44 protein-coding genes (2 of these 44 cut by a window edge) are annotated in these 57,671 nt (G+C 57.9%); 21 read left to right on the forward strand and 23 right to left on the reverse strand.

What is annotated here, in order from left to right:
* The 3 genes from lon to RVM24_RS03790 all read left to right on the forward strand — a co-directional run.
* Positions 1–1,957 carry the 3' portion of an endopeptidase La gene (gene lon / locus RVM24_RS03780; RefSeq protein WP_061330965.1) on the forward strand. Its footprint begins 461 nt before the window's first position, so the window shows 1,957 of its 2,418 coding nt (coding positions 462–2,418); its start codon lies beyond the left edge, outside the window; its stop codon occupies positions 1,955–1,957.
* A 237-nt stretch (positions 1,958–2,194) separates the two neighbouring features.
* Entirely contained in the window at positions 2,195–2,467 is a 273-nt protein-coding gene (locus RVM24_RS03785; protein WP_008174603.1) for an HU family DNA-binding protein, read from the forward strand.
* Between the two features lie 145 nt (positions 2,468–2,612).
* Positions 2,613–4,466 (forward strand): SurA N-terminal domain-containing protein, encoded by a 1,854-nt coding sequence (locus RVM24_RS03790; RefSeq protein WP_431474982.1) that lies wholly within the window; start codon positions 2,613–2,615, stop codon positions 4,464–4,466.
* A 71-nt stretch (positions 4,467–4,537) separates the two neighbouring features.
* On the opposite strand, the gene RVM24_RS03795 is transcribed toward RVM24_RS03790, so the two are convergent.
* From RVM24_RS03795 to RVM24_RS03810, 4 genes are all read right to left on the reverse strand, one after another.
* Complete coding sequence (locus RVM24_RS03795) at positions 4,538–4,966, reverse strand: hypothetical protein (protein WP_061331164.1); 429 nt, start codon at positions 4,964–4,966, stop codon at positions 4,538–4,540.
* Between the two features lie 61 nt (positions 4,967–5,027).
* Positions 5,028–8,186, reverse strand: a complete 3,159-nt coding sequence (pulA, locus tag RVM24_RS03800) for a pullulanase-type alpha-1,6-glucosidase (RefSeq protein ID WP_082780490.1) — start codon at positions 8,184–8,186, stop codon at positions 5,028–5,030.
* Between the two features lie 224 nt (positions 8,187–8,410).
* A complete protein-coding gene (gene lamB, locus RVM24_RS03805) occupies positions 8,411–9,736 on the reverse strand; it encodes a maltoporin LamB (protein WP_058089492.1) in 1,326 nt (441 codons plus the stop codon).
* 268 nt (positions 9,737–10,004) lie between these two features.
* Positions 10,005–10,877 (reverse strand): MurR/RpiR family transcriptional regulator, encoded by an 873-nt coding sequence (locus tag RVM24_RS03810; protein ID WP_058089493.1) that lies wholly within the window; start codon positions 10,875–10,877, stop codon positions 10,005–10,007.
* A gap of 204 nt (positions 10,878–11,081) precedes the next feature.
* Between RVM24_RS03810 and zwf the strand changes: the two genes are divergently transcribed.
* The 3 genes from zwf to RVM24_RS03825 are packed head-to-tail and all read left to right on the forward strand — an operon-like array spanning position 11,082 to position 13,966.
* Entirely contained in the window at positions 11,082–12,557 is a 1,476-nt protein-coding gene (gene zwf / locus RVM24_RS03815; RefSeq protein ID WP_058089494.1) for a glucose-6-phosphate dehydrogenase, read from the forward strand.
* On the forward strand, positions 12,550–13,263 hold the full coding sequence (gene pgl / locus RVM24_RS03820) for a 6-phosphogluconolactonase (RefSeq protein WP_082888526.1): 714 nt from the start codon (positions 12,550–12,552) through the stop codon (positions 13,261–13,263). Before zwf ends, pgl begins: the two co-directional genes overlap by 8 nt.
* Before the next feature lie 52 nt (positions 13,264–13,315).
* Positions 13,316–13,966, forward strand: a complete 651-nt coding sequence (locus tag RVM24_RS03825) for a bifunctional 4-hydroxy-2-oxoglutarate aldolase/2-dehydro-3-deoxy-phosphogluconate aldolase (RefSeq protein WP_058089496.1) — start codon at positions 13,316–13,318, stop codon at positions 13,964–13,966.
* Positions 13,967–14,047: 81 nt separating this feature from the next.
* Here RVM24_RS03825 and pyk read toward each other — a convergent pair whose 3' ends face one another.
* Entirely contained in the window at positions 14,048–15,496 is a 1,449-nt protein-coding gene (pyk, locus tag RVM24_RS03830) for a pyruvate kinase (RefSeq protein ID WP_058089497.1), read from the reverse strand.
* A gap of 22 nt (positions 15,497–15,518) precedes the next feature.
* Positions 15,519–16,523 (reverse strand): type I glyceraldehyde-3-phosphate dehydrogenase, encoded by a 1,005-nt coding sequence (gap, locus tag RVM24_RS03835; RefSeq protein ID WP_058089498.1) that lies wholly within the window; start codon positions 16,521–16,523, stop codon positions 15,519–15,521.
* Positions 16,524–16,686: 163 nt separating this feature from the next.
* Here gap and edd point away from each other — a divergent pair, with 163 nt between their 5' ends.
* Genes edd through RVM24_RS03850 form a run of 3 tightly spaced genes read left to right on the forward strand, consistent with a single transcriptional unit; the run spans position 16,687 to position 20,114 of the window.
* The gene (edd, locus tag RVM24_RS03840; protein ID WP_431474983.1) at positions 16,687–18,507 is read left to right on the forward strand and encodes a phosphogluconate dehydratase; all 1,821 of its coding nucleotides are present in this window, start codon (positions 16,687–16,689) and stop codon (positions 18,505–18,507) included.
* Positions 18,504–19,469 (forward strand): glucokinase, encoded by a 966-nt coding sequence (locus RVM24_RS03845; RefSeq protein WP_431474984.1) that lies wholly within the window; start codon positions 18,504–18,506, stop codon positions 19,467–19,469. Before edd ends, RVM24_RS03845 begins: the two co-directional genes overlap by 4 nt.
* Positions 19,470–19,511: 42 nt before the next feature.
* Positions 19,512–20,114, forward strand: coding sequence for a uracil-DNA glycosylase family protein (locus tag RVM24_RS03850; RefSeq protein ID WP_431474985.1), 603 nt, complete (start codon positions 19,512–19,514; stop codon positions 20,112–20,114).
* A 1-nt stretch (position 20,115) separates the two neighbouring features.
* On the opposite strand, the gene RVM24_RS03855 is transcribed toward RVM24_RS03850, so the two are convergent.
* Both RVM24_RS03855 and RVM24_RS03860 read right to left on the reverse strand, forming a co-directional pair.
* Entirely contained in the window at positions 20,116–21,000 is an 885-nt protein-coding gene (locus RVM24_RS03855; protein ID WP_431474986.1) for an aldo/keto reductase, read from the reverse strand.
* Positions 21,000–22,829 (reverse strand): alpha-amylase, encoded by a 1,830-nt coding sequence (locus RVM24_RS03860; RefSeq protein ID WP_431474987.1) that lies wholly within the window; start codon positions 22,827–22,829, stop codon positions 21,000–21,002. The genes RVM24_RS03855 and RVM24_RS03860 overlap by 1 nt, the downstream gene beginning before the upstream one ends.
* A 263-nt stretch (positions 22,830–23,092) precedes the next feature.
* Between RVM24_RS03860 and malE the strand changes: the two genes are divergently transcribed.
* From malE to RVM24_RS03880, 4 genes are all read left to right on the forward strand, one after another.
* A complete protein-coding gene (malE, locus tag RVM24_RS03865; protein WP_230712529.1) occupies positions 23,093–24,292 on the forward strand; it encodes a maltose/maltodextrin ABC transporter substrate-binding protein MalE in 1,200 nt (399 codons plus the stop codon).
* Between the two features lie 109 nt (positions 24,293–24,401).
* Positions 24,402–25,943, forward strand: a complete 1,542-nt coding sequence (malF, locus tag RVM24_RS03870; RefSeq protein ID WP_431474988.1) for a maltose ABC transporter permease MalF — start codon at positions 24,402–24,404, stop codon at positions 25,941–25,943.
* Between the two features lie 10 nt (positions 25,944–25,953).
* Positions 25,954–26,844: a maltose ABC transporter permease MalG gene (gene malG, locus RVM24_RS03875; RefSeq protein WP_058089505.1), complete on the forward strand. Its 891-nt coding sequence runs from the start codon at positions 25,954–25,956 to the stop codon at positions 26,842–26,844.
* A 251-nt stretch (positions 26,845–27,095) separates the two neighbouring features.
* Positions 27,096–28,301 (forward strand): ISL3 family transposase, encoded by a 1,206-nt coding sequence (locus tag RVM24_RS03880; RefSeq protein ID WP_011785425.1) that lies wholly within the window; start codon positions 27,096–27,098, stop codon positions 28,299–28,301.
* A 289-nt stretch (positions 28,302–28,590) separates the two neighbouring features.
* Here RVM24_RS03880 and malK read toward each other — a convergent pair whose 3' ends face one another.
* The 5 genes from malK to RVM24_RS03905 all read right to left on the reverse strand — a co-directional run bounded on the left by malK (position 28,591) and on the right by RVM24_RS03905 (position 37,325).
* Entirely contained in the window at positions 28,591–29,706 is a 1,116-nt protein-coding gene (malK, locus tag RVM24_RS03885; RefSeq protein ID WP_431474989.1) for a maltose/maltodextrin ABC transporter ATP-binding protein MalK, read from the reverse strand.
* A gap of 31 nt (positions 29,707–29,737) precedes the next feature.
* Positions 29,738–31,351 carry an alpha-glucosidase family protein gene (locus RVM24_RS03890; RefSeq protein WP_431474990.1) on the reverse strand — a complete coding sequence of 538 codons (1,614 nt, stop codon included), beginning with the start codon at positions 31,349–31,351 and terminating at the stop codon, positions 29,738–29,740.
* A gap of 211 nt (positions 31,352–31,562) precedes the next feature.
* The gene (malT, locus tag RVM24_RS03895) at positions 31,563–34,337 is read right to left on the reverse strand and encodes an HTH-type transcriptional regulator MalT (RefSeq protein ID WP_431474991.1); all 2,775 of its coding nucleotides are present in this window, start codon (positions 34,335–34,337) and stop codon (positions 31,563–31,565) included.
* Between the two features lie 55 nt (positions 34,338–34,392).
* The gene (gene glpD / locus RVM24_RS03900; RefSeq protein ID WP_431474992.1) at positions 34,393–35,925 is read right to left on the reverse strand and encodes a glycerol-3-phosphate dehydrogenase; all 1,533 of its coding nucleotides are present in this window, start codon (positions 35,923–35,925) and stop codon (positions 34,393–34,395) included.
* A 149-nt stretch (positions 35,926–36,074) separates the two neighbouring features.
* A complete protein-coding gene (locus RVM24_RS03905) occupies positions 36,075–37,325 on the reverse strand; it encodes an ABC transporter substrate-binding protein (protein WP_106695524.1) in 1,251 nt (416 codons plus the stop codon).
* A gap of 362 nt (positions 37,326–37,687) precedes the next feature.
* Here RVM24_RS03905 and RVM24_RS03910 point away from each other — a divergent pair, with 362 nt between their 5' ends.
* Entirely contained in the window at positions 37,688–39,835 is a 2,148-nt protein-coding gene (locus tag RVM24_RS03910) for a methyl-accepting chemotaxis protein (RefSeq protein WP_286921241.1), read from the forward strand.
* 23 nt (positions 39,836–39,858) lie between these two features.
* Here the strand turns inward: RVM24_RS03910 and RVM24_RS03915 are convergent, their stop codons facing one another.
* The 3 genes from RVM24_RS03915 to RVM24_RS03925 form a co-directional block, all read right to left on the reverse strand.
* The gene (locus tag RVM24_RS03915; RefSeq protein WP_431474993.1) at positions 39,859–41,583 is read right to left on the reverse strand and encodes a diguanylate cyclase domain-containing protein; all 1,725 of its coding nucleotides are present in this window, start codon (positions 41,581–41,583) and stop codon (positions 39,859–39,861) included.
* Between the two features lie 41 nt (positions 41,584–41,624).
* Entirely contained in the window at positions 41,625–43,427 is a 1,803-nt protein-coding gene (locus RVM24_RS03920; RefSeq protein WP_431474994.1) for a PHA/PHB synthase family protein, read from the reverse strand.
* Between the two features lie 72 nt (positions 43,428–43,499).
* Complete coding sequence (locus RVM24_RS03925) at positions 43,500–43,856, reverse strand: phasin family protein (protein WP_106695544.1); 357 nt, start codon at positions 43,854–43,856, stop codon at positions 43,500–43,502.
* Between the two features lie 140 nt (positions 43,857–43,996).
* Here RVM24_RS03925 and RVM24_RS03930 point away from each other — a divergent pair, with 140 nt between their 5' ends.
* The 6 genes from RVM24_RS03930 (at position 43,997) to RVM24_RS03955 (ending at position 50,634) form a co-directional block, all read left to right on the forward strand.
* Positions 43,997–44,317 (forward strand): TraR/DksA family transcriptional regulator, encoded by a 321-nt coding sequence (locus tag RVM24_RS03930; RefSeq protein ID WP_138436432.1) that lies wholly within the window; start codon positions 43,997–43,999, stop codon positions 44,315–44,317.
* A gap of 37 nt (positions 44,318–44,354) precedes the next feature.
* On the forward strand, positions 44,355–45,818 hold the full coding sequence (locus RVM24_RS03935; RefSeq protein ID WP_420195558.1) for an SLC13 family permease: 1,464 nt from the start codon (positions 44,355–44,357) through the stop codon (positions 45,816–45,818).
* A gap of 242 nt (positions 45,819–46,060) precedes the next feature.
* A complete protein-coding gene (locus RVM24_RS03940) occupies positions 46,061–46,861 on the forward strand; it encodes a C39 family peptidase (RefSeq protein ID WP_058089514.1) in 801 nt (266 codons plus the stop codon).
* Positions 46,862–46,917: 56 nt separating this feature from the next.
* Positions 46,918–47,928 carry a transporter gene (locus RVM24_RS03945; protein WP_286255130.1) on the forward strand — a complete coding sequence of 337 codons (1,011 nt, stop codon included), beginning with the start codon at positions 46,918–46,920 and terminating at the stop codon, positions 47,926–47,928.
* A 38-nt stretch (positions 47,929–47,966) separates the two neighbouring features.
* Entirely contained in the window at positions 47,967–49,592 is a 1,626-nt protein-coding gene (locus tag RVM24_RS03950) for an OmpP1/FadL family transporter (protein WP_431474995.1), read from the forward strand.
* 22 nt (positions 49,593–49,614) lie between these two features.
* Entirely contained in the window at positions 49,615–50,634 is a 1,020-nt protein-coding gene (locus RVM24_RS03955; RefSeq protein ID WP_431474996.1) for a MalM family protein, read from the forward strand.
* Positions 50,635–50,638: 4 nt separating this feature from the next.
* Here the strand turns inward: RVM24_RS03955 and RVM24_RS03960 are convergent, their stop codons facing one another.
* Genes RVM24_RS03960 through RVM24_RS03970 form a run of 3 tightly spaced genes read right to left on the reverse strand, consistent with a single transcriptional unit; the run spans position 50,639 to position 53,039 of the window.
* Positions 50,639–51,667 (reverse strand): polysaccharide deacetylase family protein, encoded by a 1,029-nt coding sequence (locus RVM24_RS03960; protein ID WP_286921235.1) that lies wholly within the window; start codon positions 51,665–51,667, stop codon positions 50,639–50,641.
* A 34-nt stretch (positions 51,668–51,701) separates the two neighbouring features.
* Complete coding sequence (locus RVM24_RS03965) at positions 51,702–52,367, reverse strand: DNA-J related domain-containing protein (protein WP_431474997.1); 666 nt, start codon at positions 52,365–52,367, stop codon at positions 51,702–51,704.
* An 18-nt stretch (positions 52,368–52,385) separates the two neighbouring features.
* A complete protein-coding gene (locus tag RVM24_RS03970; RefSeq protein ID WP_286921233.1) occupies positions 52,386–53,039 on the reverse strand; it encodes a TetR/AcrR family transcriptional regulator in 654 nt (217 codons plus the stop codon).
* 73 nt (positions 53,040–53,112) lie between these two features.
* Between RVM24_RS03970 and ttcA the strand changes: the two genes are divergently transcribed.
* On the forward strand, positions 53,113–54,021 hold the full coding sequence (gene ttcA, locus RVM24_RS03975) for a tRNA 2-thiocytidine(32) synthetase TtcA (protein ID WP_138436426.1): 909 nt from the start codon (positions 53,113–53,115) through the stop codon (positions 54,019–54,021).
* A gap of 8 nt (positions 54,022–54,029) precedes the next feature.
* Here the strand turns inward: ttcA and RVM24_RS03980 are convergent, their stop codons facing one another.
* The 4 genes in view from RVM24_RS03980 to RVM24_RS03995 are tightly spaced (at most 36 nt apart) and all read right to left on the reverse strand, a layout consistent with a single transcriptional unit that may run on beyond the window.
* A complete protein-coding gene (locus RVM24_RS03980) occupies positions 54,030–54,716 on the reverse strand; it encodes a sulfite exporter TauE/SafE family protein (protein ID WP_286255146.1) in 687 nt (228 codons plus the stop codon).
* Entirely contained in the window at positions 54,717–54,956 is a 240-nt protein-coding gene (gene ccoS / locus RVM24_RS03985; RefSeq protein ID WP_152437945.1) for a cbb3-type cytochrome oxidase assembly protein CcoS, read from the reverse strand.
* A 36-nt stretch (positions 54,957–54,992) separates the two neighbouring features.
* Entirely contained in the window at positions 54,993–57,440 is a 2,448-nt protein-coding gene (locus tag RVM24_RS03990) for a heavy metal translocating P-type ATPase (protein WP_286921232.1), read from the reverse strand.
* Positions 57,437–57,671 carry the end of a FixH family protein gene (locus RVM24_RS03995; protein ID WP_286921231.1) on the reverse strand. It continues 281 nt past the right edge of the window, so the window shows 235 of its 516 coding nt (coding positions 282–516); its start codon lies off the right edge, out of view — the gene reads right to left on this strand; it ends in the stop codon at positions 57,437–57,439. The genes RVM24_RS03990 and RVM24_RS03995 overlap by 4 nt, the downstream gene beginning before the upstream one ends.

The raw sequence follows: 57,671 nt of genomic DNA on the forward strand, positions 1-57,671 counted from the left end.
TGCCTTGACGGGTATTCAGGAGCTTGAGCGCCTGGTGGATACCATGGCGGCCCATCTTGAAATGCGGATTCCCGAGAAGCAGGAATTGCTGGAGGCACTGGACGTTCGCAAGCGTGTTGACCTGCTGCTGGGCAAACTGGACGGCGAGATCGACCTGATTGAGGTGGAAAAGCGCATCCGCGGACGCGTCAAGAAACAGATGGAGCGGAGCCAGCGCGAGTATTACCTGAACGAGCAGATGAAGGCCATCCAGAAAGAGATGGGCAATCTGGGCGAGGGCAATAACGACTTCGAAGAACTCGAGCAGAAGCTTGAGGAAGCCGGCCTGCCGGAAGAGGCGCGCAAGAAAACCGAAACAGAACTCAACAAATTGAAGATGATGTCACCCATGTCAGCGGAAGCCACCGTTGTGCGGGGTTACATCGACTGGATGCTGGCGGTGCCCTGGAAAAAACGCAGCCGCGTGCGGCACGATCTGGAGAAGGCCCGTGAGATCCTGGATAAGGACCACTACGGCCTGGATGAGGTGAAGAAGCGCATCCTTGAGTACCTGGCAGTGCAAAGCCGTGTGAAGAAGGTCAAGGGGCCTGTGCTTTGCCTGGTTGGGCCTCCCGGCGTCGGCAAGACGTCTCTTGGGCAGTCCATCGCTAAGGCGACTAACCGCAAGTATACCCGGATGGCTCTGGGCGGCGTTCGGGATGAGGCAGAGATTCGCGGGCATCGGAAAACCTATATTGGCGCTCTGCCGGGTAAGCTGCTGCAGAAGCTGTCCAAGGTTGGAGTAAAGAACCCGCTGTTCCTGTTCGATGAAATCGACAAGATGGGTATGGACCACCGGGGTGATCCGGCGTCAGCCTTGCTTGAGGTGCTGGACCCTGAGCAGAATCACACCTTTAACGATCATTACCTGGAGGTGGATTACGACCTCTCGGACGTGATGTTCGTGTGTACCTCCAACTCCATGGATATTCCGCCGGCCCTGCTGGACCGGATGGAGATCATCCGGATTCCGGGCTACACCGAGGAAGAAAAGGTCAATATTGCTCTGCGCTACCTGTTGCCCAAGCAGATCAAGGCAAACGGCTTGCGCAAGGACGAACTGAAGATTCCCGAAGCGACACTGCGTGACCTGATCCGCTACTACACCCGTGAGGCGGGTGTACGGGGCCTGGAGCGGGAAATCGCCAAGATCTGCCGGAAAGTGGTCAGGGAGCACGTAGAGGCCAACGACAAGGCCTCTGTCACGCTCTCGCCCGAGATGCTGGAGGACTACTCCGGCGTTAAGAAGTTCAAGTATGGTCTGGCGGAAGAGAAGAACGAGATTGGTCAGGTGACCGGACTTGCCTGGACCCAGGTGGGCGGTGAACTGTTGACCATCGAGTGTGCGCTGACACCAGGGAAAGGTCGCGTGGTCAAGACCGGTTCACTGGGGGATGTCATGCAGGAGTCGATCCAGACGGCCCTGACGGTGGTTCGCAGCCGGGCTTCTGGCCTTGGCATTGCCGATGACTTCCATGAAAAGCACGACCTCCACGTGCACGTACCTGAGGGTGCAACGCCAAAAGATGGTCCCAGTGCAGGTATTGGCATGTGCACAGCGCTGGTGTCTGCGCTGACCAAAATTCCGGTCCGGGCCGAGGTGGCCATGACCGGTGAGATTACCCTTCGGGGTAAAGTTCTGGCGATTGGCGGGCTCAAGGAGAAGCTGCTGGCAGCCCATCGGGGTGGCATCAAGACCGTCATTATTCCGGATGAAAATGTCAGGGATCTCAAGGAGATACCGGATAATATAAAAGACTCTCTTGAGATTCGTCCGGTGAAGTGGATTGATGAGGTTCTGGACATTGCACTGGCTTACCAGCCAGAGCCACGCACCGCCGATTCGGCAAAAGAGGGAGCCTCGTCGAAAGCCGGAGACGATGCCGGCGATGCTGCCGAGCGCATAAATACACATTAAACACCCGATGAGTTGTTGACATGCCTGAGAGCCCGTTGGTATAACTGTTTCGCCGTGAAGCAGCCAATACCAAGGGCTCCCGCGCAGTAAGTGCCTATTCCGAACACCGGTGTACTACCGAAAGGAATAAGAAAACTGAAGAATGGAATTCTCCGACCGCATATGCGATAGTCGGGAACGTCCTCGAAAAACAAACCGACCTATAACATCTTCAACCTGAAATCGAAGGGGTTTAGTGTGAACAAGTCCGAACTTATCGATGCAATTGCAGAGTCCGCAGATATCTCCAAAGCTGCAGCTGGCCGTGCGCTGGATGCCATGACCAACTCCATCACTGGAGCACTGAAGAAAGGCGATCAGGTTACCCTGATCGGCTTCGGTACCTTTTCTGTGAAAGAGCGCGCCGCCCGTACCGGCCGCAACCCGCAGACTGGCGCTGAAATCAAGATTCCGGCCTCTAAAGTGCCTGGATTCAAAGCAGGCAAGGCCCTGAAAGACGCCGTTAAGTAAAGGCTCTTTCTTTGGCAGCTTTCGCTTGCGAAAGCTGCCGCAAGAATTCAAGGCGCATTCCGGACAGGGTGCGCCTTTTTACGTTAAAGTGCAGCCGCCTCACCAATAACACCAGCACGACCTTGAACAGGGATTCAGGAACAACATGCTTCAAGATATTCGGGATAACGCCCAGGGTACTATTGCAAAGGTTATTATCGGCCTTCTGATCATTTCTCTGTCAATCTGGGGGATGGACGCCATTGTTGGCGGTTTTTCCGGTGAGCCGGAAGTGGCCACTGTTAACGGAGACTCCATCACCGAGCGTGAGTTTTTGCGCACCGTGCAGCTGGAAACACAGCAGCGGCTCATGCAGATGGACAGCCCGGATCCCTCCATGCTGGATGAAGATCAGATCCGCCGGGATGTGCTGGAATCCCTGATCCAGGAGCGGGTACTGACCCTCGACGCCCAGGCCCAGGGACTGGAGCTGTCGGATGCCGACATCGATGCGCTGATTACCCAGATGCCCCAGTTTCAGGTAGACGGCCAGTTTAACCGTGATCGGTTTGTGGCAACGGTACGCAATGTTGGCATGGGCGTGGGTGAATTCCGCGAGAACATGCGGAAGAACTACGTGGTCAACCAGATTCGTGCGTCCATCGCGCAGACCGGTATTGTGGCCAGTGAAAACGCCGCACAACTGTTGCGTATCCAGAACCAGACCCGCGATTTCCGTGTGCTGACCGTTAGCGCAGACTCTCTGTCTGAGCAGATTACGGTAACCGAGGAAGAGATTCAGTCGTTTTACGACGACAACGCCGATCAGTTCCGCGAGCCCGAGCAGGTGAACGCGGCTTACATTACGCTGTCGTTGGGCGCCCTGGCGGATGTGATCGAAATCTCCGAGGAAGACCTGCGGGCCTTCTACGGTGAGCGGGCCGAAGAATACGCCCGTGAGGAGCGGCGCGCTGCCCATATCCTGATTGAAGACGGTAGCGATGCTGAGGCTACCATCGCGTCGATTCAGGAGCGTTTGGAGGCAGGTGAATCGTTCTCGGACCTGGCCGAGGAATTCTCCGCTGATACGGTTTCCGCCCGTGACGGTGGTGACCTGGGTTATGCCGGTCGTGGTGTCTACGATGAGGCCTTCGAGAACGCGCTCTTTGCCCTGGAAGAAGGTGAAGTGTCGGGCCCGGTTGAAACCAGCTTTGGTATCCACCTGATTCGACTGGATGGCGTGCGTCGTTCCGATGTGCCGTCGTTTGAGTCGTTGCGGGACGAGCTGCGTGATGAACTGGCTCGTAGCCGTGCCAGCGAGCGTTTTGCTGAAGTGCGTGCCCAGTTGGCGGACGCAGCCTACGCGGCGGACGATCTGGCGGGCCCGGCAGCAGAGCTTGGCCTGGAAGTGCGGGAAGTGGACGGAGTTACCCGGGAGGGTGGAGCCGCGCCTTTCGATCACGCCGGGCTGGTGCGTCAGCTGTTCTCTGATGACGTACTGCAGGGCGGTTTCAACACCGAGTTGATCGATGTTGGTGACAACGCGTCTGTGGTGGCTCGCGTCCGCGAATACTTGGAGCCTCGTCAGCGTGAGCTGGCCGACGTTCGTGACGACATTGCCGCCATGTTGGAAGCGCGCAAGACCCGGCAGGTGCTTGAGGCGAGAGTGGATGAGCTGATGGCTGCCCTGGAAGCGGGAGAAGATCCCGAATCGCTGAATGCCGGTGACTGGCAGCGCTTCGAGAACCAGGGGCGAGACGGCGCTAACCTGAGCCGATTTGTGGTGCAGCGTGCCTTTGCCATGCCGCGCCCGGACGAAGGTAATCCTTCCATGGCCAAAGCCGTTGGCCAGCGTGAGGCGGCGATTATTCTGGTTGATGCCGTAAACGAAGGTGCGGTGGATACAGATGGCGCTGAATACCAGCAGTTGCGTCAATTCCTGACCCAGCTCGAGGGCCAGCGTGAGTACATGGCTTATCAGCAATACCTGAGAAACACCGCGGAGGTCGACAGGGATTGATTCCCGGGTGTGATGAAAAGCGATTAAAAAAGGGTGCCGATCAGGCACCCTTTTTTGTGCATGTCAGGGCATCAGTTGGCTTTTTTGATATACACCGTGGGAGTCTCGCCGGTTACGTCGAAATAGAAGCCGTACACCGCCGATTCCGGCGGCGTGAAACGGAAGTTCTCAAACACGGCAGAGCAGTTCGCTCGAACCGGCGTGTTGAGCGTTACCTCCTTGTCGTCTTTCTCGGACAGGTAACCGCAGTTGGTCCCATTGCTCCAGTTGGCATCGCCAAACTTGAATTCATAGGGTTGGCCGTCCGCCTTTAATTCGATTTCCGTTCGGTAGACGCCGGTGTCGACCTTTTTGACCTTGTATTCGGGCAGGGCATCCCACCAGGCAAACTGCCCGCGCAGATAAAGTGACTGGCTGTAGTCACGCTCACCACCGGTGGTGGCACAGCCGGTCATGGCAAGCACAGAGACCAGAGCCAGATTGCCAAGTACTTTTTTCATGTTGTTCTCCTTGTTATCAATGGTCACAGCCGGCATGGCCGGCTGTGTTGAGGCCCGCCGGTCAGCGGGCAAATACCGAAACCGAGAGCCCGGGCACCAGGAACTCGCCAGCATCGGCCGCCGCAGACTGAGCCGGGGAGGTATCGGCCCTGACAGAGAAATCCCCTTCCAGGGTGTGGTTCAGGGTCTGGGTGGTGTTGCTGGCGTTGATCACCACCACAATCTCGTTATTGGCAGGATCCAGCTCCGGCAAACCGGCGGTACCGTCATCCAGCAGGCTGAACGCGATCAGCCCCGGAATCTGCTGCGAGCCGGTGTTGAGGAAGCTGAGGCGGTTCTTGATGTCCTCGGCGGTCTGAAGCCGGAACAGTGGGCTTTCCTTGCGCACCCTGAGCAGCTCCAGCACCTGATCCCTGGTGTAGCTGATCGTCGCCGGAGTGGGGTTGGCGTGACTGCCAGCGGAGGTGATGACCTCGGTGATCAGGTCCCAGTTAGAGCCATCCTTATCCTGGCGGGGCAGGCCTCGATTCCAGGCGGAAGCCTGGAAGCTGAAATCCACCTCGTTGTACCAGTCCCCGGAATCGTAGCTGTCCCGTTCCATGGATTTGGAACGCAGCAGTTCAGAGCCCATATGCAGGAACGGGATGCCCTGGCTGAGAATCGGAACGGCCAGGCCAACAACCTGCATTTGCGCCCGCTCCTGGGTGCTGGCGGCGTAGTCGGCTTTGTACTGGTTGTTGTCCCAGAGAGTCTGGTTGTCGTGCTTGGAAACGTAATTGATGATTTCCTGGGGATCTGCCGTGTAACCGGCGGCCTGTCCGTTGTAGTCGATTTCGGCAGCGGTTTTCAGCTCGTCTGTGGCGGTCTCAAACGGGTAGTCTGCCAGGCTGCCGGCGATGCCCACACGAATCCAGTCACTCACCTGCAGTAACCGGTTTCTTTCATCTTCGCTGCCCGTGTTTCGATCGTTGGGGTAGGTGAACAGGCCATTGGCAAATCCCTGGTTGGCCCGAATGGCATCACCTCCATCGAAGGGCCCGCCGCCACGTACGGCATCCCGCAGGCGATCGTTGAACGAGCCAATACCGGTTCCGGCCATGTTGGTCTGGATGGCGTTTACGCCTCTGGCGTTGTTGGCCACCTCGCCGAAGTTCCAGGCTTCACCATAGAAATAGGTGTCCGGATCGACAGCCTGCACCGCGGCCAGGGCCTTCTCCATATTGCTCAGCATGTGGTGGCCCATCAGATCAAACCGGAACCCGGATACTTTGTAATGCCGGGCCCAGGTGACCAGGGAGTCGACCATCAGCTTTTCCATCATGGCGTGCTCAGACGCGGTATTCTCACAGCAGGTGGACTGCTCGACGGCGCCGGTTTCCGGGTTCAGGCGGTGGTAATAGCCGGGTACCAGCTTGTCCAGAACCGAGTTGTCGGCAAGACCGGACGAATTGGTGTGGTTGTAGACCACGTCCAGAACCACGTTCAGGCCCAATTCGGAAGCCGCCGTCACCAGTTCCCGGAACTCGGTAATGCGCTGAGGGCCCTGGGCGTCTGTGGCATAGCTGCCTTCCGGCACAGTGAAGTGAACCGGGTCATAGCCCCAGTTGAAGCTGTCCAGGTCGCGGAACGTGTTATACAGCGCCTGGGCGTCACCGGTGAGCGGGTCAAACCCTTCCAGAACCTGGCGAATCGTTTGCCCGCTTGTGCAGTATTCAGAGAACTCGCTGGCGGCTGCTTCAGAAAGCTCACACAGCCGGTTGAAATCGTCCTGAATATCGACCACCTGGCTCGGGTTCTCGTTCACGGTGGCGATATCAAAGGCAGGCAACAGGTGCAGGTGAGTTACGCCAGCCTCGGCCAGATCCCTCAGATGTGCGACGCTATCGACACTGCCATCAGAAGGGGCTGTAAAGGCTTTGTACTTGCCACGATGGGACGGCTCAACGGTTTCGTCTGTGGCGCTGAAATCGCGAACGTGCACCTCATACACCACGACATCCTCCGGCGCTGGCCTCGCTGGAATCGTAAGGCTGTCCCATCCGGATGGCTTGTAGTCTGCGCCAAGGTCCACCACCTGGGCATACTGGCCATTCGCCGAGAGGCTGAGGGCGTAAGGGTCGGATACCAGGGTGGTTTCGATGGCACCGGTTCTGGGGTGGTAAACGGAGACTTCGTACTGATAGTACATCTCCAGCAGGTCGTTGCGGCTTCCGGAATGACTCCACACGCCTTCGGATTCGATCATCTCGGCCGGATATCCGGGCAGGAGATCGCCGGCTTCATCGAACACATGAAGCTTCAGGCTCTGGGCGGTTGGTGCCCAGACCGAAAAGGTAACGGAGCTTGCGTCGATGATGGCGCCGAGCTCTCCGCTAAAGGTAAAGAGGTCATCCAGTACCCCCGCGATCTGCACGCCGGTGGCGGCTACCAGCTCGTCGTTACTGTTATAGGCTGCGGCGACCAGTTGGCCCTTTAACGCGGATTGGATGGTTTCGCTGTCAGCGATGATCTCGTAGGCTGGCCAATCTGCCAGGTGGGGGAACTTGTCTGCACTGGCTTCAGGTAACGTGGTGGGTGTCAGTTCCAGTACGTTGCCACCACTCAGGGTGTCGGAGTCGCTGACGCCAATCCCGGCATTGTGGTCATAGCGAAGTTCAACCCGTGGCAGATTTCCGGTGTCCCGGAAGACCAGAGTGTTGCGATCAACCCAATGGGCACTGGCGCCGGCAATGGCAATACCGTCGGTCTCGATCGGTGTACTGGATAACAGCTGGCTGCCGCTGACGGTGAAAATGCGGTTGCCGAGCGCACCAAAGTGCCAGCGGTGGTCCTGGCCGCCAAGATCTTTCTCATCACCCTTATGGACAATGAAGTTGAGGCAGTCCCCGGCCTCGCGCATGGGTATCCGATAATAGGCGCCGTAGGTGTCGCTGATGCCGTCCGCCCGTCTTGGGGTGTCCCAGTCGGTGGGCACACCATCGGCCAGGCCATCACAGCCAGCGCCGGCGTCGTTCCACAGGTGCAGGCCCCAGCCGTCATAGCTGGCATCTGGTCGCTTGTAATAGAGCAGGGCCTCGTTGGCCCCGGGTTCGAGCAGGCCGTCAGCGCCAGTGTTTCCGCCGTTGGCCGGTGAGTCGCTGCTACTGCCGGAGTTGCAGCCGGTGAGAGCCAGCGCAAGGGTCAGCACTATGCCACCCGTGAGCCGTTTATGGTCAGGCATTGTCAACATCCTCTTTCCAATTGTTTTTGTTGGTGGAAGATCCGCTCCGGATCTTCCTCATGGTTGCGCGAAGCATGCACGAGAACATCCCTCCGGGACCGGATTTTCGGGGCGTAGCCGTAGGTGGCAGCGGGGCGTAGATGTCATTGGGTGAGGGGCAAAAAAAGGGCCGGCAAATGCCGGCCCTGAAGGAGGTCCAAGTAGAGCGTGTGGAGTTTAGAGCCTTACCACCAGGCTTCGATCTGGGCGCCGATCTGGATGTCGCCATCGATTCCTTCGCCACCGCGTGCGGCCTCGGCTTCATCTCCGAAGAAGGTAGCAGCGTAAGCGCGGATAACGGGACGCGCCCAGTAGCCAGGGCCGGCCTGCCATTGCTGGGCGATGGCCACTTTCCCGAGGTCCTGGGATTCGGTGAACCAGGGGCGGTCGGTATCGCTGTAGCCGATCTCAATCGCGGTACTCATAACGGTTGACCAGTTGTAGATCGGTCGGGCGATGATGCTCAGGCGCTCACCATCACGGGCGCCGGCATCATGGGGTTTGGCCTTCTCATAGACAACGGAATGGCCCAGATCCCAGTTACTGCCCAGTTTGATCACGCCGTGGTTGAGCACGCGCCAGCTGGACTCGAAGTAGCCTGCAACGTTGCCGTTATCCACTCGCCCGCCACTGCTGCCTTCGGCATTGGCGAAGCCCATGGAGTCGGCGCCATACTGCACGGCGAACTTGTTGAAGCCACCCATAACACCTGAAGACAGCTCGGCGGTGAGAAAATAGCCGTTCTCGTCTTCAATACCGGCGTCTTTCTGCTGGTCGGTCAGGTCCGCCATGGCGTAGATGCCGATCAGCTCAAGGGTGTGGCCGCCGGCTACCGGGAAGGCGTATCGAACGTCAAGTTTGTTGTTCTGAACCAGGCCATCACCGTCGCTGGTGTCGGCATTGGTATAGGCAACGGACAGGTGGCCGGCACCTGCCTTGATGTTCTCGATACCCGCGCCGTAGCCGGAGTTGTTGACGTAGAAGAGATCCATCTGGTGGATGTCTTTACGCTGATAGAAGCGTTTGCCGGCCCAGAGGGTGGCGCCGGGCAACGACTCGACGACGTTTTTGGCAGACACATAAAGCTGTCTCAGGGCAATCTCACCGCCGCCGAAGGGGTCTGCGTTGTTGCGGGTGACTTCTTCGTTGGCGAAGTCGATACCGCTGATGTTGTTGCCGCCATTCAGTGCCTGGTAATCGTTGCCCTGGGGCTCAGCGCTGTAGGCAAGCATGGAGTCAATGCGGAAGGTCTTGCCGTCCTGGCTGAACAGCTCGTCGCCCAGTGACAGCTCGGCATAGGTGTCGCATTCGTCAGCCAGGCGGCCTACATAGTGACCGCTGGCGCCATTGCCGAAACAGGTTTGTTCGCCGCCGCTGCCGATATTGGTGGAGGCTCCTGCCCGGGCATAGCCGTGGAAGTCCACCGCGATGGCCGGTGTTGCCATGACCGCTGCGGTGATGGCAGCTGCCAGTGGGAGCTTGCTAGCGAAGAGAGGCTTTTTATTGTGCATCGTTTGAGTCCTGTGTTTTTGTCATTCTTGCATGTCAGGGAAGCGGAATTTCCGGTTCCTAGGTCCCGGTCAGGCTTCCGGTTCCCTTGATTGCAGCTTCTGCCAATCAGACATTGGGAAACCGAATTTCATGGTTCCTCAAGGCGGGTCTTTGTACATCCTCCGAGTCAGGGAATTTGGGGGGTGAGTTTCAGGGGGGAGGAGGGGCGTAGATGGCTGCGCCCCTGCCGGAGGATGTCTGAGTGGTTCAGGCGAGTACTATGTGTGACTACTCCAGCGGATAGCGGGTTGCCTTGAGGCTTTCCTTTATCTTCTTGAGATGGCTCAGGAAATCCTTTCCGCGCTTGAGTGTCACACCGGTTGCCAGGATGTCGATCACGGTCAGGTGGATAATGCGTGACGACATGGGCATATAGACTTCGGTGTCCTCCGGAGCGGTTACGCCAAGCACCGCTGTGCAGCATTCGGCCAGCGGAGATTCCGGATTTGTGATGCCAATCACGGTGGCACCATTGGCGCGTGCCACCTTGGCAATCTCAACGGCCTCTTTGGTTCTGCCGGTGTAGGAGATTAATACGATGACATCACCTACTTGGGCGCCGGCGGCTACCATGCGTTGCATCAGGGCGTCGTCGTAAGAGGTGACCGGAATGTTGAAGCGAAAAAATTTGTGTTGTGCATCCAGGGCAACGGACGCCGAACCACCCATACCGAAGAAGTTGATCTGTTTGGCTTGAATCAGGTAGTCAATGACGGTGCCCAGTGCTTTGGGGTCCAGGGACTGGCGGGCTTTGTCCAGGCTGGCGATGGTGCTGAGCATGATCTTGTCTGCGAACTCCGCCACGGTGTCGTCTGGCTCGACATTCTGGCCCACGTAGGGGGTGCCGGTGGCGATGCTCTGAGCGAGGCGGATTTTGAAGTCGGGGAACCCGGTGGCCGAGAATCCCCGGCAAAAACGATTCACCGTGGGTTCACTGACATCGGCAGCGCGGGCGAGGGCAGCTATGCTGTAACGAGTAGCTGCGCTGGGGTCACGAAGGATGGCTTCCGCAACCTTGCGTTCAGATTTGTTCAGGCTGTCGAGCCGGGACTGAATGTCTTCCAGCAGATTGTCGTCACGGTGCGCATGGTTTGCGGCCATGTTTGGGTACTCCCTCGGGGTGTGCCATCGTTGTTGGAAATTGTAGTGATTATACCGTGTTTATGAACTTTTTGGTGTAGTAAAAATATCAATTAATGAAAAATACCCTTGGAAAATGCCGGTCAAGCTGTCATTATTTTTATAAAATTACTACATTATGCCTTTCAGGCGGCTGGTGTCGCTTTAAACTGAGAGAAGGAACCGATGGTCAACCGTACCGCTACCCGTTGTGACCTAATGCTATTCGGGGCGCTGGGGGATCTTGCCCAGCGCAAACTCTTCCCGGCCCTGTATCAACTTGAACGGGCGGGCCTGCTGGCGCCTGGCAGTCGCATACTTGCCGTTGCGCGAACCGAGGCCGGCACGGACAAGGTGAAAGAACAGCTGTTGGAGAAACTGAAAAAACACGTGAAGTCCGAAGAGTTTGACCCGGATATCGCGCAGTCTTTTCTCCAGCGAGTGGAATATCAGCGTCTCGACTTCAATGACCCGGAGGGCTACCAGGCGCTTCGGGACTGGCGGGACGAGCCGGATAACCAGTTGATTGTCTACATGGCAACTCCGCCATCAATGTACGGGGTGATTGCCCGCAACCTCGAGGCAACCCGTTGCTGCAATGAGCGGACGAGGGTTGTGGTTGAAAAACCCATTGGGCACGACCTGGAAACCTCCAGGGTGATCAATGATGAGTTGGGGCAGGTATACAACGAGAATCAGATCTTCCGGATTGATCACTATCTGGGCAAGGAAACCGTGCAGAACCTGATTGCCCTGCGCTTTGCCAACAACCTCTTTGCTTCCCAGTGGGATCAAAATCACATCTCCCACGTGGAAATTACGGTTGCGGAAAGCGTGGGTATCGAAGGGCGCTGGGGGTATTTTGACAAGGCCGGCCAGATACGGGACATGATCCAGAATCACCTGCTGCAGTTGCTTTGCCTGATTGCGATGGATCCGCCGGCGGATCTGTCCGCGGACAGCATTCGCGACGAGAAAGTGAAGGTGCTCAAGGCGCTCAAGCAGATTACCCCGGAATTGATGGGCAGCCATGTGGTTCGTGGCCAGTACACCGCAGGCACCAGTGGCGGCCAGCCGGTACCGGGGTACCTGGAAGAAGAGGGGGCGAACAAGGGCAGCGAGACGGAAACCTTTGTGGCCTTGAAGGCGGAGATCGACAACTGGCGCTGGTCTGGCGTGCCGTTCTATATCCGTACCGGCAAGCGGCTTCCGGAAAAGTTGTCCCAGATTATTATTCATTTCAAGCCGGCGCCCCATTACATCTTTGATCCAGACCAGAAGCACCTGGCCAACAACAAACTGATTATCCGCCTGCAGCCCGATGAGGGCATGTCCCTGAAGATTCTCACCAAGGACCAGGGACTGGATAAAGGTATGCGCCTTCGCCAGGGGCCGTTGGAGCTGACGTTCTCGGAGACGTTCGAAACCGACCGGATTCCTGATGCCTATGAACGTTTACTGTGGGAAGTGATGAAGGGGAATCAGTACCTGTTTGTGCGTCGTGATGAGGTTGAGTACGCCTGGCGCTGGGTGGATCAGGTTATTGCAAACTGGCATGACAGCGGCGAACCACCCAAACGCTATGCCGCAGGAACTTGGGGGCCGGTGGCATCCATCGCCATGATTACCCGGGATGGGAGAAGCTGGTATGAAGATGCCTGATATTCGCCTGCCGGATGGTGTGGTTTTGGAGGCGGGGGAAGATCCTCAACAGGTGGCTGAAGCCCTTGCCACTGATGTCGCCCGTTTTCTGGTGCAGCGTCTGGAGAGAGCTGACAGGGCGAGCCTGGTGGTTTCCGGTGGGTCCACGCCTTTGCCGTTTTTTAAGGCGCTTTCACAGGTGGATCTGGATTGGTCACGGGTGGATGTGCTCCTGGCCGATGAGCGTTGGGTGCCCGAGGGAGATCCGGCCAGCAATACCACCCTGGTGCGTGAGAATCTGCTGCAGAACAGGGCTGCTAATGCCAGCTTTCTTTCTCTGAAGCAGGTTGGTGCAACGCCTGAGGAGGGCCTGCCACGGGTTCGCTCTGCACTTGCCGGGCTGAAACTGCCGCTGGATGTGTTGATCCTGGGTATGGGGAATGATGGTCATACCGCGTCTCTGTTCCCGGACGCGCCGGAGTTGCCAGCGGCCATGGACCCGGAGTCCAGGGATCTGGTCCTGGCGATGAATCCGCCGTCCCAGGCCCAGCAGCGCATTACCTTGACGCGTCCGGTGTTGGCCGGTGCCAGGTATACCGCCCTGCACCTGAAGGGGAATGACAAGCTGGATACCCTGACCGCAGCCATGGCCAGGCCGGAGGCCGTTATGGCTATGCCGGTCAGGGCCTTTCTCAAGCCTGGACTGAAGGTGTTCTGGAGTCCGTGATGATGAGGCAGTACGAAACAAAGCGGTCAGTAACTGCATTCAGGAGAACTATATGACTCAACTTTCCGATTATCACAGAGACCGTGTTCAGGCAGTACTCAGTGCCTCGCCACTGGTGCCGGTTATTGCCATCAATGAACCGGAAGATGCCATTCCCTTGTGTCGTGCGTTGGTGGATGGCGGTATCAAGGTGCTGGAAATTACCCTGAGAACCGAACATGGGGTGCGGGCCATTGAACAGGTTCGAAAAGCCATTCCCGAGGCATGGGTTGGTGCGGGTACAGTAACCAGTATCGCCCAGTACCGGCAGGTGGAGGCTGCGGGTGCCCAGTTCGTGATTACGCCGGGTGTTACCGAGGCGATTCTGGAGTTTGCGCTAACCTCTGAGGCACCATTATTGCCAGGTGTGGCCACGGTCTCCGAGCTGATGTTGGGGTACTCGTTGGGTTACCGTGAATTCAAGTTCTTTCCGGCTGAAGTGTCAGGCGGTATGCCGGCGCTGAAGGCATTTCGGGGCCCTTTCCCGGACGTGACCTTCTGCCCGACTGGCGGGATTAACCAGGATACCGCGCGGGACTACCTGGCGCTGCCCAATGTGGCGGCCGTGGGTGGTTCCTGGTTGACGCCAGCGGAGGCGATCCAGCGCCGGGAGTGGGAGGTGATCACCGAGGTGGCGCGGGCCAGTCTTGATCGGCTCAGGTGACGTTGTTTGCCCACAGGCATGAAAAAGCCCACTTCCAGGAGTGGGCTTTTTGCTATCAGGCTGCGTTGCTCGGGCCCGGCGTCAGCGAATGTCGGCTCCAACACGGACAATCTTCATGGTGTTGGTGCCTCCCTGGGCGTTGACGTAATCACCCTTGGTAATCACCACCAGGTCGTCTTCCTTCACCACGCCCCTGCGTTTGAGTTCGGCAACGGCATTGGCGTTGGTTTGCTCATTGGCAATCTTGGCGGAATCAAAAGGCACGGTTTGCACCCCGCGGAAAAGGGCAACACGGTGTTGCGTGGAGTGGTGCCGTGAGAAAGCAAATATCGGCAGGCTGGACTTGATGCGGGACATCAGTCTGGGAGTGGCGCCGGTTTCGGTCATGCAGATGATGGCGCGAACGCCCTCCAGATGGTTGGCGGCATACATGGCCGAAAGGGCGATGGCCTCATCAACCCGCTCCATGCTCTCGTGGATACGGTGCTTGGACTGATGCATGGAAGGGTGGCGTTCTGCCCCAAGGCAGATGCGCACCATCGCTTCAACGGCCTCCGTGGGGTAGTCGCCCACGGCCGTTTCCGCCGACAGCATCACTGCGTCGGTGTAGTCCATCACGGCGTTTGCCACATCCGACACTTCTGCCCGGGTTGGCATGGGGTTGGTGATCATCGATTCCATCATCTGGGTGGCGGTGATCACCGCTCGGTTCAATACCCGCGCCCGGGAGATGATGTGTTTCTGAACACCAACCAGTTCGGCATCGCCGATTTCCACCGCCAGATCACCTCGGGCAACCATGACAGCGTCGGACGCCAGAATAACGGCATCCAGTGCCGCTTCGTCATGGGCCAGTTCGGCCCGCTCGATCTTGGCGACCAGCCCGGCATCCGAACCGGCGTCTTGTAGCAGTTTCCGGGCGATGTGCATATCATCGGCCGTTCGAACGAAAGACACCGCTACATAGTCCGCGCCCAGGCGGGCTGCAGTGACGATGTCCTGTTTGTCCTTGTCGGTGAGGGCTTCGGCAGACAGGCCGCCTCCCCGTTTGTTCAGGCCCTTGTTGTTGGAAAGCGGGCCGCCAATCAGAACCCGGGATGTGATGCTGTGGCCATCCACGCTCTGGACTTCCATTTCGATGCGACCATCATCGAGGACCAGAATGTCCCCCGGTTCTACATCCTCGATCAGTTGCTCGTAATCGATGCCAACCCGCTCATTGGTGCCGGCCTCTTTGTCCATGGCGGCGTCCAGAACGAAGGTCTGGCCGGCCACCAGAATAACTTTGTTCTCAGCAAATCTTGCTATTCGCAGTTTCGGGCCCTGCAAGTCGGCCAGCAAGGCAACGAAGCGCCCCTGGGCTGCAGCTGTTTCTCTTACCCGTCGGGCCCGGGCGATATGCTCATCAGCACTGCCATGAGAAAAGTTAAGCCGGGTGGCGTCTACCCCGGCTGCAATAATGGCGGCCAGGGCTTCCGGGGTATCGGTAGCGGGGCCGAGTGTGGCGACAATTTTGGTGCGCCTGAGCATGATGTGGATCCTTTATTGGGTGTTACTGAGCGGCTTTCATAAGCTCGATGGCGTTGTCGAGCATGCGGTTTGAAAAGCCCCATTCATTGTCATACCAGGCCATGACTTTTACATGACGGCCGATGACCCGGGTATGATTTGCGTCAAACACGCTGGACAGGGCGTTGTGATTGAAGTCGATACTGACCAGCTTTTCGGTATTGTAGCCGAGTATCGGGCTGTTCTGCGCGGCGGCGCGGACGGCTTCGTTGATCTCGGCTACGCTGGTGTTGCGGTTGGCAATAAATCCGAAATCCACCAGCGACACATTGATGGTAGGAACCCGAACGGCCAGGCCGTCGAGTTTTCCGTCCAGGTCCGGGATAACCTTGCCGATGGCAGCGGCAGCACCGGTCTTCGTGGGGATCATTGATTGGGTGGCAGACCGGGCCCGGTACAGGTCAGAGTGGTAAACATCACTCAGTTTCTGGTCGTTGGTGTAGGAGTGGATGGTGGTCATCAGGCCACTCTCGATACCCACGGTGTTGTGCAAGGCAGCCACCACCGGTGCCAGGCAGTTGGTGGTGCAGGAGGCGTTTGAAATGATCTGGTGCCTGGCAGTCAGTTCCTGGTGATTGACGCCATAGACAACGGTGGCATCTGCGTCTGCGGATGGGGCGGAGATAATCACCTTCCGGGCGCCGGCGTTGAGGTGTGCGGCGGCTTTGTCCCGGTTGGTAAACAGCCCGGTACACTCGAACACCACATCCACGTGGTAGTCTTTCCAGGGCAGCTCTTCCGGGTTGCGGATGGCGGTAATGGCGATACGGTCGCCGTTGACGGTCAGCGATTCTGCGTCGTGACTGACCACACCGGCAAATCGGCCATGTACACTGTCGTATTTGAATAGGTGAGCGTTGGTTTCGGCGTCGCCAAGATCGTTGATGGCGACTACCTGTAGTTGATTTCGGTAGTTATTTTCGTAAACGGCCCTCAGGATGTTGCGGCCAATACGCCCAAATCCGTTGATGGCGATGCGGATAGTCATGACCAGACTCCTTGTTGTCGGTTTTTTGTTCAGTCTTCAGGATTGATGTAGTAAATATAACAACAAAAATTTCATAAATGAATGTCGATTGGCTGTAATGATGAAAAAAAGTAAGTAAACTTACGTCATATAGCAAAACATAAGTGAAATCACGGAGTCTGCCATGCACCCCATCATTACCAAGGTCACGAACAGGATCATCGAACGCAGCCGGCCTACCCGGCAGGACTATCTGGCTCGAATGACCACGTTGAAGGAGCAATCTCCGCATCGCAGCACCTTGTCCTGCGGCAATCTGGCTCACGGCTTTGCGGCTTGTGGTCAGCAGGACAAAGACACCTTGAAGTTTATGAACAAGGCGAATGTGGCGATCGTTTCGGCCTATAACGATATGCTTTCTGCCCACCAGCCCTATCAGACATTCCCGGACGTTATCCGTGAGGCGGCTCGCGGTATGGGCTCGGTGGCCCAGTTCGCCGGCGGCACGCCCGCCATGTGCGACGGCGTTACCCAGGGCCAGCCGGGCATGGAGCTGAGCCTGTTTTCCCGCGACACCATTGCCATGAGCACGGCGGTGGCGCTGAGCCACAATATGTTCGATGCCACGCTGTTACTGGGGATCTGTGACAAGATCGTGCCGGGGCTGTTGATTGGCTCCCTGAGCTTCGGTCACCTGCCCACCATTCTGGTTCCCGCCGGCCCAATGCCGTCCGGGCTTCCGAATAAAGAGAAGCAGCGCATCCGCCAGCTGTATGCAGAGGGTAAAATTGGCCGGGATGAGCTTCTCGAAGCGGAAAGTAAGTCCTACCACAGCCCGGGTACCTGCACCTTCTATGGCACGGCCAACAGTAATCAGTTACTGGTGGAGGTGATGGGGCTGCATCTGCCGGGTTCGGCATTCGTCAACCCGGGCACGCCGCTGAGGGATTCGCTGACCCGGGCCGCCACCGAACAGGTGATCAAGCTGTCCAGGCCCCATGGCGGTAACCTGGGGCTGGCCGACATGGTGGATGAGAAAGCTATCGTCAACGCGCTGGTGGCCTTGCTGGTGACCGGTGGCTCCACCAATCACACCATTCACTGGATTGCGATTGCCCGCGCCGCCGGCATTATCATTGACTGGAACGACTACTCAGAGCTGTCGTCGGTGGTGCCGTCCATGACCCGCATCTATCCGAACGGGCAGGAAGATATCAACGCCTTCCATGAAGCCGGCGGCACGCCATTCCTGATTCGGGAACTGCTCGAGGGCGGCTATCTGCATAACGATGTGCAGACCGTCGTGGGGCAGGGCCTGGAGCGCTACACTCAGATGCCTGAGATGGGAGGTGAGCGCCTGGTGTGGAAACCTGCGGTTGAGAAAAGCCTGGCTCCGGATGTGCTGAGTAGCGCGGATGAGCCCTTCGCCCCTGACGGTGGCCTGAAAGTGTTGGACGGTAACCTTGGCCGGGGGGTGATCAAAGTATCTGCGGTTGCCCCGGAGCATCATGTGATTGAGGCACCCGCCGTCGTGTTTAATGAGCAGAACGAGCTGAAGGCTGCGTTTGACGCCGGTGATCTGGATAAAGACTGTGTGGTTGTGGTTCGCTTCCAGGGTCCGAAAGCCAATGGCATGCCGGAATTGCACAAGCTGACGCCTTACCTCGGAGTGCTCCAGGATCGCGGCTTCAAAGTGGCCTTGGTGACCGACGGGCGGATGTCAGGGGCTTCCGGTAAAGTGCCGGCGGCGATTCATGTGTACCCTGAGGCTCTGGACGACGGCCCGCTGGCGCGGGTGCACAACGGTGATCTCATCCGCCTGGATGCCGTCAAAGGCACCTTGAGTATTGAACTCACTGATCAGGAGCTTGCCGCCCGTGAGCCTGAAAAAGCCGACATTAGCAGCTATCATCACGGGTTTGGCCGGGAGCTGTTCGGCTGGCTGCGTCGGTCGGCCAGCAATCCGGAACAGGGGGCGAGCTTTTTCTGGAATCACGAGTCATGACAGACAAGCAGTATTCACTGGTCGGTGATATCGGCGGCACCAACGCGCGCTTTGCTCTGGTGGTGCAGGGCGACGTGCGGCCCCGGGAAATCGAGGTACTTGCCTGCCGTGACTACGAAAACCTGGACTGTGCCGTGGTGGATTACCTTCAGCGCGTCGGGGTCGAGGAAGTTGGTCAGGCGTGCCTGGCGGTTGCATCTCCGGTCCGTGGTACTCAGGTTCGAATGACCAACAACCACTGGCGCTTCGATACCGAAGAGATTCGCCGGCAGTTTTCCTGGTCGGCGTTCAAGGTCATTAACGATTTTACCGCCATGGCCCTGGGCGTGCCCCATGTTCCGGAAGCCAATCTGGTACACGTCTGCGGTGGCCCGGGGGATCCACGCCGGCCCCGGTTGGTGATGGGGCCGGGCACGGGTTTGGGCGTGTCGGGGCTGGTGCCCATCAACAATGGCTGGGTGCCCCTGATGACGGAAGGCGGACACGTGGACTACGCACCGACGGATGACCTGGAAATGGACGTGTTGCGGATTCTCCGGGCCCGGTTCGGCCGGGTGTCTGTGGAGCGTATTCTGTGCGGTCAGGGGTTGCTGAATCTCTATCAGGCCCATGCGGAAATCCGGGGTGTACCCGCAGCTCTGGATTCCCCGGAGAAAATCACCGCGGCGGCCGTGGCCAATGAAGATGCTCTGGCCAGGGAAAGCCTTCGTCATTTCTGTGAAATTCTTGGCCGGGTGGCTGGCAATGGTGTGCTGACGCTGGGTAGCCTGGGTGGTGTTTACCTGTGCGGGGGCATTCTCCCGCGTATCCTCGAGTTCTTTCTGGAAAGCCCGTTCCGGAACGGGTTCGAGGACAAGGGCAGAATGCGACCCCTTCTGGAATCCACGCCCGTTTACGTCGTGACGGAGCCTTATACCGGACTGCTTGGCGCCGCTGAAGCCCTGTCGAATCCGGAGGTTTAAAGGCCAGAAATGGCGTCGGGCAGGCAAACGGAGAGCTGGAGTATGTCAGACAATCTGGACCACCTTTCCTTTTCCGAACTGGTTGCCCGTGTGCGCGCCTGCACGCTGTGTGCCGAGGTACTGCCGGAGGGGCCGCGCCCTGTGGTGCAGTTAAGTGAAACGGCTCGGATCCTGGTGGTCGGCCAGGCGCCCGGGCGCAAGGTTCACCAAACAGGCCTGCCTTTCAATGATCCCAGCGGTGATCGGCTCCGGGGCTGGATGGGCATCGACCGGTGCACCTTCTATAACGAGAAGGAGCTGGCCATTCTTCCGATGGGGTTCTGCTACCCGGGCACCGGCAAATCCGGTGATCTGCCTCCGCGCCCGGAATGCGCGGAGACCTGGCGCGAGGCCCTTCTGGCCCGCCTTCCCAATATCGAATTGACCTTGTTGATCGGCCAGTGCGCCCAGGCCTGGCATCTGCCCGACGGCAGCAAAAAGGTGACCGCCAATGTGGAGCAGTGGCGTCATTACTGGCCTCAGCAGCTACCGATGCCGCACCCCAGTCCCCGAAACAATCTTTGGCTGCGGCGTAACCCCTGGTTTGAAAAGGAGGTGATTCCGGCGCTTCAGGGACGTGTCAGGGGATTGCTTTCGACTGCCTGACTCAGGGTACCGGGTTCCCCTGTACTGCTTCGAGCAAGGCATACCAGAGCCCCCGGGGCAGATCAGCCTGCGCGCCCCGCGATGCGGCTTTAAGCCGATCTGACCGAAGCGAGCCAATCACCGGAATCGGCGCGCCGGGCAGTTGCCGAATCCATGCGATGGCCAGCCCCGTCTCACAGAGCCCGGTTTCCCGTTGGGCGTCGGTAAGCAGTTGCTCTGGAATGCGTTCCGGCAACTTGCCACCGGCCAGCGGTGACCAGGCAAGCCAGCGTAGCCCGTCAGACAGCATGGCTTCCAGGCCACCATCGAAGAGTGGTTGCGGGTGGCCAAGAGACAGTTCGGACTGGTTGCAGACCAGTGGCAGATGGGTGTTTTGTTGTAACCATCGCCATTGCACCGGCAAAAAGTTGGACACACCGATATGCCCGACCTTGCCCGACTCGACGGCTTGCTCAAGCACCCTGGCCAGGGCTGGCGCGTCCAGCAACGGGTCGGGCCGGTGGATCAGGAAGGTGTGTAGCTGGTCTACCTGCAAGCGTTGAAGCGAGGCGTCAATGGCGGCGCTGATATAACCTGCCTCCGCCCGGTAGTGCTTGCTCCGCCAGGGGCTTGTGTCCTGATGTTTCAGCACGATACCGGCCTTGCTGATGAGTTTTACCTTGTGCTTCAGGTGGGGAGCTGCCCGCAGGGCCTGGCCAAACAGGCGTTCGCATTCACCGTCACCGTAGATATCGGCATGGTCAAACACCTCAAGACCATCGTCCAGGCACTGTGTAATCCAGTCGGCCAGGGCCCCCGGGGAGTGCAGCTCCCGATGCTCCAGAAGGCGCATCAATCCGACAACCAGTGGCGTTTTTTTGAGATATTCGGGCCCGGCTGTTTGCATCAATTCCTGCTCCCGAACGCGATGACCACCGTGTCATTCCCGTGCTGCCGTGAGAACACATACGGTTGCTGGCTGATCAGCCTATGCTCCCCGGCACCGATGGCGGGATGGCGTTGGCGGAACTGACCCAGGGTGCGCCAGTGGTTCAGGATGTCGGAAACCTCGCCTGCCTCTATGGCTTGCCAGTTCATGGCAGAACGGGTGCCCTGATGAGGGTCAGAGCCGGTGGGGCCAAAGGCACGGCCGGACTCGTCACCGTAGAACAGCTGCACTGCCCCTGGCGTGAACAACAGGGCAGCGGCCGCGCGTTTTTTCAGCGTATCGTCATCACCGGCGATCTGGGCGAACAGTTTTGTGTCGTGGGAGGAAATGTAACTCAGCACGTTGAACGGGTCATCGCCGTGCAGCTTATCGGCGTATTCGCGGTAGACTGGCTCCATAGCCTGCAGGCATCGGGCGCCTGCGTTGGCCTCTGCCTGCAGATCAAAGTTGATGACAGCATCAAAGCCGGCGTCAAAGTAGCCGGTCTTGCGAACCGAGTGCGGAAACACTTCGGCAACCATCCAGAATTCTTCGGAGGGCAGGGCAGTGTCCGGGTGTCTCTCGCGGTAATCGTCCAGGGCCTCCTGCGCCCGCGCTTTCAGTTCACGCCAGGCGTCGGGTTCTACATGCTTGGCCGTGTCTACCCGAAAACCGTCAACACCGAACTCCCTTACCCAATCCGTGAGCCAGGTAATCAGGTACTCGCGAACAGTGGCGTTGTCCAGGTGTTCCGCCCGGCTGCTCTCTTTATTTCGCAGGAAGACTGGCAGCTCCACGGGCTTGGTCGATTCGGTCTTGAAGTCCGGCAGAAAGGCGAGGGACCCACGTACCGGGTCGACGGATGCACTGGGTGGCGTGTCGTAATCGGCGATACCGGCCCGCACCCAGTCTTTGCCCCACCAGTTACGCCAGTCCGCGTGATCGTAATCGATGAAGGCGTGATAGGCATGATGGTTTTCCCAGGACTCCGGGCGCCAGTCACCCCAGTGCTCCGGCAGGTGTTTTTCGAAACCCGAGTGCAGGGCACCAAAGTCAAAGGTCTGCATATCCTGAAGGGAGCTGTAGCCGGGGTGGTTCATCACCACATCCATGACCACCCGGATACCCCGCTGATGGGCCTGTTGCACCAGGGCCCGGAATTCCTCCCGGGTGCCAAAGTTGGCATCTGGCACCGTGAAGTCCAGGGCGTAGTAGCCATGGTAGCCATAGTGCCGGAAATCTCCACGGTCACCGCCGCCAACCCATCCGTGCATCTGCTCGAAGGGTGGGGTAATCCACAGGGCGTCGACGCCCAGATCGGCCAGGTAATCCAGTTTCTGGGTCAGGCCGGCGAAATCGCCGCCATGGAAGGTGCCAATCTCATCTTTACCGTCTTTTTGCCGGCCGTAGTTGATGTCGTTATCGGTGCGGCCGTTGGCAAACCTGTCGGTCACCGCGAAGTAGACGGTGGCGCCGGCCCAGGTAAAGGCGTGTGCCGTCTCGTCTACCGGCTCCAGCAATAGCAGACCCTCGGCGTTATCGTCCGGAGTCATCGTGACCTGGCCATCGCGCACGCGGGCGGTGTTGCCGGTGTAGAAATCCCTCACCAGAGTGCCCTCGGCAAAGGCCCCGCTAACCGGAATTACCAACTCAGTCCGGGAAGCCTCGCAGAAAACGTTGCTATCATTGAGCGCCGGAGGGCCGGGAATCGCCTGAGCGGGCCCGTCGACAGTGGTGGTACAACCAGCAAGCCCAAGAAAGGCAGACAGCAGAAGCCGGCGTTTGAGCGGCAAAGTAATGTGAACCATGGCAATGACTCCAGGTCGGATTGTCGTTGTTGTTGGACACATAAAACCAGAGTCATGGGTTAACGGGTAGAAGGAATTTTCTACTCCCTACTACTCCCCCGTTCTACGCCTCGGGGAATGATATAAGGGGTGATGCTTATTCCCCGGATTTGCAACACAGTTTGAACACTCGCAAAAGAAGGTTTTGCGGCAAGCCCGGCCAGGCGACCTCTTGGCAGGCCGGACAAGAACAAAAAGGCAGGAACACACAGAGGAAAGACCTGATGAATCGTCGAACTTTTATTCGCAGCACGCTCGCCGCTTCGGTAATGGCCGCCACCCTGGGCGCCGGATCACCCGCATTCGCTGGTATTGAAGAAGGCAAACTGCTGGTCTGGATTAACGGTGACAAAGGCTACAACGGCCTGCAGGAGGTGGGCGACTGGTTCACCGAAGAGACCGGCATTCCAGTGGAGGTGGCTCACCCGGACAGCGCCACCGACAAGTTCCAGCAATCGGCCGCGACCGGAAACGGTCCGGACATTTTCATCTGGGCCCACGACCGTTTTGGCGAATGGGCGCAGAGCGGCATTATTTCTGAAATCCAGCCCTCCCAGAATGTCATTGATGCCAACTACGACTTTACCTGGGAAGCCGTCACCGTGGACGGCAAGATGTACGGCTACCCGATGGCCGTTGAGTCCATCGGCCTGATCTACAACCGGGATTTGCTGCCGGAGCCGCCCGCTTCGTTTGAAGACATCCCGGCGATTCACAAGAAACTGGCAGAGGATGGCAAGCGAGCCATCCTGTGGGATTACAACAACACCTACTTCACTTGGCCGATGCTGGCCGCCGCTGGCGGTTATATCTTCGGCGAGAATGGCGACGGTAGCGTTAATGTGAAGGATACCGGCGTTAACAACGACGGTGCCATGAAAGGTGCCAAGGCGCTGGCGATGCTGATCGAAGAGGGCGTCATGCCCCGTGGAGCGGATTACAGTGCTATGGAATCCTCGTTTAACAAAGGCGAGACGGCGATGATGATCAATGGCCCCTGGGCCTGGGCCAACCTTCGCAAGAGCGGTATCAATTTTGGGGTGGCTACCATTCCGGCGATTGACGGCAAACCTGGCAAGCCCATGGTTGGTGTAATGGCTGCCACTCTGAATTCTGCAAGCCCCAATAAGGACCTGGCCGTTGAGTTCCTTGAGAACTACGCGCTGTCTGTGAAAGGCCTGAAGATGGTGAACGACGATGTTCCCCTGGGTGCTGTGGCCAACAGGGAATTCATGGAGGAACTGTCCTCCGATGACAACATCAAGGCCACCTTCGAGAACGCCCAGCTGGGTGAGCCCATGCCTAACGTACCGGCCATGGGTGCGTTCTGGTCTTCCATGGGGCCGGCACTTCAGAACATTACCTCTGGACGCCAGTCCGTGGAAGACGCCCTCAACTCCGCGGCCCAGCGCATTACCCGCTGATCGCCTGTGATTGCGCCGTGGCAGGGTAACGCCTGCCCGGCCTGTCATGCCGGACCCTGAGTGATGAAGCCGTTGCCCCAAGGCGACGGCAACCTACAGGCTGACTACAATGATAACGGAAACCCTGTCTCCCTCCGCGACTGATAGCAGACACTCCATGACACGAGTATTCCTGAAGTGGGGCACGCTGGCGGCATTGCTGATAGCGGCGCTCTACCTGATCCTGGCGTTGTACGCCCAGCGCGAATTTGTGTTCGCCATGTTGTTTCTGGTACTGACTGCCTCTGCCGTGGCAGTGTTTGTCAGCCGGAAGCTCTATGCGCATCGTTACATATTTCCGGCGGTCGCCGGTATGGGCGTTTTTGTGATCTTCCCACTGATGTACACAGTGGGCATCGGGTTCACCAATTACAGCGCCAGTAATCTTCTGAGCTTTGACCAGGTGAAAGAAAACCTGCTTGGCCGGACCTACCAATCCGAGTCGGTTCGCTATGACTACCAGCTGTTTCAGACTGATCAAGGCTATGTCCTGCACCTGGACGGCGTCCATCAGGACCTGGTGTCGCCCCCCATTGAACTGGGAACGGAAGAGTCCCGTTTCCCGGTATTGCCATCCGCGGACCTCCCGGAGGGCGAGCCTCTGGCCATCCGTGACATCATCCAGCTGCGTAGCGACCTGTCGAAGCTGAAGCTGGTCACCGAAGATGGCCGGGAGCTGAGCCTGGCGAGCTTGCGCTCCTTCGCGGCGATACACAGCCGTTTTACGCTGCACGACAACGAAACCCTGACCAATAACGAAACCGGTGTAACCTACTTTCCAGACCACGAGACGGGGTTCTACCGTGACGCCGATGGCAATGCCATTTCTCCGGGCTGGACAGTTAATATTGGCTGGGACAATTATCTGAAAGTGGTGAGCGACCCCAGTATTCGCGGGCCCTTTTTGCAGATTTTTGTCTGGACGCTGTCGTTCGCCCTGGCAACGGTGGTGTTTACCCTGGCGCTTGGGCTGGTACTGGCCAATCTGCTGCAGTGGGACCAGATTCGAGGCAAGGGCTTTTACCGCACCATGCTGATATTGCCTTATGCGGTGCCCGCCTTCATCTCGATTCTGGTATTCAAAGGTCTGTTCAACCAGAACTTCGGGGAGATCAACCTGGTTCTGGAAGGTTTGTTCGGTGTTCGCCCGGACTGGTTCAGTGATCCGGCCCTGGCCCGTTCGATGATTCTTATCGTCAACACCTGGCTGGGTTATCCCTACATGATGCTGTTGTGCATGGGCCTGTTGCAGGCTATCCCCCGGGATCTCTATGAGGCTTCGGCAATGGATGGAGCCGGGCCCATCAGCAATCTGTTCAACATCACTCTGCCGCTGATTATCAAACCGCTAACGCCGTTGCTGATTGCCAGTTTTGCGTTCAACTTCAACAACTTTGTTCTGATTGCCCTGTTGACCGGTGGCGCACCGGATATTATCGGAGCCAGCACGCCCGCTGGCACAACCGATTTGCTGGTGAGTTACACCTATCGCATTGCATTCCAGGATTCCGGGCAGAATTTCGGGCTGGCGGCTGCCATCGCCACAGCGATCTTCCTGGTGGTTGGCGCGCTGTCGTTGATCAACCTGAAACTGTCCAAGGTCAAGGTATAAGGAGCTTCCCATGGCGATGGTTCAACCGCGCTCCACTAAATACCGTGTGCTGGCATCCCATCTGGGCATGCTGGCATTTATCGCGGTGATTCTGTTCCCGCTGCTGATGGTGATCTCCATCTCCTTCCGCAGCGGTAACTTTGCCTCCGGTAGCCTGTTGCCGGAGAATCCCTCGCTGGAACACTGGTATCTGGCGCTGGGTATTCCCTACACAGACGACGCCGGCATTACTACCCAACCGCCGTTTCCTGTGCTGCTCTGGCTCTGGAATTCAATCAAGGTGGCGGTGGTTTCGTCCATTCTGATTCTGGCATTGTCTACCACCAGTGCCTATGCCTTCGCCCGCATGCGGTTTGCGGGCAAAGGCGCAGTACTCAAATCCATGCTGATCTTTCAGATGTTCCCGCCGGTGCTGTCCCTGGTGGCGCTGTATGCGTTGTTCGACCAGATCGGCAATCATGTCAGCTGGCTGGGTTTGAATACCCATGGTGCCGTCATCGTGGCCTCTCTGGGCGGCATGGCGCTGCACATCTGGACAATTAAAGGCTACTTCGATTCCATCGACCGGTCACTGGAGGAAGCCGCCATCGTTGACGGTGCCACCACCTGGCAGGCATTCCGCTACATCCTGCTGCCGTTGTCGGTGCCCATTCTGGTGGTGGTGTTCATCCTGGCGTTCATCATGACCATCATGGAATACCCGATGGCCTCGGTGCTGCTGGTGGATACCAACAAGCTGACCCTGGCGGTGGGTGCTCAGCAGTACCTGTACGAGCAGAACTACCTGTGGGGCGACTTTGCCGCGGCGGCGGTGTTGTCTGGTCTGCCGATCACCGTGATTTTCCTGTATTGCCAGAAGTGGATTGTCGGCGGGCTGACCGCCGGTGGTGTTAAAGGCTAGCTTTGTTGTTGCTCTCAGGGCCCGCGAGGGCCCGCTCTCCCAGGCCGTAGCGGAAGATCCCGCACGGCTTCCTTACGCGACCTGCGTCTTCCCGCGTTATCTTTCGCGACCCGGTCAGAGTTATCCCCCCTGCTGACCGGGCTTTTTTTTGGTTCATCGCGGGTTAGCGTGAAAAAGTAGGAGACGGCGGTCAAACCGGTTAGTTTTGAGTTCGCCAAAACAACAAACCTGACCGACTCACCGCCGTCCCTATGAATGCTAATCCTCTTGCCCTGTTCTGGGAAGGATTCACGATAGAATCGTATGCCCAGATTGACGCTCAATCTCTGCTCATCCGACTGCAACCTGCCGACGATTACTTGCCATGCTGCAGTGGTTGTAATCAGCACACGCTTGCCATCCATGACATCAGCACCCGACGAGTCCGAGAACGCGACCTGTTCCAATACCGCGTCTGGCTGGACGTGCCAGTTCGCCGAGTTCGTTGTACGACCTGTGGCCCCAAGCTTGAACAGATTCGCTGGTTACCAGGGCGACAGCGTCTGACGGCAGGCATGGTCAGTTGGATTGAATCCCTGGTACGACTGATGCCGATCCAACATGTGGCAACGCTGCTAGGGTTGCATTGGCATACGGTCAAGGCCATCGACCATCGGCGCCTCAAACGAGAAGTGACTGAGCCAGATAAACGCCGGATTCGTCGACTGATCATGGATGAGTTCGCCTTGTTCAAGGGACACCGCTACGCCACCGTGGCGATTGATGCGGATACTCAACAAGTCCTCTGGGTTGGAGAAGGCCGCAGTCGAGCAGCGGTACGCCCCTTCTTTGAATGGCTGGGGCCGGAAACCTGTGGCCAGATCGAAGCCGTGGCGATGGATATGAATACCGCCATGGACCTGGAAGTTCAGCACCACTGCCCACAAGCACGGGTGGTCTATGACCTGTTCCACGTTGTAGCAAAGTTCGGACGGGAAGTGATTGACCGTGTCCGGGTCGATCAGGCCAATCAGCTTCGACACGACAAGCCGGCTCGCAAAGTAGTGAAACGAAGTCGCTGGCTGTTGCTCAGAAACCGAGGCAACCTCAAGGACGAGCAGGCTCTGAAGCTCGAAGAACTGCTGCAAGCCAACCAGCCCCTGATGACTGTCTACGTCCTGAAAGACCAGCTCAAAGAGCTCTGGTACGCTCCCTCAGAGGCCGATGCCAGACAACGCTGGCAAGACTGGCTAAATCTGGCTATGAGTAGTGGGCTGGCCCCCGTGCAGCAGTTTGCCAGGCGCCTCAAGGGCTACGTCGACGGCATTATCGCCAGCGCGGTCTACCGGTTGAACACCAGTGTGTTGGAGGGAATGAACAACAAGATCAAGGTGATCAAGCGGGTGGCCTACGGCTACCGGGATAACGACTACTTCTTTCTGAAGATAAAAGCAGCATTTCCCGGTAAAGCGCGATGAACCTTTTTTTTGTGGACTTAACAGGATGGTGCACAGCCCCTTGATTCCGGTTGCCTATCGCCTGATGTAGCGCGCCCATGTGGGAGGCCCTTTCCAAAACCGTGCGGAGCCAGGGATGGCGGAGCCGAGCGTACAGGGATGTATTCACAGCGTGTTTTGGAAAGGGCCTCCCACATGGGCGTGCGGCCGGCTGTCACCAGTGAGGTCAAGGTAGGGGGCACAAAAAAGCCGGTAACGAATACCGGCCAAGGAGAGTGTACTGCAGATCAAATCAGAAGCGGGCAGGGCCCTAGAAGTCGATGCACGGTTCCCTATAGAGGCGGGGGCAGGCGGTGCCGTCTTCCCGGAACAGATGGCATTTGTTGGCATTCAGCCCCAGTGTCATGGGTGCGCCTTCCTGAACGGGGTTACCGCCATCGGTGCGCATGGTCAGCACGCCCTCCACGTTGTTTACGTCCAGGTGCACCAGGGTCTGATAACCCAGACGCTCGACAACGTGAACCTCACCTTGCAGGTACATGTCGGCCTCCTGGTCTTCGGTCAGGTGTTCCGGACGTATACCCAGAGTGACGTTTTCGCCCTCAAGCAGGTTATGACCATTCACCGGCAATTCCAGCTGATGGTCACCCGGCAGGGTCACGGTGACCGACTGGTTACTGGCAGAAGCCACCTGGCAGTCGATGAAGTTCATCTTCGGTGAGCCGATAAAGCCCGCCACAAAGCGGGTGGCCGGATAGTGGTAGAGTTCCATGGGCTTGCCCACCTGGGCAATGCAGCCGTTATCCAAAGCCACGATTTTGTCGGCCATGGTCATGGCTTCCACCTGATCGTGGGTGACATAAATCATGGTGGCGCCCAGGCGTTTGTGCAGGCGGGATATTTCGATCCGCATCTGAACGCGCAGCGAGGCATCCAGGTTGGACAGCGGCTCGTCAAACAGGAACACCGCCGGCTCCCGAACGATGGTACGGCCGATGGCGACCCGCTGGCGTTGGCCGCCAGACAGGTCTTTGGGCTTGCGCTCCAGGAGCTTGTCCAGTTGCAGCAGGGTGGCGGCGTCCTGAACCCTCCGGTTGATTTCGTCCTTGTGGGTTTTCGCGAGCTTCAGGCCGAAGGCCATGTTCTCCGCCACATCCATGTGGGGGTAGAGGGCGTAAGACTGGAAGACCATGCCTACTTCCCGTTCCTTCGGGGGCAGGTCATTCACCCGGCCATTTCCGATGTATAAGTCGCCGGTGGTTATGTCCTCCAGCCCGGCAATCATCCGCAGCAGTGTCGACTTGCCGCAGCCGGAGGGGCCGACGAACACCACAAACTCGCCGTCATCGATGTCCAGGTTCACGTTCTTGGTTACCTGGGCGTCGTCATAGCTTTTACAGATATTTCTCAGGGTTACACTGGCCATAGCGTTTATCTTCTTGTTCGATGGTCACCCGTCAGAGCCTGGCGATTTCAATACCCCAGGGCCCCAGTTTCAGTTGTTTGCCGTGCCATTGACCGCCGATGAAATCGGGGGTTCCGGTCATGGGAGAGCCTTGCGCCGGCAGCGTCACGGTATTTCCGGTCTCGCTCAGGTTCAGAGCGATGATCAAGCGTTCCTCGCCAAGACTCCTGACGAACACCAGTGTGTCTTTCGGGCTCTTGAGGAATTCGATGTCTCCTTCCAGCAGGACAGCCTGCTCCCGACGCCAGCCCAGAAAACTCCGGTAGGCGGTGAGCACGGAATTCTCTTCGGCATGCTGCAGGGCAACGGCGGCGTTGTAATGATCATCATACACGGGCAGCCAGGGGCTGGTGCTGGAAAAGCCGCCGTGGGTTTCTTCGTGGTGCCAGACCATGGGAGTCCTGCAGCCGTCCCGGCCCTTGTACTCTGGCCAGAAGTTGATGCCGTAAGGGTCCACGAGGTCTTCGTACTGGAGCTCCGCTTCGGTCAGGCCAAGCTCTTCACCCTGGTAGATGCACACGCTGCCCCGCAGTGTCAGCAACATGGCCATGTAGGCTTTAAGTTGTTGTTCCGAGCGGGCCTGCCAGCGCGTGGCCACCCGTGCCACATCGTGGTTGCCAATAGCCCAGCACGGCCAGCCGTCGGTCAGCTTCTGTTCAATGGTGTCCACGGTCTTGCGGAAAAAGTCGGCACCATGTTGCTCGGTCAGCAGGTCAAACGAGTAGGCCATGTGCAGCTTGTCACCGCCACTGGTGTAGTCTGCCATGGTCTGCAACGAATCATCATCGCCGATCTCGCCCACGGTCGTGGTGCCCGGGTACTGATCCAGCAGCACGCGGAGCCGCTGCAGGAACGTCAGGTTCTCCGGCTGGGTCTTGTCATGTTTGTGATGCTGGTAGGCGTAGGGGTTTTCCTTGCGAACACCGATCGAGCCTTCCTGCAATGCCTTGCTTGGCGGGTTGTCCCTAAGCTTGCGGTCATGGAAGCAGAAATTGATGGCGTCCAGGCGGAACCCGTCAACTCCCCGGTCCAGCCAGAATTTCACATCGGACAGCACCTGTTCCTGAACCTCCGGGTTGTGGAAGTTCAGGTCTGGCTGACTGGCCAGGAAGTTGTGCAGGTAGTACTGCTTGCGGCGACTGTCCCAGGCCCAGGATGAACCGCCAAACACCGACAGCCAGTTGTTGGGCGGAGAGCCGTCTGGCTTGGGGTCGGCCCACACATACCAGTCGGCTTTTGGATTGTCACGGGACTGGCGACTTTCCACAAACCAGGGGTGTTGGTCGGAAGAGTGGCTCAGCACCTGGTCGATCATGATCTTCAGGCCCCGCTTGTGGGCTTCGGCGATCAGTTCATCGAAATCTTTCAGGGTTCCGAATATCGGGTCGACATTGCGATAGTCAGAGACGTCGTATCCAAAGTCTTTCATCGGAGAGGTGAAAAACGGGGACAGCCAGATGGCATCCACATTCAGGCTGGCGATGTAGTCCAGCTTGGCGGTCACCCCGGGCAGGTCGCCTACACCGTCGCCGTTAGAGTCATAGAAACTGCGTGGATACACTTGATAGATAACGGCGCCACGCCACCAGTCCGGATTTCTGCTCATCTTGCCTCACTTACACCCTGGTGGTGAAAAGTTCTTGTTGTGCGATGGAGGCGAATCCCCACCGATCAATACACCTGCCATGGTGCGATGTTGCCTTGGGTGGTTCATCCTCCTGCCCGTGTTTTTGTCGGCGTAGCCGGGGGGAGGAGGGGGGCGTAGCGGGGCGTATGGGGTAGTAGTGGGCGTGAAGGGCGGAGGAGCCGAGACCGGCTCACTCCCCCTGGATTTTGCTCAGCAGGTCCTTGGCCAGTTCAATCGCTTCGGAGCGGTGGCTGATGTTCTGCTTCTGGTACAGGCTGCGGATGTGGGTTTTCACCGTGGTGGAAGCCACTTTAAGATGCTCGGCAATCTGGTCGTTGGACAGGCCGGCATGAATCAGGCTCAGTATCTGCCACTCTCGCCGGGTCAGGGGCGAGGTGCGAATCAGTTCCGGCACATCCGGCCGGTCGATGATGTCCTGGATGATGGCTTCGTCCAGGGAAATCCGGATCGCCCGGCTGAAATCCCGCTGCTGTTGGGCAAGCTGAATCAGGCGCTCGGCCCGCTGTTGTTCCATGCCCTCAATCAGGCCGTCGTTGATCAGCGCTTTGAGAATGACGATCAGCACCTTGCCCAGGCGCAGAAAACTTCCCACTGCGCCGGTGGTGCTGGCAAGTTCCAGGGCCAGGCGCATGTGTTCCAGAGCCTTTTCGCGATTTTCGATCTGCCAGAACAGATAGGCCAGCGCGATATGGTTGCGGTTAAGGTCGGTTTTCAGGCCGATCTGGCCGGCAACGCTGGTCAGTGCCTCCAGGATTGGCCGGGCGTCCTGATATTGGCCCAGACTCATCAGGGCACGGGCCCGGTTTCGACCGTTGCACTGATAGAAATGGTTGGTTGCCGCCTCCGGTTTACACGGTGGTGCAATGGTCAGCCAACGCTGAATGGCATCCTGGTCCCGCACGGCGTCCCAGTACGTCAGCATGGTGGCATGGGCGTTGGCAACCCAATCCAGATGGTAGTCGCCAGCGGCGAGCATCTTCTGGACCTTGGCGATGTAGTCCGCACACAGGCTCTGGCGGCCGCGGGCCTGTGCAACCTTGGCCAGAGTGGTGTAGCTCTGGACATACCAGCGTTCGCCCTGGGCTTCCAGAATCTCTATGCCCTGGAGTGCGCAACGTTCCGCGCTCTCCAGGTGATGCCATTCCCACATCACCTGACTGCGGATCCGGAACAGGAACTCGAGAATGGGCAGGTGGTTCAGCTGGTTCTCTTCGGCATATTGAAATGCCCGCTCCTGAATGTTGTAGGCCTTTTGTAAAAGCCCCATGGCCACGCTGATCTCGCTTTGCTGGCACAGGGCCCAGATCACATTCTGGTGCGCCTGATGGGCCCGGGCCATATGTTCGGTTTCCTGCATCCGGGTCAAGGCCTCCTGCAGCTCGCCCCGGACAAACAGGGCTTCACCCAGAACCGAAGCAGCTGCAACCCGTGAGGTGGGCAGGTAGGCGGCTTCTTGCGCTACCGCTTCCCGTGCCAATGCCAGGGCGCGGTCGCTGTCGCCATAGTTCATAGCCACCTGGGCTCTGATGGCACTGAATTCGCCATGGACTGTCCGCTGGGACTCCTCGCTCATGACCGCTTTCAGTTGGGTCTCAGCGGCGGATAGCCAGTTTTCTACCTCGTCGAACTTGTATTGTCCCTGGGCTACCCAGGCCCGAAGCAACGTCAGTGTTGGATCTTCTGCAATGATTTTCTGGGGCAGGGCGTCCAGGCATCGTTGCAGTAGCGTGAACTGGCCTTCGGTAAAGAACTTGCGGCCATGCTGATTCAGAACCCGGGTAATGCGCTCCGGGTCTTCTGCGGCGACTGCATGCCGGGCGGCCTCCTCTGCGTGGTCCAGCTCCAGCCACGCATCGGTGGCGCGCTGGTGCAAGGCTCTCTGATTTTCCTGTGTGGTACTGGCAAGCAGGTGCCGCAGGTAGACGGAGAACAGCTGGTGATAACGAAACCAGAGCGCGCTGTTATCAACGGGCGTGATGAACAACCCCATGGCCAGCAGGCTGCCGAGCAGTGCCTGGCCATCGGAATCGTTCATCACCCGCATGACCATGCCCGCGTTGAAACGGTCAAGGATGCTGGTGCGCAGGAGGAAGGAGCGTTGTTGTTCACTCAGGTCCTGCCCGACCAGTTCGTCAAAGTAGTCAAAAATGTGCTGGTTACCCTGGTCAAGCTGGTCGACAAAATGACTGAACTCGATGCTGGTGCGGGCGGAGGCAGACAACAGTTGCAGCGCCGAAACCCAGCCTTCTACCCGTCGAACCGCCCGCTCGATGTTTTCCCGGGAAACCTCAAATGGCAGCCGTTGCTCGAAGTAGCTTTGCGCCTCATCGGCATCAAAGGCGAGATCCCTGCTGGTAATTTCAATCATTTGCCCCTTCATCCTGAGCTGGGCAACACCCAGGGGCGGAAGTGTTCTGGATATGACAACAAGAGTGAGGTAGGGCGGCAGATGTCGCAGCAGGAACCGGAGCCCTTGATGAATCTCCGGGTTGGTGATGACCTGGTAGTCATCAAGCACCAGGTAACTGGGATCTTCAGAAGGTGGCAGTCCGGCAAGAAGTTCTGTGAGAAATGATTCGAGACCGTGACCCTGCTGGCCCTCTGTTGGATCAAACGCAGGCATATCCGGCGTATCGACAATCTGATCAAGGGCATGGGCCAGATACCCGGCAAACCGGACGGGGTCGTTGTCGGTATTTTCCAGGCGGTACCATGCGGCCTTTGCCTCCAGTTCGTCCAGGCGTTCGGCCAGGGTGGTGGTTTTGCCATAGCCTGCCGGGGCATGAACCAGCAACAGGGAGACCGGCTCCTGGGTTTGCAGCAGGTCGTTAAATTTTTCCCGGGCTAACAAGCCGGCCGGCGGCAAAGGGGCGCTGGTTTTAGCGGCAATAAAGGTCAGGTTTGATGGCGCCGGTGTGGTTGGCATGAACGGTTTCTCAGACATCTTATTATTGTCCTCTGGCCGAGCCAGGGTTAAACGTATTAGTCAATTACTGTGATCAGGAAGAACACTCTAGCATTTCCAGGCTGAATTGGGACTGCAGGTAGTCTTTTAGCTTCTGGAGTTCCGCCTGGTTGATGTAGAGCCCCTGTTTCGTTCTTCGCCAAAGGACGTCTTCCGGAGTAACAGCCCATTCCCGCGTCACCAGGTAATCGACCTCCCGTTGGCTGAGAGTGTCGGTAAACCAGTGCCCGAGGTCATCCCTGGATTTGCAGCCGGCCAGGATCTGATGGCTGTCGGTACCGTAACAGCGCACGAATCTGCGGATACTGTCGGTGTTCAGCCACGGGTAGTTAATCTCAAGCTCCGCCGCCAGTTGTTGCTGGTTACCAAAGTCTCCGCCCGGCAGAATGGCTTGCCTGGTCCAGGATTTTCCGGCGCCTGGGAAGTACTCGCATACTTTGTCGGTCACCGCCTCGGCCAGCTTCCGGAAGGTGGTGATCTTGCCGCCGAAAACGGAGATCAGGGGCGGCTGGCCGTCCTCTTCGTCTACCTCAAAGGAGTAGTCCCTGGAGGCTGTCTGGGCGGTTCCCTGTTCATCATCCATCAGTGGCCGGACACCGGAGTAGCTCCACACCACGTCTTCCGGCCCAAGCTGTCGCCGGAAGTACTGGTTGACGATGGTCAGCAGGTAATCGGTTTCTTCCGGTGATATCCGGGCCTCGGACGGGTTGCCTTCGTAATCCACATCGGTGGTGCCAATGAGGGAGAAGTGTTCTTCGTAGGGGATGACGAAGACGATTCGCTCGTCCTGATTCTGCAGGATGTAGGCCTCGGTGTCGGCGTTCAGGCGGGGCACCACAATGTGGCTGCCTTTGACCATCCGTATCTGTTTCGGGGCCTGCATGCCGAAGCTATCGCCGAACAGCTGGCTGACCCAGGGGCCGGTGGCGTTGATGATCACCTTGGCGTGAACGGTGTGTTGGCGATCTCTTCGGGTATCTTCCAGAACCGCTTTCCAGCGCGGGCCCTGGCGGCTCGCCTGAATGCAGCGAGTTTGTGTCAGTATGGTGGCGCCTTTCTGCTGCGCCTTGCGGGCGGAAAGCACCACCAGTCGGGCATCGTCCACCCAGCCGTCTGAGTACTCGAAACCTTTGGTAATGTCGGGTTTCAGGGGAGAGTTCTGGTCAAAGCTGATGGCCCTTGAACCAGGTAGCATTTCCCGCTTTGCCAGGTGGTCGTAAAGAAACAGCCCGGTACGAATCATCCAGGCCGGGCGCAGGTGGGGCTGGTGAGGCAGGCGAAAGCGCATGGGCCACATGATGTGTGGCGCATTGCGTAACAGCGCCTCTCGCTCGGCCAGGGCCTCCCGGACCAACCGGAATTCATAATGTTCCAGGTACCGAAGCCCGCCGTGGATCAACTTGCTGCTGCTTGATGAGGTGGCGGATGCCAGATCGTTCATCTCGCACAGTATGACGTTCAGGCCACGCCCGGCAGCGTCCATGGCAATACCGGTACCGTTAACACCGCCGCCGATAACCAGCAGATCGCACTGGTCAGGAACGCCTGACGGTTCGTTTGCTTCCATTCGTTGACTGCTTTGCCCTGTTAACACGCCTGCTTGCCCCTGATCATCCTTTGAGTGAATGCTGATTATCAGAGAATGAACGCAGGGGGTAAAGCGACGGCGTCACTGAATGGCCGCCCCGTGGGCAGGATGCCCCGGGGCCGGCCGGGTCAGAGTGAAACCGGTTTGCCGGCTTCACGGCGGCGAGCTTCCCACTCTTCCCTGGTCTGGGCGGCCTCGTCGCCGGGCATGGAATCGATGATGTCGAAGTAGTCCGAGCTGAACTGGTCCGCCATGATCTTCTCACGGGGCTTTACCTTCACCACATAGACGGTCTGCACGTTCTGGTGGTCAAATGCCCGCCAGTACTGCTCGTCTTTCAGGAAGCTATAGCGATGCCCCTCAAGTTCCCGGATGACCGCTCGGGTATTGGTGGTGCCGGCGCGTTCGACGGCGGCTTTGTACTGGTAAACAATGCTGTAGGCCGAGGCGGCAGACGAGGATGGGCGCATTTCGTAGCGGCTGGAAAAAGCTTCAACAAAATCTTTGCCCCGCTGATAGTTGTTTTCATAGGGCAGGTTCCATACCCAGGGGGCGGCGCCCACCACCCCTTCCATGATGGTTGGTCCGACCTGGCGTGCCATTCCCAGGGTGAGGTTTGGCACCACAACCTGCATTCGTTTGGTCAGGCCCATCTCATAGGCGGCGTTAAGGGCTCTGACCATGTCGTCGCCAAAGAGCACCAGCATCAGTACTTCGGCGTCACTCTCGGCGGCTTGCTCCAGGGCCACCCGGAAGTCAGTAATCAGCGCCCGGGGGAAGGGCGTTTTCACGCCTTTATGCTGTTCTGTGTCTTCGGTGTTGGAAAACTTGCGCACAGACTCTTCCACTGACCAGCCCCAGGTGTAGTCGGCAGTGATGTAGAAGTAGCTCTGGTCTGCGTGGTGGCGATTGAGGTATTGGCTCAAGGCCTTGGCGGTCATCCAGGCGTTGTAGGGTTCCCGGAACATATGGCTGTGGCCTTCACTGCCGGTGGTGGCATTGGAATAGGTAAGGGTGCCGAAATAGAGTCGATTGCGATCCCTGGCTGCCTTGCCTGATGAAATGGCAACGGCACTGGATACTCCGCCAAAGACCATCTGTGCACCCTCACGGTCGATAAGCTCGGCAGTGTTCTGTGCGCCCTGGTCGGGTTCACCGCGGGAATTGCGGATAACCAGTTCCAGGGGCTGCCCCATCACGCCGCCGGCTCGATTGATCTCATCAACCGCGAGGAAAGCCCCCAGTCGTTGCTGAAGCCCCTGGTCTTTGTACCGGCCAGTCTGAGGGTAGTTGAGTCCTATCTTGAGTGTTTCTGCATACACTACCGAGCTGCCCAGCAGCAGTAGACATGCCGTGAGCAGGAAGTTTCTGAAACTCATTGTGGTTGGCCTCCAACGGTTTGGACCCCGAATGCGGGTTATTTTTGTTGTTCGGATCAAGCAGGATTAGTGTCTGCCCTCGTTGGTAGCTCAACAATGGGACTTAAGTGGAATTTGGCGTAACAATTTGTAGGGTCTTGATATGCATCAGGTTGTGCGAAAATGGTGCGTGATTTTGCGTCATGTCCTGTGTGTGCACCAACCTGGTGCGCAGGAATCTGTGTGTTCCAGGGTGAGTAGTGTGAATTGGCTCACGTTTGGGTTGTTGGGTGCTGGCAGGCCCGATCTTTGCTGAGGTCTCAGGGTTCCGAGGGGGCGAATAACTCTGTTCTGCTCCGATGTCCGGTCTGGAGAATCCTGAAATGACTCTGAAAAGCTACAACATGAACCTGTCTGCCGGTGAGCGTTCCTGGTTGCCTGTCTTTGGGCGTAACGGAAAGCTGGCCATGCGCTGGTCCAGTTTCCTGAACCGAAACATGTACGAGACCAATGAACAGATATTCGAGAACCTGGCCAGAACCAGACGTGATGCCCTGATTGGGTGGGCTGAACACAAGTGGTCGTTTCTGGAATCCGTTGCTGGCCGCCTGTATGGCAAGAACCCCGAAGCCCTGGGGGAGACCATTGCCCAGACCTCCACCCGGCTAAGGGAGATATCCGAGCTGTTTGTGGTGGCAGAGGATGGCCAGGTTGTTGCGTCCAGCGTGCCTGTCCGCAACGGCAAGCGCGACCTGGCTCCGGAGGCAGTCCTGAGGGGAACGGGTGAGCGTTTCCTGCATGGTCCCTACCGGGACCCGGTAACGGCGTCGTTGGGCAAGACTACCAGTCGGTTTCACGATGCGGTGACTCTGATGTTCTATCAGCCTATCGAGTTGGCCGGGGGCCAGCGGGCAGCTGTGTGTGCGCGAATTCCCAATGATGTGATGAGCGATCTAATTCAGCGTGAGGCCGGACACGTTTTTGAGGAGTCCGGCGACAACTACCTGTTCATGATCGACAGTCGTTTTGACAAGTCCATCTCGCCGGGAACGGCGCTGTCCCGATCCCGCTTCGAAGATGCCACCTTCAGCCACGGCGATAACCTTAAAGACGGCATAGAAACCGGCTTCGGTGTGGTGCGTATTCGGGAGCACACTGAATTCGAGATACGGTTTACCGATCCGGCAACCGGCCGCTTGCACCCCGGTGTCAGGGAGACCATTGCCAATGGTGAGAACCTGTACGTGCTGTACCCGGGCTATTCCGACTATCGACACATCCCGGTGATTGGCAAGGGCATCACCTTTCAGATGCCTGGTTCGCCTGATACCTGGGGCATGATGTGTGAAGGCGATCTGGAAGAGGTGTACCGACGGCGCTCCATCAGCTGGCGGTTATCCAGTCGTTTGGGCTTGCTGGCCGCGGCGCTGTGGCTGGTGAATCTTGCATCGTCCATGTTGGAGGTGTCGGTATGGCTCGAAAGCGGGATCAATGCCCTGGCCATTTTCGCCATGGTGATGATCTTCAGATCCACTTCTGTCAAACCGGTGTCGGAGCAGTTGTCCGCCATGGGGGATATCATCCGTGACATTGCCGAGGGCGGAGGTAACTTGCGGCAAAGGATTGACCTGAGCCGGACGCGCCGGGATGAGAGCGGAGACCTGGCCCGCTGGACCAACAGCTTTATTGACAGCCTGGATGGCATGGTGGGCCAGGTGTTGACGCTGGCCGCAGACTCCCGGCAAGCCAGTGACCAGATGGTGACCCACAATCGCAGCGCCTATGAGCGGGTTCAGTCTGTGCTGGCTCACATCGACGATATGGTGCGCGGTGCCGGTGTTCAGGAGAAAGAAATCAATAACGCGTCAACGACCGCCGAGGAAATGCGGGAAGGCATGGACGCGGTGGTCAGCCGTGCCCAGGCGCAATTTGCCCGGGTCAGTGAGGAAGCACGGAGTATCCGGACGGTGATCACTCGTTCAGCCGATGGAATCCGGGCTGCCAATGATCGGACTGAGGAAATCAGCAAAACTGCCCTGGTCATCAATGACATTGCAGCCCAGACCAACCTGCTTGCCCTGAACGCGGCGATTGAAGCCGCCCGGGCCGGGGAGTCAGGCCGCGGATTTGCCGTAGTCGCGGATGAAGTGCGCCAGCTCGCCAGCCGCACAGCAAAGGCAACGGAAGAGATTGGCCAGCGTCTGCAAGGCGTGCAAGACGAGACACAAAGGGCCGTGGCCGTTATGGAGGAGGGGATTTCGGAAATGGAGAACCGGCTGGCCAAAGCGGAAGCTGCCGCCGACGACAGCTCGGACTTGCATCATATGGTTGGCAAGCTGTTTCGGGCCATTGCCAGCATTGAGCAAACGAACCGCGAGCAAAGTCAGCAGACCCACGGCGTCTCGGAAAGTGCGGCGGCCATGCGTGGCGTGGTAGAACAGCTATCTGCGAGCTCAGAGCGAACGCAGGCCGCAGCGGCAAAGCTGCAGAGGCTGACGGGACAGTTTCAGGTTTCAGGCGAGGTTGCCTGACGAATAGTCGCAGCCCGGCGACCTCAGGCCGTCTCTGCGACGTCCGGATTAAACAGATGGTACTGGTTCCGGCCGTCCCGCTTGGACCGATACATAGCGATGTCGGCTCCGTGCAGTAGCTCTTGCACCGTGGTTCCATCCTCCGGATACAGGCTGATGCCGATGCTGGAGCCGATCTGGATACTTTCGTTATTGATAATGTAAGGTTTCCTGTTCAGCTCGATCAACCGCTCCGCCACCTGGGTGACGTCCGAAAGCTTGTCGAGCTCCGGCAGCAGCACAATGAACTCATCGCCGCCGAGCCGCGCGAGGGTATCGTCTTCACGCAGGTAATCGCGTACCCGGGCGGTAAACTGAAGCAGCAGCTCGTCGCCGACCGCATGTCCAAGAGTGTCGTTGACCTCCTTGAACCGGTCCAGGTCGATAAACATCACCGCCAGCAACATGTCTTTTCGGTGTGCGTGGCGTATGGCATGTTCCAGACGATCTTCCAGCAGTCGCCGGTTGGGAACGCCGGTAAGTGCGTCGTAGTAGGCGAGCTGGCGGATCTGCTCTTCGTTCTTGCGATTCTGGGTAATGTCGGTGAACAGGCCGGCGTAGTGCGTGGTCTGCCCGTGATCATCAGTGATGGCGGTGATGGTCAGGAGTTCCAGGTAAAGCTCGCCGGTTTTGCGCCGGTTCCAGATCTCACCGCGCCAGTAGCCATGGGTTGTCAGGGACTGCCACATGCGCTTGTAGAACTCCGCATCGTGCCGGCCGGAGGATAGTACCTCTGGTGTGCGCCCGATGACCTCGTCCGGACTGTATCCGGTCAGTTGGGTAAAGGCCGGGTTCACGAATTCGATCCTGACATCCTTGTCGGTCACCATAATGCCTTCGAACGAGGATTCGATAACCCTCTCGGCCAGCTGCAGAGTACGGCGGGACTTTGCCAGCGCCTGGTCCCGCTGTTCGAGCGCTTCCCGCAGGTCATCCAGGTACATCTGTTCGGCGCCAGCGAGCATATCCTGGTAGCCGATCAGACCGGTCACTTCACCACTCAGGTTGACCACCGCCAAGTGCCGTATCCGGTGATCAATCAGCAAATCCCGGGCGTGGATCAACGGGTCTTCTTCGTTGACGGTGAGCAGGGGGCGCGTCGCCAGCTCATGTACCGGAGTGTTGCTGGTGTGGCGGGCGATAAAACGCACCATATCCCTTTCGGTCAGGATGCCCAGTTCACCGTCGCCACAAGTCACCACCACCGCATCTGCGTGGTGATGGTGCATCTGGCTGGCTACTTCAGCGAGTGATTGGGTTCCATTGGCCAACAAGGGTGGCCGGGCAACCACGGCCCGGACTTCCCGGAGTTTCAGGTAGGGTTCCAGCCCCTGATTGAGCGCCAGGTCAGTCTGGGACAAGATGCCAACGGGTGCTTCATTTTCATCGACGACCAGGAAGTGTCGCTTGCCGCTGTCTCTCAATCTGATGGCTGCCTGGCCGGCGTCCATGGTGCTGGGTAAGGTCAGAACCGGAGAGCTCATCACCGTGCTGACCGGCTGGTTGAACCGGTCGGGGTCACTGAAATCCAGTGCCAGGGCATCATGTTCTGTCCAGATGCCGATCACCTGATCCTGGTCCGCGATCAGGATCGAGCTAACGGAGTTTTCCGACATTCGCGCCGCTGCGTCGGCAATACTGGTTTGAGGACTACATTGCAGTAAAAGCCCGCTGTACATAATGCGGGAAATGGGGAGCGGCTGCGCCATCGATAATCCTGTTTTTATCAGCGTTTTATCACCGCTCCAGTTTAGCAACGACCGGCCTCCGCTGCCTTAACTTTCACGTAGCTGCCCGGCGCATCCTCCAGGATGTCAAGCTTGCCGTCTCCGGGCTGCCGCGCTGGCACCTGAGGGCCTTCAAAGTTCGCTATCCAGGTTTTCCAGTGCGGCCACCAGGAACCCGGGTGGTGCTCGGCCGACTGGAGCCAGTCGTCGGCGTCCGCTGGCAGGTTGTCGTTGGTCCAGTAGCCGTACTTTTCCTTGTAGGGTGGATTGATAACTCCTGCGATGTGTCCGGAACCAGACAGTACGAAAGTGACCTGGCCTCCGTAAACCTTGGCGCCTTCGTAGGTGGTTTTCCACTTGGCGATGTGGTCCTGGCGGGCAGACAGGAAGAATGACGGAACCTGAATCTCGGCCAGGTTGATAGATTCACCAGCCAGGCTGAGGGCATCGGGCTCGACCAGCCGGTTGTGTAGGTACATTTCCCGCAAGTAGTAGCTGTGCATTCGAGCGGGCAGGTTGGTGCCGTCGGTGTTCCAGTAGAGCAGGTCAAACGCGGCGGGCTTCAGGCCTTTGAGATAGTTATTGGTCCAGTACGACCAGAACAGGTCGTTCTCTCGCAGCAGGTTGAAGGTAAAGGCCATAGCGCGGCCATCCAGATACCCTTTCCTGTCCATGGCGCGTTCAATACCACGAATCGAGTGGTCGTTGATAAATACACCAATACCGCCGGGATCAGAAAAATCCAGCAACGTGGTCAGGTAGGTGGTGCTGACAATTGGCTTGCGCCGTTTTTTCTCGAGCCAGGCCATGGTAGAGCCTAACAGGGTGCCGCCAATACAGTAGCCGATGGCGTTCATCCGCTCCTCGCCAGTTGCTTCTCTGACGGCATCCATGGCAGCCAGTGGCCCCAGGGTCATGTAATCTTCCCAGCCTTTGTCCTTTTGCGCTGGCCCCGGGTTGCGCCAGGACACCACGAAAACCGTCTGGCCCTGGTCTACCAGCCATCGGATAAAGGAGTTCCTGGCGGTCAGGTCCAGGATATAGAACTTGTTGATCCAGGGCGGGACAATCAGTAGCGGGCTCTGGGCGACGGTTTTGGTCGTCGGCGTATACTGGATCAGTTGCATCAGCTCATTCTGGTAAACCACCTTGCCTGGGGTCGTGGCCAGGTTACCGCCCACTTCAAACGCCGAGCGGTCGGTCATGCCCACATTGAACAGGTTCGGGTTCTGGCGCAGGTCTTCAACCAGGTTGCGCATGCCGTCAACCAGGTTCATGCCTTTGCGTTCCCAGGTAATACGTAGAATTTCCGGGTTGGTCAGCGGGTAATTGGATGGTGACAGCGCACTGGTCAGTTGGCGTGCGTAGAACAACATCTGGTCCCGGCTTGGGCCAGGCAACCCCTCCATATTCTCAACCCATTGCAGGAAGGCTTTCGAATTGATCAGGTAGGCCTGCTGAAGTACGTCGAACGGCAGATGTTTCTGCCAGTCTTCGGCCAGAAAACGGCGGTCGTCCTGGTCGGGTTCGACAACCGGACCAGCGGGTTTGCCAGTCAGGCGGGCAAGAGTGTAACGGGCCAGGCCCAGGTGCTTTTTGGCCAGGTCAATTTCCGCGCTGGCAAACCGCAACGGATGAAGCAAAAGGTCTTCAGCCATAGTTCGATAGGCGTCCGACATCTCGCTCAGGGTAGAAAGCTTGGTGTCGTCTACCAGGCCGGTGTCACCGAGCCATTTTTCCAGCTGTTGCTGGCCCTGGCGGACATTGTCATCGAACGCCTTTACCAACTGGTTTGCGGTTTTACTGACCAAATCCAGACCAAACATGGCGCCTCCTGGCAACAGATATAAAAAGGTCGGAAAGGCAGTGCCAATCCGACCGTTGCAGCTGTTAAAACATCAAGCCGCGGATTTGTTACCGCCAGATTTCTGGGCCGGGGCTTTCTCTTTGGCGGTTTCAGGGGCTTCGGCCTCAAACACTTTCTGCACCTGCTCACGGGTCTCGGTGAGATAGTCCTGCCAGGCTTTCCAGTCACTGGTGAACTGTTCGCTAAGTGATTTGAGAGTTTCTGCCTGTTCGGAGGTTACCTGCTTCAGGCCATCCAGGTCGCGTACTTCGGATACCTTGCGGGCCTGATCCATGGCAACGTCGGCATAGCGACGAAAGGCTTCCATCTGCATTTCGGTAGCTTTGCTGAACTGGGCGAACAGGGTTTGGTTCAGGCGGTTGGCTTTTTCGAAAAGATCGGTGCTCATTTAATACAACTCCTTTGTATATGGGATGACTGAGTAGCTAGTCTACCGTATGGGGAATGACACGATTTTGACAGGCGTCAAACCCCGATTCAGCATATTCTCTAGGGTATAGACCAATAACAACCCGCCGGGAGATGGCCATGAGCAATCGTAAATCTGAACTTGAAACCCTGAAGGCCGACCTTGAAGCCAGGCTGGTGCGTTATCAGGCTCATCAGCGCCGGGAGACCGGAGCCCTTGACAAGGATTTTGAAGAGCAGGCTAGCCAGACCCAGAACGACGAAGTGGTGGATTCGTTGGAAGTAGAAACCCGGGCAGAGCTTGTTCAGATTGCCCATGCCCTTGATCGTATCAACAGCGGTCTTGGGGACGAGTGCGAGAAGTGTGGTGAGGAAATTGACCCCAGACGTTTGCAGGTGTTGCCCTACACCACAGTTTGTGTAGATTGCGCCGCTGATTGAGCAGGCCAGTTCATCGTCCCAAACCAGGGGGTAATACATGACAGCAACGCAGTCCTCGGAGAGCAAGCCTCGGGGTTTACCCAAAAGCCAGGTTATCGGTTTCTTCCTGGGTGTCCTGTTTCTTCTTGTCACCCTTCTGGTGCCAGCGCCGGAGACCATGAGCCCGGAGGCTTGGGCGGCGCTGGGGCTGATGTTGCTGATGGCCACCTGGTGGTCAACCGAGGCCATCCCGATTCCTGCGACCGCATTGCTGCCGATTGTTCTGATTCCGGCCCTGGGGCTGGGGTCGATTGGTCAGGCGACGTCACCTTACGCTAATCCGATCATTTTCCTGTTCCTGGGTGGCTTCACCCTGGGGCTGGCCATGCAGCGCTGGAACCTGCACCGTCGAATAGCCCTGCTTACGCTCAGGGCCGTGGGTGACCAGCCCAAGCGCCAGGTGGCCGGGTTCATGTTGGCCACCGCATTTCTCAGCATGTGGGTCAGCAATACGGCCACGGCCATCATGATGTTGCCCATAGGTTTGTCTGTGGTGGCGATGATGGATAGCTCCAACCCTGAGGGTGTGCGGCGCTATGCAACCGCCTTGCTGTTAGCCATTGCCTATTCGGCGAGTATTGGCGGAATTGCCACCCTGATTGGGACACCGCCCAATGCCTTGTTGGCAGCGTACCTGAGCGAAAATCAAGGCATTTCCGTGGGTTTTGCCCAATGGATGTTGCTGGGTGTACCGGTGTCGGTGGTCATGCTGGTGCTAGCCTGGTGGTGGCTGACCCGGAAGGATTTTGGCATTGGTGGCTCGGCAGATAGCGGGGAGATGATTCAGAATGAGCTGGCGAAACTGGGCTCCATGAGCCGGGGTGAGAAGCTGGTTGCCCTGGTGTTTCTGGTAACGGCGGCCGCCTGGATTTTCCGGCCTTTGTTGTCCGCCAGCCTGATGCCGTGGCTCAGCGATACCGGCATCGCGATTGCGGCTGCCATTGCCATGTTTATTATTCCTGTTAACACCGCCGAGCGGGTGTTTGTGCTGGACTGGGATTCGGCCAACAAGCTGCCCTGGGGTGTGCTCCTGCTATTCGGTGGTGGTCTGGCCATGGCGGGTGTTATCAGTAGCTCAGGGCTGGCGGAGTGGATTGCCCAAAGCCTTGGTGTTGCCGGGGTGTTGCCGACACTGGTCATGATTGTTCTGGTCGCTACTGTCATTATTTTTCTGACGGAAGTGACCAGCAATACCGCCACCGCCGCAGCGTTCCTGCCCCTGTTGGGTGCCCTGGCCATGTCGCAGGGTGTGTCGCCGTTGTTGCTGACGGTGCCTGCGGCCATCGCGGCCAGTTGTGCCTTTATGATGCCGGTAGCGACTCCGCCCAATGCGATTGTGTTTTCCAGTGGCCACATGCGAATTGCCGATATGATTCGAGCTGGTTTTGCCCTGAACATTATTGGCATCATTGTTGTGACCTTCATCAGCTACCTGCTGCTGGGGGTTGTCTTTACCCTCTGATGGGGTAGCTCGCCCATCGGTTTTCCTTCCCCGCGGCCTGTTTCGGATACCTTCCGGAGCGGGCCGGCATTCGTGGTTCCGTCGAGCCTTGAACCAGTTCTCAGTCCTTCCATGTCAGGCCCCTTCTGCAGCGACAGATTTGAGGCACAGTTATCTTTAAGCCGGTCGCGATTTCGGTATCGTACCGTAACAACATGTAACCCGATAAGTTGCACGTCTAATAAAAACAGGGACTTTCCACGATGCTGCTGGTGCTGGCCGGATCCATTCTCACGTTCACTATGGTGCAGGAAGCCACCGAGGTTGAGCCGTTTGATCGGGGCACGATTGTTATCCAGCAGAACGTGGACACCAGTCCGGCGCTGCTACGTTCTGATGTTCGGGTCGAGCCTCTGGTTGAACAGAAATTCCGTAACATCGTCCGTCAGGCATACGACTACAGCTGTGGCAGTGCGGCCCTGACAACCGTCCTGAATTTCTATCTGGGCAGAAACCTGTCTGAACGTCAGGTGATGGAAGGATTGCTCCACTACGGTGAGAGTGAGCGCATTGTTCAGCGCCGGGCGTTTTCAATGTTGGACATGAAACGACTGGTCACCGCCCTGGGTTATCCCTCCGGTGGCTTCCGGGCCAAGATTGATGACCTCATGGAGCTGGACCACCCCGCCATCGTTCCCATCGATCACGCCGGTTTCAAGCATTTTGTGGTGCTTAGGACCATTCGTGACGGGCGGGTATACCTGGCGGATCCTGCCGTTGGCAACATCTCCTTCACGCTCGATCAGTTCGAAGAAAAATGGGACGACAACGTTCTGTTTATCGTTTTTCCGGGTAGTGACAAGCCGCTGGATAACCTTGAACTCAAAGAAGAAGATCTGCGATTTGTGGATGACCAGACAATGACCCTGCTGGCGTTACAGCAAATGCCTGTATTCCATGAATCCACCGAAAGACGTATCCAGAATGTGCTCGAACGTCAGAAAAACAACCCGGACGGCAGCGTAGAGAATACTCGAAAACAGCTGTACTACCGCCGCAACTAATTTTCCGGGTGGCAAGCCCGGAACAGGAATAAAACCAATAAAAGTAGGGAGTCAGGATGAATCGTTGGTTAGTGCGAGGCTTTATCCTTGTTTCCGCCTCGGGTCTGCTTCCGGCCATGTCGATGGCCCAGGATGGCAATGTTGATCAGGCGCGGGAAGCGCTGGCCCGTCAGGAAGGCGATGAGGATGCCACAAGGCAGCTGGAGGAAGTGTTCCAGGCGGCGGAAAAGAACTATTCGCTGCAGAAAAAGGGCACTCACTCCCTGAACTATTCCTTTGACTATTCCTACACCGGTGACCAGCGCCTGGACCTGGCCATTACCAATGGTTCGGTTCGTAATCTCGATGTTGTGCCCTCAGCCACGCACAACTTCACCAACGCTTTCTCCTACGACTATGGCCTGCTGGATAACCTGACTATTGGCACACGTATTCCCCTGGTGGTGAAATACGACACCGAGGACGAGTTGTCAGTCTATGACTTCGGCGACATCTCCTTCACTGGCCGCTGGCAACCCTTCGCTTACGTACCGGGCAAGGTATCAACCACCTTCTTTGGAACGCTGACCTCGAAAACCGGTGTCAGCCCCTATGAAATTGACATCAAGGAGCAGCTGTCCACCGGCAGTGGGTATTACTCCATCGGCGGCGGCCTCAGTATGTCCAAGGTGTTGGACCCTGTGGTGGTCTTCGGCTCGGTCAGTGCTACCTACAATATTGAAGAAGATGGTCTGGAGCAGGTCCGGGGCGCCCGCCTGCTGACCAAGGTTGAGCCCGGCTTCGGGTTGTCCGGTTCTGCCGGCTTTGCCTACTCGCTGTCCTACGACATTTCCCTGAGCATTTCAGCCCAGCTCAGTTACAGCGACGAAACCGTGCTCACGTTCCGCAATGGCGATCAAGCCGTTGCACAAGACCAGATGACCGGCTTTCTGAGCATGTCCCTGGGTACCCGGGTGAGTGACACCACCATTGTCAACACCAGCCTGGGCATCGGGCTGACCGAAGATGCTCCGGATTTCTCCCTGGGTGTATCCCTGCCCATTAATTTCTCCGGCCTCAAAGAGTGATTGGAGCTGCAGACGATTTAAGGGAAGGGAAGAACTTCATGGCACATTTCAGCCAAAAAAAGCAGCTTCTGGGAGCCGTTATCGCTGCATCCCTGTCCTGTGGCGCGCACGCGCAGCTGGCCCAGAACCTTACTATTCATCCCAAGGCTCTGGCGTTGGGAAACGCGGTGACGGCGGATCCCCCCGGCGTCATGGCCATTCATTATAATCCGGCCGGTTTGACGAGGCTGAAAGATCGTCAGCTTGAGGTAAACCTGCTGAGTATCTATCTGGATATCGATGCCGATTTCATCGCGCCGGATGGTTATGAAATCTTCGGTATCGACGGGCTTGAAATCGACCCGAACACGGGTAAACAGCGGGATCCCGTGGCCAATACTCACAGTCACACCAACAATGTAGCGCTCTACGTGCCAGGGTTCGGGATTCTGAAAGCGCCACCGGGTCCCGCAGTCGCGCCATCTGCTGGCATCAGTATCAATCCTCCGGGGTCAAAGCTGACCTTTGCCAACGCCTTCTACCTGCCGCTGGCCGCCGGTTTCTATCGGGACAAGGACGACCCGGGCCGTTACCAGCCCCAGGCCACGGCATTGCAGCGCACCACCTATCTGTCGCCAAGCGTGGGTTATGAAATCAATGACCAGTGGTCGGTGGGTGCGGGTATTCACCTGTCACACATGGGCATTGCGGCCGATCAGTATATGCGTGCCCCCAACATGTTGTTGGGCGTCGCGGAAGTACTTCAGGATGCGTTCAACTGTGAGAGTGGCGATGAGCCCCTACAGCCCTGGCTGGCCCTGTGTGGCGGTAACGTGGGCCCCTGGGATGATATTGGTGCTTTGAGCATCAATGTTCAGGAAACCATATCGCCAACCTACACCCTGGGGGTGCTCTGGGAGCCGAACGACTGGTTTCGCTGGGGGGCAAGCTATACCTCTGAAGCGGACATGAACCTCAAAGGGACGTTCGAGATCCAGTACACCGACGACTGGTCCGGTTTCTGGCAGAGCGTTAACGGTTCGGTATTGGGGGCCATTACCTCAGCCATTCTGAGCCTGCCATCGGGGGCCCCCCGGGAAGCGGGTAACGTCAGTATGGACCTGGTGTATCCGCAGCATTTCCAGACCGGTATCAGTGTCGATGTTCACCCCAAACTGACGCTGAATGCCGATGTGGGTTGGACAGACTACGCCCAGTGGGATGCCTTCGTGTTCCGCTTTGACCGTAATCTGGAGTTCCTGAACGCCGCGCGGATTCTGTCGCCCGACAACGCAACACCGAACACCCTCCGATTGCCGCTGGGCTTCAAGAGTCAGTGGAACTGGGCGTTCGGGGCTGAATTCCATGCGTCATCGCGACTGGACTTACGGGCCGGTGTCGAGATTCGGGACTCAGTCATTCCGGATGACCAGCGCTCGATCATGGCGCCGTTCGGTGGCGCCAACCTCTACAGCATCGGAATGGGGTACAAGTGGGACAAAAAGACCGAGATCGACATGAATCTGTCTTATCTCCACTCCATCGAGACCATTCCGGCCAACACCAGCTGTAACGTGAACTGTGACAACATCACCAACATCATCTATAACCCCTATGCCGGACTGGATATAAAAACCTCGTTGCGGGTGGTTATGGCGGGGCTGAGCTTCCGGACCAAGTTCTGATTGCTGCTGGCGGGAAACGGGTATGACAACGGCTCAATTGAAATGCCTGACGGCGTTCATGGTAGCGATGGTGATGACAGGCTGCCAATCGCCTGGAGCGCCTGCGGGGGAGCGCGAGGGCTACTTCTCCTGGGTGGATGAGCTGGGCCGTGTTCAATACACCCGCATTCCAGACACCGAAGCCAGGCCGACATCTTCGCAGGAGGAGGGCGCCCGTCGCCCCGCCGAGCGCGAGGAACCAGCGCTTGAGCCAGACGCCGAATACACCCTCGACAGCTATCCCGATGGCGATGAGCTGGGCAAAGCCGGCAATCTTCGGCCTGGTCAGCGACAACCCTATTTCACCTGGCGAGATGCCGATGGCAATCTCCGTGTCAGCTACTATACGCCCGACACCCGTAGCGACGTTGAGAAGGGTTTGATTGCGGCACCTGTAGAGTTGAGCCCCGCCAGCGTTTATCACCGAGGTGAACGCGCCTATGCCGAGCCAGTGGAGGGTTACGATCCGGATGCCTTTGCCATACTGGGCGTCGAGCAGGAACCTGAAAGTGAGTTTGAAGCGTTCAGTCGTCACTGTTGTGGCAGTCTGTCGTCCCGCTCCACTCAGACCTGGCAAGAGGGGCGTGAATTCGGCGTCAGGCTTGAGGCGTCGTCCCCGGAACATGATTTTGACACCGGTCGCTCGCCGTTCCAGTTGATAGCCTTGCCTACCCGAGCCACCGTGCCGGCCTTTGTGGCCCGATTGAGAAGTTATGATCACAACGGCCTGGTTATTCCAAGCCTGGCCTTTCTCGACAAGGATTTTCAGCCCGTCCGGCTGGTGACCGATCTGGTCATGGATTACTCACCAGAGACCTGGCGCCGAAGGGGTTATCTGGAGGCCTGGGTGCCGGTGTTCCCGGGCCAGGGTGAGCGTTGGCTGCTGCTTTATACCCGTGAGCAGGACTTGCAGGCTCAAACCGTTGTTGAGACCCGACAGGGTCCGAAGGCGATACCGCACGTCCGGTTTGGGGAGTTCGGTATCGCCACCTTCGAAGATTAACCGCTCAGTCTTCGGGTTTCGACCGGTCCAGCCATTGTTGTGACAACCAATAGAAGCTGCCCTGGCCGGCGGGGTGGGTGCAGTTGTAGCGGAAGCGCCGGCTTTGCCCGGCTTTGGGAGCCTGAACCCGGACGACGCCGTCAACCACGTCGAAGTCGATCCGGCCCTGGCCGGTGGCAAAGCAGGTGAGCCGGTTGGCATCCAGTTTGTCGCCCAGTGGGAAGGTCAGTAGGGGCGGGTTTTTATCCAGAATACCGTCTGGCAGGTCTTTGGCAGGGGCGGGGAAGCCTTTGCTCAATAGCTTGTCTTTCAGGCTACCAAGCTGGCCGTATGGGTTGGCCATGGGGAACCTGGGCAGGCGTGTCTCGTGTGACCAACGGCCAATGGCACCGGATTGCTGCCCGTAGCCGTACCAGCCTCGCTCCGCCAGTTTGGCTTCCAGGGCTTCGTCATACTCGCCGTAAGGATAGGCAAACATCGGCTCTTCAACGTTCAGTCTTTCCTTGAGAACCTTCTGGGCAACATCCAGGCTGCGGGTTACCCGTTCTGTCCACACGGCTTCGGGTTCATCGATCTTGCGTGCCAGGTGCCCATGGTCTGTGCTGTGGTTGGCAATGGTCACGCTTTCATGGCTACCCAGTTCCCTGAGTTCGTCCCACGTCATGTAGCCCCTTGAACCGATGGCATCAGTATTCACGAAAATCGTATAGGGCATATCGAAACGTTCGAGAAGGGGAGCCGCTGCGCTATAGACGGATTCATAGGCATCGTCAAACGTGATGGCAATCTGCTGGCGGCTATCCAGATCGCCGGCCAATGCCTGCCGGGTACCTTCCAGAAGCGGCACCACCTCCAGTTCCAGGTCTGCGATCATCTGCAGCTGGGCTTCAAACAGTGACCGGGAGGTACTGGTTGATGCCGGCGTACTGTCGTCCACGTGATGGTATTGCAGAACCACCAGATCCGCTTTTGCGCTGGCGCCCGCCATGGAGAGGGCGGTGATCATCATAAGGAACGTAAACCATTTGATCATGATCGTCGTCTGTCCTGAATATCGGTTAAATGGATTATGCGTAGTGTGCTTTCAAGACCGAAAAGGCCTCATTAAGTTTCTGGACTGCTTCGGTATTGCCGCCCCGGTCGGGGTGAGCCTGCATCACCAGCTTGCGAAACCGCTGTTTGATCGGGGAGAAGTGTTCAGGCAGTTCGGTAAAACCGAGTGTTCCGGCGGCCTCTGATACCGCCGGCAGGTCTGGCCGTGTGCGGCACTGCCCACGCCAGAAGTTATCCATCATCTGGTGGATGGTTGCTTCGGGCATATGATACTGGGACAGATCCAGATAGAACGCCCTGAGTTTGTCTTCTTCCCCCGGCAATCCATCACCAGCAACGGTTTGCTGTTGGGTAATGGTCAGGCGCAACGGTGAAATCAGCAGCGACTCCCCACCGGGAGCCAGTTGGTCCCGCAGTCGGTAGAGTACGTGAAAGAGCAGAAAATGCACCGGGTAGAGCTGATCCGGTTCGTGGTAATTGACGCTGCCAATCAGCGCCCAGGGTTCTGCCTGAAGCGACTTGATCAGCTCCAGCTCACTTAATCCGCCTGGCCCCACCTGGCGTAGCTCATGCTCTACCGCCACCAGCAAGTGCTCGGTGTGTTGCTCCAGCCATCGCAGTTCTGAGCTGGCGACAGTGGTATCCGGTTCTGTTGCGGTCACGTCTGGGGAAGTCATCATGACTCCATGGTATGCGACTCAGCCCTGGCTTGAAAGCTCGGCCATGGCGGGTAGCCCGCCCAGGAACAGCTCGGTGGAGAAACGGGCCGCCTTCTCGGCCTCCTGCTGAGCAAGCTCCGGCTCTTGATGTGTGCGCCTGGCCACCACTGTACTGATGTCATAGGCGACACCGAAGAAAGCTGCGCACAGGTACTCCGGGTCGAGATCCGGCAGCAGGCCCCTGGCGATGGCGTCACGCACGTCTTCTTCCAGTGATAACATGGCCAGGCCTAGAATGTCTGAGCCGAACAGATCCCGCAAGGCGCGTTGGTTCTGGTGCGCCAGTTCATAGATCGCCGGGTCTCTGGCGGTGGCGGAATAGAGTGCCAGGTAGGCGTAGTAGATAAAGTCGCGAGTTGAGCTGGCGGACCGGCGGTAGCGGCTCATGTCTTCATTAAGGTGACTCAGGAAATCCGTCAGAAGTGCGGCAAAGATGTCCTGTTTGCTGGAGAAGTAATTGTAGAAGGTACCCGCCGCCAGGCCGGTTCTGCGGACCATGTCACGGATGGTGGAGTTATCGTAGCCATTTTCGCGAAAGCACTCCCTGGCCGCGACCAGTATGGCATTGCGGTTGCGGATCCGGTTCATTGCCCGTTTTCCGCCAACGTCGTCGCTCAATTTCAACATATCCATGTTGCTATCCTGTCCCTGATACTTTGTGACGCGTATAATTGCTCGCTCACTTATCCTGTGAACGTGCGAGAGTATGTCCCAAGCAATGACCGCCAATCCCGAACTGACCGCTGTTTCTGAGCAGGATCGTCGCCAGAAACTGGAACTGAACAAACTGCAGAAACGCCTGCGCCGGGAAGTCGGGCAGGCCATTGCCGATTTTTCGATGATCGAAGCCGGCGACAAGGTCATGTGCTGCCTGTCAGGTGGCAAGGATTCCTACGCCATGCTGGATATCCTGCTGAACCTTCAGAAAAGCGCGCCGGTCGACTTCGAACTGATTGCTGTGAACCTTGACCAGAAACAACCGGGTTTTCCCGAGCATGTGCTCCCGGAATACCTGAAGTCGCTTGGTATCGAGTATCACATCATCGAAAAAGATACCTACAGTATTGTTAAGGAAAAAGTTCCTGAAGGGAAGACCACTTGCGGACTGTGTTCACGCTTGCGCCGGGGAATTCTCTATAATTTTGCGGAAGAGCACGGTGTCACCAAGATTGCGTTGGGCCATCACCGGGACGATATGCTCGAAACCCTGTTCCTGAACATGTTTTACGGGGGCAAACTCAAGTCCATGCCGCCGGTCTTGCACAGTGATGACGGCCGCAATACCGTGATTCGTCCGCTGGCCTATGCCCGGGAGAAAGACATTGCCCGATACGCCTCACTGCGAGAATACCCCATTATTCCGTGTAACCTTTGCGGCTCCCAGGAGAACCTCCAGCGCCAGGTGATCAAGGACATGTTCCAGACCTGGGACAAGCAGCATCCGGGCCGCCTGGAAACCATGTTCCGGGCTTTGTGCAATGTGGAGCCTTCACACCTGGCTGATCCGAATCTATACGATTTCAAGGAAGGCAAACGGTTGGGGGGCAAGCGCCAGGCGGTGCAGACAGCCAGCCCTGAGCCGGACTACGGCCGATTGGATGTGCTGAATCTCTGAAGGTCGGCTCAGTGCATCAAGGCCTGGAACGGAAGCGTCCATAATCCGAACAGGATGAGCAGCGCTCCACTGATTCTGCGGAACCCCCGGTTGCCCTGAAGGTTGCGAATCCAGTTGGCGGCGTAGCCGGTGCCCAGCATCGATGGCAGGGTGCCAAGACCAAAGAACAGCATGGTGAGGGCGGCAGCGCCAATCGTGGGTTGCAGGGCTGCCCAGCCCAGGGTGCTATAAACGAGACCACAGGGTAACCAGCCCCAAAGCGCGCCCAGGGCCAGGGCCTGGCCGGAATTGTTGACGGGAATAAAGCGGCGGGTCAGCGGGGCCAGTCGTTTCCACACCGGGGCCCCCACCTTCTCTACAAATCGAATTCCCTGCCACCACTGGCCCATCGACAGCCCCATAAAGATCAGCAGCAGCCCGGCCAGGGTCATCAACAAAAGGGCCGCCCAGCGCCACTGGCCCGCCGCGCTGGTACTGAAAATGGCAATCAAAGCGGCAATCAGCGCGTAGCTTCCAACCCGGCCCAGATTGAAGGCCAGCAACATCACGGTCTGGCGCAGCCGGAACCCTTTGCCCACCGGCAGGGTCATCGACAGCGAGGCACTGATCCCACCGCACATTCCCAGACAATGGGTGCTCCCCAGCAGCCCGATCAGAAACGCACTGGAGTAACTGAGGTAGAGTTCAGGTTGCATTCAGGCTTTGTCTTCCGGATCGCTCTGTTTCGAAGAAGGCTCGGGGTCGGTATCGTCTGAACGGGCTTTATCCTGACGCGCTTCGTCAGGAATCATGTCTTTGTCGTCGTCATAGAGAATCCGGTGCGCAGGGCCTTCCAGATCATCGTATTGGCCGTTCTTCACCGCCCAGGAAAACAGCACGACCCCCAGTGCCACCAGAACCAGCATCAGGGGGACGAGGAACATGACTATCTGCACGATGCGCTCCTAAACGATAAGTAGATGATTACGGTATCAAGCCGTAGCATGAGAGCCAACTGTATCAGGTTCCTGGCCGGACCTCTTTGAGGATGTGCCAAGCCGCAAGGCATTAAGCACGACCAAAAGAGAGCTGGCCGACATACCGATGGCCGCCATCCATGGGGTGACCAGGCCTGCTGCTGCGAGGGGCAGGGCGGCGACATTGTAGGCAAGCGCCCAGAGCATGTTCTGCCGAATGATCCTGCGGGTCTGCTGGCTTGCCTTGATCGCCTGGAGCAGTTGCATCAGCTGACCATTCATCAGCACTGCATCGGCTTTTAGCTGGGTCAGGTCGGCGGCGGTGCCCATAGCGACCGAGATACCCGCACCGGCCATGGAGGGGAGGTCGTTCAGGCCATCGCCCACCATCATTACCTTGTGACCTTCATCGCGAAGCTGATCGAGCACCGCCAGCTTCTGTTCCGGTGAGGCTTCGCCAATCGCCGTTTTGATACCCAGTGCCTCAGCAACCTGCTGGACATGGGCCGATCGATCACCACTGAGGAGCAGGGTCCGTATTCCGGCTTGATTGAGTGCCTTGATGGCTTGCCCGGCATCTTCGCGAATTTGATCATCCAGTTGGAAGCTGGCGAGCCATTGATCGGCGGTAGCGAGCCAGATTTCCATGCCAGAAGCAATTTCCGCATGGGGGGGCGGAGCGGAAGTGTGTTGCTCAACGAACGCCTTGTGACCGATAAACACGGGCTTGCCATTAAAAGTACCAGACAAACCTCCGCCCAGATGGTTGTTCACATTCTCCACGGCCACCGATGCACATTCGTGAAAAACTCTGGCGATCGGATGTTCGGAGTGTTTTTCCAGGCCGGCTGCCAGTTTCTGACAGCTGGCTTGGTCCATGTCACCGAAGGTCTGGCTACCAGTCAGAGTCAGCTCGCCACGAGTCAAGGTGCCGGTTTTATCGAACACCACGGTGTCGATGCTGTACAGGGATTCCAGAGTGTGGCCTTTGGTGGGCAGGAAGCCGAGTTTTCGCAAGCGCATGGTGGCCGAGGTGAGTGCTGTTGGTGTTGCGAGAGAGAGGGCGCAGGGGCAGGTAACCACCAGCACGGACAAGGCGATGTCGAAGGCGTTACCGGCGCCGGCTAAAACCCAGCCGCCCCAGACAAGGGGCGTCAGTATCAGTACCTGGCGAATAAACTTGCCAGCGATGCGATCTGCCAGGCGCGCCACCGGAGGCTTCTCCGACTGAACCCGGTCCAGTATCCGCAGGATTCCGGAAAGCCGGGTTTCCGCACCGGCTTTGACCACCCGGATATCCAGCGGATTCTCGCCGTTGATGCTACCGGCATGAACGGTATCGCCGGGCCCCCGGGATTCAGGCAGGTACTCGCCGGTCAGGGCGGCTTCGTTGAGGGTGGACTCACCGGAAACGATCTCTCCGTCCACCGGCAGTGTCTCGCCCGGGCGTACACGGATAATATCGCCAGGTTTGACTTCGTAGGCCGGCACCAGATCTGTCTCGCCATCCCGTACCATGGCGGCGACGGTTGGCTGGAATCCGGCCAGGGCGCCGCCTGTCAGGCCCGCGCGGTAGCGGGCCTGGACTTCCACGTAGCGCCCCAGCAGGAGGAAAAAGGTAAACATGCATACGGATTCGAAATACACCTCTTCGCCACCGAACACAGTGACCCAGGCACTGGCCACATAGGCGAGGCCGATAGCAATGGCCACGGGCACATCCATGGTCAGATGTCTGGTGGTCAGGTCGCGCCAGGCGTTCTCGAAAAACGGTCGCGCACTGTACAGCAACACTGGCGTTGCCACGATCAGGCTGAACCACCGAAAGAAGCTGACGTATTCCGGAGATAACTCACTGATCAGCTCAAAATAGAGCGGAAACGCCAGCATCATGGTCTGGAACGAACCGGCGCCGGCAACTAACAGCCGGATGAGCATGGTGCGGTGCTCGGCTTTCAGGGTCTGCTCGGCTTCGTCGGCCTGGTAGGGGCGAGCGGTATAGCCAAGCTGGTGGATGGCAATCAGCAGATCGCTGAGGCGGGTCTGATCCTGTGCCCACACCAGGCGCGCTCTCTGGGTACTGTGATTAATCGAGAAAGCCTGAACGCCGGGGTGTTGCTTGAGGTGGTTCTCCAGCAACCAGATACAGGCCGCGCAGGTGATGCCGCTGATCAGCAGGTTCGCTTCCTGCCCGCCTTTTACCGGGACGACGAAGGATTTCTGGACCAGCGGGTGGTCCAGCTCCTTCAGGCGATCGGTTTCTGAACGGGTCAGCTCCCGCGGGGTAACGGCGGGTTCTGTTCGAAACTGATAGAAGCCTGTGAGCCCTTCTTTATGAATGGTTTCGCACACAGCCTTACAACCCTGGCAACAGAAGGGCCGGGTTTCGCCATCAAGTTCCAGGGTTATCGGCGGGTGGCCGTCCGCTGGCTCACCGCAATGGAAGCATTTCAGGCCACTCACCCCTGGGTGGAGCTGGTCGCTTTCAGGGCGATTTTGTCGGACGCCGGCAGCCAGAATTCACCTTTTACTCGCCAGTCGTTGTCCGGGCCCTGCAGGTCGTAGTACCAGCGGCCGTCCATATCCTCAATCAGGTTACCGGTATACTCTCCGGCGGCCATTCGACGAAACTGGATGGTGCGATCCCGACCTGACATGGTCGGGTGGTACAGGTTGAGAACCAGGTACGGGTAG

The sequence above is a fragment of the Marinobacter sp. KM021 genome (assembly GCF_050707965.1).
Lineage (GTDB): Bacteria > Pseudomonadota > Gammaproteobacteria > Pseudomonadales > Oleiphilaceae > Marinobacter > Marinobacter shengliensis.

Bases quoted from the DNA above. Each gene is read 5' to 3' on its own strand.
- pyk (WP_058089497.1), bottom strand. From the start codon at position 15,496: ATGCTCAGGCGCACCAAAATTGTCGCCACACTCGGCCCCGCTACCGAT.
- RVM24_RS03855 (WP_431474986.1), bottom strand. From the start codon at position 21,000: ATGCAAACAGCCGGGCCCGAATATCTCAAAAAAACGCCACTGGTTGTC.
- RVM24_RS03920 (WP_431474994.1), bottom strand. From the start codon at position 43,427: ATGTTTGGTCTGGATTTGGTCAGTAAAACCGCAAACCAGTTGGTAAAG.
- ttcA (WP_138436426.1), top strand. From the start codon at position 53,113: ATGTCCCAAGCAATGACCGCCAATCCCGAACTGACCGCTGTTTCTGAG.
- RVM24_RS03850 (WP_431474985.1), top strand. From the start codon at position 19,512: ATGTCAGACAATCTGGACCACCTTTCCTTTTCCGAACTGGTTGCCCGT.
- RVM24_RS03940 (WP_058089514.1), top strand. From the start codon at position 46,061: ATGCTGCTGGTGCTGGCCGGATCCATTCTCACGTTCACTATGGTGCAG.
- RVM24_RS03860 (WP_431474987.1), bottom strand. From the start codon at position 22,829: ATGGTTCACATTACTTTGCCGCTCAAACGCCGGCTTCTGCTGTCTGCC.
- glpD (WP_431474992.1), bottom strand. From the start codon at position 35,925: ATGGAAGCAAACGAACCGTCAGGCGTTCCTGACCAGTGCGATCTGCTG.
- malT (WP_431474991.1), bottom strand. From the start codon at position 34,337: ATGTCTGAGAAACCGTTCATGCCAACCACACCGGCGCCATCAAACCTG.
- RVM24_RS03825 (WP_058089496.1), top strand. From the start codon at position 13,316: ATGACTCAACTTTCCGATTATCACAGAGACCGTGTTCAGGCAGTACTC.
- malE (WP_230712529.1), top strand. From the start codon at position 23,093: ATGAATCGTCGAACTTTTATTCGCAGCACGCTCGCCGCTTCGGTAATG.
- malG (WP_058089505.1), top strand. From the start codon at position 25,954: ATGGCGATGGTTCAACCGCGCTCCACTAAATACCGTGTGCTGGCATCC.
- RVM24_RS03935 (WP_420195558.1), top strand. From the start codon at position 44,355: ATGACAGCAACGCAGTCCTCGGAGAGCAAGCCTCGGGGTTTACCCAAA.
- RVM24_RS03910 (WP_286921241.1), top strand. From the start codon at position 37,688: ATGACTCTGAAAAGCTACAACATGAACCTGTCTGCCGGTGAGCGTTCC.
- lamB (WP_058089492.1), bottom strand. From the start codon at position 9,736: ATGCACAATAAAAAGCCTCTCTTCGCTAGCAAGCTCCCACTGGCAGCT.
- edd (WP_431474983.1), top strand. From the start codon at position 16,687: ATGCACCCCATCATTACCAAGGTCACGAACAGGATCATCGAACGCAGC.
- RVM24_RS03810 (WP_058089493.1), bottom strand. From the start codon at position 10,877: ATGGCCGCAAACCATGCGCACCGTGACGACAATCTGCTGGAAGACATT.
- RVM24_RS03970 (WP_286921233.1), bottom strand. From the start codon at position 53,039: ATGGATATGTTGAAATTGAGCGACGACGTTGGCGGAAAACGGGCAATG.
- RVM24_RS03945 (WP_286255130.1), top strand. From the start codon at position 46,918: ATGAATCGTTGGTTAGTGCGAGGCTTTATCCTTGTTTCCGCCTCGGGT.
- malF (WP_431474988.1), top strand. From the start codon at position 24,402: ATGATAACGGAAACCCTGTCTCCCTCCGCGACTGATAGCAGACACTCC.
- RVM24_RS03905 (WP_106695524.1), bottom strand. From the start codon at position 37,325: ATGAGTTTCAGAAACTTCCTGCTCACGGCATGTCTACTGCTGCTGGGC.
- zwf (WP_058089494.1), top strand. From the start codon at position 11,082: ATGGTCAACCGTACCGCTACCCGTTGTGACCTAATGCTATTCGGGGCG.
- pulA (WP_082780490.1), bottom strand. From the start codon at position 8,186: ATGCCTGACCATAAACGGCTCACGGGTGGCATAGTGCTGACCCTTGCG.
- pgl (WP_082888526.1), top strand. From the start codon at position 12,550: ATGCCTGATATTCGCCTGCCGGATGGTGTGGTTTTGGAGGCGGGGGAA.
- RVM24_RS03965 (WP_431474997.1), bottom strand. From the start codon at position 52,367: ATGATGACTTCCCCAGACGTGACCGCAACAGAACCGGATACCACTGTC.
- gap (WP_058089498.1), bottom strand. From the start codon at position 16,523: ATGACTATCCGCATCGCCATCAACGGATTTGGGCGTATTGGCCGCAAC.
- RVM24_RS03845 (WP_431474984.1), top strand. From the start codon at position 18,504: ATGACAGACAAGCAGTATTCACTGGTCGGTGATATCGGCGGCACCAAC.
- RVM24_RS03890 (WP_431474990.1), bottom strand. From the start codon at position 31,351: ATGAGCAGAAATCCGGACTGGTGGCGTGGCGCCGTTATCTATCAAGTG.
- RVM24_RS03950 (WP_431474995.1), top strand. From the start codon at position 47,967: ATGGCACATTTCAGCCAAAAAAAGCAGCTTCTGGGAGCCGTTATCGCT.
- RVM24_RS03915 (WP_431474993.1), bottom strand. From the start codon at position 41,583: ATGGCGCAGCCGCTCCCCATTTCCCGCATTATGTACAGCGGGCTTTTA.
- RVM24_RS03880 (WP_011785425.1), top strand. From the start codon at position 27,096: ATGAATGCTAATCCTCTTGCCCTGTTCTGGGAAGGATTCACGATAGAA.
- malK (WP_431474989.1), bottom strand. From the start codon at position 29,706: ATGGCCAGTGTAACCCTGAGAAATATCTGTAAAAGCTATGACGACGCC.
- RVM24_RS03925 (WP_106695544.1), bottom strand. From the start codon at position 43,856: ATGAGCACCGATCTTTTCGAAAAAGCCAACCGCCTGAACCAAACCCTG.
- RVM24_RS03930 (WP_138436432.1), top strand. From the start codon at position 43,997: ATGAGCAATCGTAAATCTGAACTTGAAACCCTGAAGGCCGACCTTGAA.
- RVM24_RS03795 (WP_061331164.1), bottom strand. From the start codon at position 4,966: ATGAAAAAAGTACTTGGCAATCTGGCTCTGGTCTCTGTGCTTGCCATG.
- RVM24_RS03955 (WP_431474996.1), top strand. From the start codon at position 49,615: ATGACAACGGCTCAATTGAAATGCCTGACGGCGTTCATGGTAGCGATG.
- RVM24_RS03960 (WP_286921235.1), bottom strand. From the start codon at position 51,667: ATGATCAAATGGTTTACGTTCCTTATGATGATCACCGCCCTCTCCATG.
- RVM24_RS03980 (WP_286255146.1), bottom strand. From the start codon at position 54,716: ATGCAACCTGAACTCTACCTCAGTTACTCCAGTGCGTTTCTGATCGGG.
- RVM24_RS03790 (WP_431474982.1), top strand. From the start codon at position 2,613: ATGCTTCAAGATATTCGGGATAACGCCCAGGGTACTATTGCAAAGGTT.